This window comes from Pseudomonas sp., from assembly GCF_036404235.1.
Taxonomy (GTDB): domain Bacteria; phylum Pseudomonadota; class Gammaproteobacteria; order Pseudomonadales; family Pseudomonadaceae; genus Aquipseudomonas.
Map to the genome: position 1 here is coordinate 1 of NZ_DASWOT010000167.1, position 52,075 is coordinate 52,075.

The following is a 52,075-nucleotide window of genomic DNA, read 5'->3' on the forward strand; positions in this document are numbered from 1 at the left end:
GACATCCCGGTTTTCGACTCGGGTGAGACAACGTTCAACTACGCCTCGCTGTTCCGCGACAACCGCTTCGTCGGCTCCGACCGTATCGGCGACGAAAACAAACTGTCGCTGGGCGTGACCAACCGCTGGATCGAGGACAACGGCTTCGAGCGTCAACGCATCAGCGTCGGCCAGGCGTTGTACTTCGCCGACCGCAAGGTCCAGTTGCCCGGTATCAGTTTTGAGGATCGTAAAGACGCCCAGTCGGACGTTTCCCCTTACGCCCTGGAATACGAATACCGCTTCAACCGCGACTGGCGTGCTTCCTCGGACTTCAACTGGGACCCGGACAGCCACAGCACCCGCTCTGGCAGCGCAATGGTTCATTACCAGCCTGAAGACAACCCTGGCAAGATCATCAACGCCGGCTACCGCTACCGCAATGACCAGGTCCGTTACGACCAGACCACCGGTAAATGGAGCGTGGGCGGTGGTGACTACGGCACCCCAGGCACACCGGGTTACGTGAAGGACTACTACAAGATCCAGCAGCATGATTTCTCGGTCATCTGGCCAATCGTGCCGCAATGGAGCGCGATCAGCCGCTGGCAGTACGACTACAACCGTAGCCGCACGCTGGAAGCCTTTGGTGGTTTTGAATATGACAACTGCTGCTGGAAGCTTCGCCTGATCAACCGTTACTGGGTTGACTACGACGAATACACCCAGGAAGCGCCTCAGAACGAAAAAGGCGACCGCGGCATTTTCCTACAAATTGTGTTGAAGGGACTTGGTGGCGTTGTTGGCCAGAAAGTAGAGAGCTTCCTCGACCAAGGCATCCAAGGTTATCGTGAACGTGAAGACCAAGCTTTCTGATTGTCTGCGCCCCCTGATGTTGGGCGCGTTACTCATCGGTTCCGTAGCGCACGCTGAAGTGCGCTCCATCGACAAGGTGGCGGCCATCGTCGATAACGACGTGGTCATGCAAAGCCAGCTGGACCAGCGTATCCGTGAAGTGCAGCAGACCATCGCCAAACGTGGCCAGGGTGTGCCGCCTCCAAGCGCCCTGCAATCGCAGGTGCTGGACCGGCTAATTCTGGAAAACCTTCAACTGCAAATTGGCGAACGCTCCGGCATTCGCATCACAGACGAAGAGTTGAACCAGGCCATCGGCACCATCGCTCAGCGCAATCAGATGAGCGTGGAGCAGTTCAAGGCCGCGTTGGCCCACGATGGTTTGTCGTATGAAAGCGCTCGCGAACAGGTTCGTCGGGAAATGATCATCAGCCGGGTGCGGCAGCGCCGGGTCGCCGAGCGCATTCAGGTTTCGGACCAGGAAGTGAAAAACTTCCTCGCCTCGGACATGGGCAAGGCGCAGTTTTCCGAAGAGTTCCACCTGGCCAACATCCTGATCCCTACGCCTGACAGCGCGACCTCCGAGCAAATTCAAGCGGCGGCGACCAAAGCGAAAGACGTTTACGGCAAGCTCCAGCAAGGCGCTGACTTCGGTCAACTGGCAATCGCCACGTCCGCCAGCGAAAGCGCACTGGAAGGTGGCGACATGGGCTGGCGTAAGGCCGCTCAACTGCCACCGCCTTTCGGTGACATGCTCGGTTCCATGCGTGCTGGCGAAGTAACGCCTCCTGCGCGCACGCCGGGCGGTTTCATCATCCTCAAACTGCTGGAAAAACGCGGTGGCGAAGGCCAGACCCAAATGCGCGATGAAGTGCATGTGCGTCATATCCTGATCAAACCAAGTGAAATCCGCAGCGAAGACGAAACCAAGCGTTTGGCGCAGAAGATTTACGACCGCATCCAGAACGGCGAAGACTTCGGCGAACTGGCGAAGAGCTTCTCGGAAGATCCGGGCTCGGCGCTCAACGGCGGCGACCTGAACTGGGTCGATCCGAACTCCCTGGTGCCTGAGTTCCGCGAAGTGATGAACGAGACGCCGCAAGGCACGTTGTCCAAACCGTTCAAGACTTCTTACGGCTGGCATGTACTTGAAGTGTTGGGACGCCGCGCAACCGACAGCACCAACCAGGCTCGCGAACAACAAGCCATGAGCGTACTGCGTAACCGCAAATACGATGAAGAGCTGCAAACCTGGCTGCGTCAAATCCGCGACGAAGCCTACGTTGAAATCAAAATCCCTGGCGCCGACCAGGCTGCGCAGTGAAACCCAAGCGTTTCGCCCTGACACCCGGCGAGCCTGCGGGCATTGGTCCTGACCTTTGTCTGCTGCTCGCAGCGCAACCCCAGCCATACCCCCTGATAGCCATTACCAGCCGCGACCTGCTCTCTGAGCGGGCCGCGCGCCTGGGTGTTGCCGTCAAGTTGCTATCGGTCACACCGGATGCCTGGCCTGACGTGCCTGCCCCTGCTGACAGCCTGTATGTGTGGGACACCCCGTTGCAGGCTGCTGTTATTGCCGGCCGACTGAACAAGGCCAACGCCGCGTTCGTTCTACAAACCCTGACCCGCGCCGGCCAAGGCTGTATCGACGGCGATTTCGCCGGAATGATCACTGCGCCGGTTCACAAGGGCGTGATCAATGAAAGCGGCATCGCCTTTTCCGGCCACACCGAATTCCTTGCTGAACTGACCCACACCGCGCAAGTGGTGATGATGCTCGCCACCGGCGATTTACGCGTCGCATTGGTCACCACACATCTGCCACTGCGCGAGGTCGCCGACGCCATCACACCTGAGCGCCTGGAACGCGTAACACGCATCCTGCATGCCGATCTGGTGAACAAATTTGGCATCGCACATCCGCGCATTCTGGTCTGTGGCTTGAACCCGCACGCTGGCGAGAGCGGACACCTGGGCCGCGAAGAAATCGACATCATCGAACCCACATTGGAGCGCCTGCGCAGCGAGGGCCTGGATTTATACGGCCCATTGCCTGCCGACACTCTGTTTACCCCCAAATATCTGGAGCACTGCGACGCAGTGCTGGCGATGTACCATGACCAGGGCCTGCCCGTACTCAAGTACAAAGGCTTCGGCGCAGCGGTCAACGTGACCCTCGGCTTGCCGATCATCCGTACCTCCGTCGATCACGGCACCGCGCTGGACCTGGCGGGTAGCGGCAAAATCGACACCGGCAGCCTGAAAGTCGCCCTGGAAACCGCCTATCAGATGGCCGAGACGCATTAATGACCGAGCAATTCCAACACAAGGCGCGCAAACGCTTTGGGCAAAACTTCCTGCATGACGCTGGCGTGATCGACAAGATCCTGCGCGCCATCCGTGCGAAGCCTGAGGACCGCCTGCTGGAAATTGGCCCAGGCCAAGGCGCACTGACCGAAGGCCTGCTCAACAGCACGGCACAGCTGGACGTAGTGGAGCTGGACAAGGACTTGATCCCCATCCTCATGCATCAGTTCGGTAGCAAGCCTAACTTCAGACTGCATCAGGGCGACGCGCTGAAGTTCGACTTCACCAGCCTTAACGCAGCACCGAGCAGCCTGCGCGTGGTTGGCAACCTGCCGTACAACATCTCGACACCCTTGATTTTCCATCTGCTGCAAAACGCCGGTTTGATTCGCGACATGCACTTCATGCTGCAAAAAGAAGTGGTCCAGCGGCTCGCGGCGACGCCAGGTGGCGGCGACTATGGCCGTCTGTCGATCATGGTCCAGTATCACTGCCGCGTGGAACACCTGTTCAATGTCGGTCCGGGCGCGTTCAATCCACCGCCTAAAGTCGACTCGGCAATCGTTCGTCTGGTGCCTCATGAAACCCTGCCGCACCCGGCCAAAGATCATCGGGTGCTGGAGCGCGTAGTGCGTGAAGCGTTCAACCAACGCCGCAAAACCCTGCGCAATACACTGAAAGCGCTACTGACCAGCGAAGAAATCACCGATGCCGGCGTCGATGGCGGATTGCGTCCAGAACAACTGGACCTTGCCGCTTTTGTGCGCCTGGCTGACAAACTTAGCGAGAAGCCTGCTGTCGAGTAAATGGGTCAGGACATGTTCGCTAGCTGACACCCGTGGAGTTTTTAGCCGCGACATGTCCTAGACTGATTTTCGACCGGGCTTTTTTCCGGCTTTTTCCGCTTTCGCTTTTAAGGCCTCTTGCATGTCCGATCCCCGTTATCAGGTCGACGTCAGCGTCGTTACCCGCTTCCTCGTAGAACAGTCACAGCCTGAGCAGAACCGCTTTGCCTTCGCTTATACCGTCACGGTTCATAACAGCGGGTCGTTGCCTGCCAAGCTGCTGTCCCGGCACTGGGTCATCACCGACGGCGACGGCCATGTCGAGGAAGTGCGCGGCGACGGCGTCGTCGGTCAGCAGCCATTGATCCAGGCAGGCCAGAGTCATACCTACAGCAGTGGCACGGTGATGACGACCAAAGTCGGCAATATGCAGGGCACCTATCAAATGCTCGCCGACGACGGTAAACGCTTCGAGGCGATCATCGCGCCCTTCCGGCTGGCGGTGCCGGGGGCTCTGCACTGATGGCGGTGTATGCAGTGGGTGATCTGCAAGGTTGCCTTGAACCTCTTAAATGCTTGCTCAAGCATGTCGCCTTCGACCCCGAAAAAGACCAACTATGGCTGGTTGGGGATTTGGTCAATCGCGGCCCGCAGTCACTGGAAACCCTGCGCTTCATCTATGCGATGCGCGATTCGGTAGTCTGCGTGCTGGGCAACCACGATCTTCATTTGCTCGCCGTGGGCTGCAACATCGAACGCCTGAAAAAGGCCGACACGCTGCGCGAAATCCTTGAAGCCCCGGATTGCGATCAACTGCTGCAGTGGCTACGCCAGCAGAAACTCATGCACTACGATGCAGAACGTAACATCGCACTGGTGCATGCGGGCATTGCGCCGCAATGGACGCTTAAAAAAGCGCTGCGCTGCGCCGAAGAAGTCGAAAAAGCCCTGCGCGACGACAACCTGTACGAGCTGTTCCTCGATGGCATGTACGGCAATGAACCCGCGAAGTGGGACAAGGACCTTCACGGCGTCACGCGTTTGCGCGTCATCACCAACTACTTCACCCGCATGCGTTTTTGCACCAGCGATGGCAAGCTCGACCTCAAAGGCAATGAAGGCGCCGACACCGCGCCACCAGGCTATGCACCCTGGTTCCGTCATAAAGACCGCAAGACCAAAGGCCTGGGCATTATTTTCGGCCATTGGGCCGCGCTTGAAGGCAACTGCGACGAGCCGGGCGTTTATGCGCTGGACACCGGCTGTGTCTGGGGCGCGGCGATGTCGATGCTCAATCTTGACACCCGGCAAATGCACCGCTGCGAATGCGACGATCACGGCAACGCCGAGCCCGGCAAGGTCCGCCTACTCAGCGCGGATGAACAAAACGCAATCAGGCACTAGAATTCACCCTTTATTGGATCTCTACCGGTTGAGATCCTGCGGCCCAGGAGCCCTGTCATGACCGACTTCAAACGCATTGCGCCGCAACAGGTTCAAGCCCTGCGCGAACAAGGCGCCGTGCTGGTTGATGTGCGCGATCAACAAACGTTCGCCAGCAACCACATTCCAGACTCTCACCACCTGGATAACCAGTCCATTGCGGACTTCATTCGCAATGCCGATCTGGACAAACCGCTGGTCGTGGTCTGCTATCACGGCAACTCTAGCCAGAGCGCGGCGGCGTACCTCGTCGGCCAAGGATTCTCGGAGGTCTACAGCATGGACGGTGGGTTTGAACTGTGGAAAAACACTTTTCCCGCTGAAACCGCGCAAGCCTGACCGAAAAAATATTTTTCTCCCCGCGATCCCGCGTCCTGTGCGGGCTCGCCATACCAACTGACGAACGGTTGGCGTTCGATTGCAAGCATTCCTTCTTTCTCTGTCCGATTCCGAACTATCCTAAGACGCAGGCCATCCGAAATCAGGGGAGAGCCGGTACACCGGCGCGTGGGTCATCGGTAGTTATATTTATGGTGTTCTGGGGGGTAATAGCCACTGAGCGATCAGTTGCTACCAGCATCGACTGACGATCCGCCGCCGGCTCTACGTATCGAGCGAGGTGACGTCATGAGTATTTTTAGCCACTTCCAACAACGCTTTGAATCGACACGCCAGGAAGAGCTCTCGCTACAGGAGTATCTAGAGCTCTGCAAAACGGACCGCAGTGCTTACGCTTCGGCGGCAGAACGTCTTCTGCTGGCGATCGGTGAGCCTGAGTTGTTCGACACCTCGACCAACTCGCGGCTATCGCGAATCTTCTCCAACAAGGTCATTCGGCGCTATCCGGCGTTCGAAGACTTCCACGGCATGGAAGATTGCATCGAGCAAATCGTCTCGTACTTCCGCCATGCCGCTCAGGGCCTTGAAGAGAAGAAACAGATCCTTTACCTGCTTGGCCCGGTAGGCGGTGGTAAGTCGTCTCTGGCCGAAAAACTCAAACAGCTTGTTGAAAAAATACCTTTCTACGCCATCAAGGGTTCACCGGTTTTCGAATCACCCTTGGGCCTGTTCAAACCTGCCGAAGACGGGACGATCCTCGAAGAGGACTACGGCATCCCGCGCCGGTACCTGAGCACCATCATGTCGCCTTGGGCGACCAAACGTCTGGCTGAGTTCGGGGGCGACATCAGCCAGTTCAAGGTGGTGAAACTGTATCCATCGATTCTGAACCAGATTGCCGTGGCCAAGACCGAGCCGGGTGACGAGAACAACCAGGATATTTCCGCCCTGGTGGGTAAAGTCGATATCCGCAAGCTTGAGGAGTTTCCGCAAAACGACGCCGACGCCTACAGCTATTCAGGCGCATTGTGCCGGGCCAACCAGGGTCTGATGGAATTCGTCGAGATGTTCAAGGCGCCGATCAAGGTGCTGCACCCGCTATTGACCGCCACCCAGGAAGGTAACTACAACAGTACCGAAGGCTTGGGCGCGATTCCGTTCACCGGTATTTTGCTGGCCCACTCCAACGAATCGGAATGGCACAGCTTTCGCAACAACAAGAACAACGAAGCCTTCATCGACCGTATCTATATCGTGAAGGTGCCGTACTGCTTGCGCGTCAGCGATGAGATCAAAATCTACGACAAGCTGCTGTTCAACAGTTCTCTGGCCAAAGCCCATTGCGCCCCTGACACCCTGAAAATGCTCGCGCAGTTCACTGTTTTGTCGCGCTTGAAGGAGCCGGAAAACTCCAACATCTACTCCAAAATGAGGGTGTACGACGGCGAAAACCTGAAAGACACCGACCCCAAAGCCAAATCGATCCAGGAGTATCGCGACAGCGCAGGCGTCGACGAAGGCATGAACGGGCTGTCGACGCGGTTTGCGTTCAAGATCCTGTCCAAAGTGTTCAACTTCGACCCACACGAAATTGCCGCCAACCCGGTGCATTTGCTGTACGTGCTGGAACAACAGATCGAACAGGAGCAGTTCCAGGCTGAAACACGCGAGCGCTATCTGCGCTTCATCAAGGAATACCTGGCACCGCGTTATATCGAGTTCATCGGTAAGGAAATCCAGACGGCTTATCTGGAGTCCTACAGCGAGTATGGGCAAAACATTTTCGACCGCTACGTGCTCTACGCAGACTTCTGGATTCAGGATCAGGAGTACCGCGACCCGGAAACAGGCGAAATCCTTAACCGCGTGGCCCTCAACGAAGAACTGGAAAAAATCGAAAAACCGGCTGGCATCAGCAATCCGAAAGATTTCCGTAACGAGATCGTCAACTTCGTATTGCGTGCCCGCGCCAACAACAACGGCAAGAATCCAACCTGGCTCAGCTACGAGAAACTGCGGGTGGTGATCGAGAAGAAAATGTTCTCCAACACCGAGGACTTGCTGCCGGTTATCAGCTTCAACGCCAAGGCCAGCAAAGAGGATCAGCAAAAACACAACGACTTCGTGACCCGGATGGTCGAGCGCGGTTACACCGACAAACAGGTACGGCTGCTCTCCGAGTGGTACCTGCGCGTGCGCAAATCGCAGTAACGGCAGCGGCAAGCGGAAAGCTACAAGCCTCAAGCGGGTTTACGACGCGCTTGAGGCTGTGGTTATGACGCCGCTTGCTCTTGGGCTTTGAGCTTGTGGCTTGAAGCTTGTAACTGGTAGCTGCCCGGAGGGCTCCAGATGAGCTATGTGATCGACCGACGTCTCAATGGCAAGAACAAGAGCACGGTAAATCGGCAGCGCTTTCTGCGCCGTTATCGTGATCACATCAAAAAAGCAGTTGAAGAGGCCGTCAGCCGCCGCTCCATCACGGACATGGAACACGGCGAACAAATCAGTATTCCCGGTCGCGATATCGACGAGCCGGTGCTTCATCATGGGCGCGGCGGCAAACAAACCGTCGTCCACCCTGGTAACAAAGAATTCACCTCCGGTGAACACATCGCCCGGCCACAAGGAGGCAGCGGGGGCAAAGGGCCTGGCAAGGCGAGCAATTCCGGCGAAGGCATGGACGAGTTCGTGTTTCAGATCACCCAGGAGGAATTCCTAGAGTTCATGTTCGAAGACCTCGAACTGCCCAATCTGGTCAAACGCAACCTGACCGGCACCGACACCTTTAAAACCGTGCGCGCGGGGATCAGCAACGAAGGCAACCCTTCGCGCATCAACATTATCCGCACGTTGCGTTCGGCGCACGCCAGACGCATCGCACTGTCGGGCAGCAGCCGCGCCAAGCTCAGAGAGGTCATGGCCGAACTTGAGCGCATGAAGCGCGAAGAGCCTGACAACTTCGGCGATATTCAGGAACTGGAGATAGAATCCGAGCGCCTGAAAGCACGCATTCGGCGCGTGCCTTATCTCGACACCTTCGACCTCAAATACAACCTGCTGGTCAAACAGCCCAACCCCAGTTCCAAGGCGGTGATGTTCTGCCTGATGGATGTGTCGGGGTCGATGACCCAAGCGACCAAAGACATCGCCAAACGCTTCTTCATCCTGCTGTACCTGTTTCTCAAACGGAACTACGACAAGATCGAGGTTGTGTTCATTCGCCACCACACCAGTGCGCGCGAAGTCGACGAAGAGGAGTTTTTCTACTCGCGGGAAACCGGGGGCACCATCGTTTCCAGCGCGCTGAAACTGATGCAAGAAATCATGGCAGAGCGCTATCCCACCAACGAGTGGAACATTTACGCAGCACAAGCCTCGGACGGCGATAACTGGAATGATGACTCGCCAATCTGCCGCGATATTTTGATCAAGCAGATCATGCCGTTTGTGCAGTACTACACTTACGTTGAAATTACCCCGCGCGAGCATCAGGCGCTGTGGTTTGAATACGAGCGTATCGGTGAAGCCTTTGCTGACACGTTTGCCCAGCAGCAGCTGGTCTCTGCCGGTGATATCTATCCGGTATTCCGTGAACTCTTCCAGCGCAGGTTAGTGACATGACCGCTAGAGAGCAGAAACGCCAACCCCTGTCCACGGGTTCCGAGTGGACATTTGAACTGATCCAGGCGTACGACCGGGAAATCGGCCGCATCGCCGAGCGTTACGCCCTGGATACGTACCCCAACCAGATAGAGGTGATTACCGCCGAGCAAATGATGGATGCCTATGCGTCGGTCGGCATGCCGCTGGGTTATCACCATTGGTCCTACGGAAAACACTTCCTTAGCACCGAGAAATCCTACACGCGCGGGCAGATGGGGCTGGCCTACGAAATCGTCATCAACTCCGATCCATGCATCGCCTATCTGATGGAAGAAAACACCATCTGCATGCAGGCGCTGGTCGTTGCGCATGCATGCTACGGCCATAACAGCTTTTTCAAGGGCAATTACCTGTTCCGTACCTGGACCGACGCCAGCTCGATCATCGATTACCTGGTGTTTGCCAAGCAGTACATCATGCAATGCGAAGAGCGCCACGGCATCGATGCGGTCGAGGACCTGCTCGATTCCTGCCACGCGCTGATGAACTACGGCGTCGACCGCTACAAACGGCCCTATCCGATTTCGGCGGAAGAAGAGCGACGCCGGCAGAAGGATCGTGAAGAGCACCTGCAAAAGCAGATTAATGATCTGTGGCGCACCATTCCGAAAAGCGCCGACAAGAACAGCAAAGAAGACAACGCCCGTTTCCCGAGCGAACCGCAGGAGAACATCCTCTATTTCATTGAGAAACACGCGCCCTTGCTGGAGCCATGGCAGCGTGAAGTGGTGCGGATTGTGCGCAAGATCGCGCAGTATTTTTATCCACAGCGCCAAACACAGGTGATGAACGAAGGCTGGGCGACGTTCTGGCACTACACCCTGATGAACGACTTGTACGACGAAGGATTGGTGACGGACGGCTTCATGATGGAGTTTTTGCAGTCGCACACCAGCGTGATTTACCAGCCCGGCTTTGACAGCCCGTACTACAGCGGTATCAATCCTTACACCCTGGGGTTTGCCATGTATCAGGACATCCGACGGATGTGTGAACACCCAACGGATGAAGATCGTCAGTGGTTCCCTGACATTGCCGGGACCGACTGGCTGACCGCAGTAAAATTCGCCATGAGCAGTTTCAAGGACGAGAGCTTCATCCTGCAGTACCTGTCACCCAAGGTGATTCGTGACCTGAAACTGTTCAGCATCATGGACGACGATCAGAAGGAAGATTTGCTCGTGCCCGCGATTCATGACGAACCAGGCTACCAAATTATCCGAGAAACCCTCGCCGCCCAGTACAACCTGGGTAACCGAGAACCCAACGTGCAGATCTACAGCATTGACCGTCGAGGTGACCGCTCGCTGACCCTGCGCCACCAACAACACGACCGAAAACCGCTTGGCGACTCCACTGACGAAGTGCTCAAACACCTGCACCGGCTTTGGGGCTTCGACATTCACCTGGAAACCTTACAGGGCGATCAGGTGATGAAAGTCCACCATGTGCCACCGAGAAGCGAACACGCTGACAGTGAATATCCCAGGCTTGATCTGGCGGTCGTACATCTTTAACTCTTAACACCACGTTTTAACCTCCGCGAGTGTGACGTTAGGTTTATCCTGTCGCGCTCACGGAGGTTTTTTCATGCAATTTTATAAAGTCGGCGGCGCTGTTCGCGACCGTCTGCTCGGCAAACCGATCGCTGACACTGACTGGGTCGTCGTTGGCGCTACCACCGATGAAATGCTCATTAAGGGATATCGCCCGGTTGGCACCGACTTTCCGGTGTTTTTGCATCCACTGACCGGCGAAGAATACGCGCTGGCCCGCACCGAACGTAAAAGCGGACCCGGCTACGGTGGCTTTGTATTCCATGCAGATCCAGACGTCACACTGGAAGAAGACCTGATTCGTCGGGACCTCACGATCAATGCCATCGCCGAGGACAAGGACGGTCATCTGACTGATCCTTTCCACGGTCAGCGCGATCTCAAGGCACGTATTTTACGTCACGTTTCACCTGCGTTCGCCGAGGATCCCCTCAGAGTATTGCGCGTCGCGCGATTCGCGGCACGCTACGCGCCTGACGGTTTCACCATCGCCCCGGAAACGTTGGAGCTGATGCGCACACTGAGCCATTCAGGCGAACTGCAAGCGCTGACACCAGAACGCAGTTGGAAGGAAATTTCCCGCGCACTGATGGAAAGCCAGCCCCAGGTGTTTATCCGGGTGCTGCGTGATTGTGATGCGCTAAAGGTGCTGTTCCCCGAAGTTGATGCGCTTTTCGGTGTTCCACAGCCGGCGGCCCATCACCCTGAAGTCGACACCGGACTGCATGTATTGAGCGTGCTTGAGCAATCGGCCCTCCATCATCAGCCGCTGAGTGTTCGTTGGGCTTGCCTGCTACACGACTTGGGCAAGGGGCTGACCCCGCAAGCCGAGTGGCCCCAACATATTGCCCATGAACACACCGGCCTGAAGCTGATCAAGGCTGTCAACGCACGCTTTAAAGTGCCCAGAGATTGCCAGGAGTTGGCGCTGCTGGTCGGGCAGTACCACACGCATGGGCATCGGGCGCTGGAGCTGAAGCCATCGACCTTGCTCGACTTGCTGCACAGCTTCGACGTTTACCGCAGGCCGCAGCGTTTCGAGGAGTTTGTGGTCGCTTGCGAGATGGACGCGCGCGGGCGCAAAGGCATGGAGGACCGTAGTTACCCACAGGCCGAATACCTGCGAGGCGCAGCCACGACTGCGCGCGAGGTGCAGGTACAACCGTTGCTGGAGCAGGGTTTTCAGGGCCAGGAATTGGGTGAAGCGCTCAAGCGCGAGCGGTTGGATGCGCTGAAGGTTTACAAGGCCACGTATAACAATTGAGAGATTGCATGTGGTCTGCCTCTGTAGGATTTGCCGGAGGCTGCGATTGGTTGTGTAGCGCAATCGGATCGCAGCCTTCGCCAGCGCCTACAAAAGACAAACATGCCTCACAGCTCAAACGGCTGATTCCCTCGTCGTCGGAACCATCCGGTCAACGACAGACGATCACGGGTCGAGGGCAGGACTTCATGGGGGATGTCGCCAGACAAAAACACCACCAGACAGCCGCCCGTGGGCTGAATGTCGTATTCCACGCCGCCGTCAAGGTACATGCGCAAATGCCCGCCATGCTCGGGCAACCAGCCGTCATTCAAATACAGCACCGCTGACAGCATGCGCTTGTCGTCATCGCGAAAACGATCGACATGCTTGAGATAGAACGCACCGGGCGGATATAGCGCGAAATGGCTTTCGTAGTCTTCCAGGCCAAGGAACAAACCGCGATTGATTGCTTGACGCAAACTGTCCATCAACGCCAGATAACGATCACAGGGCTCGGTTTGCCCTGGCTCCAGCCACTGAATGTGATCACCGCGAATCCCCTCGCGCACTTCTTGCAGAGCACCACGCCCCACCGAGGCGGGTGCAAGTTCACCTTCGGCAGCGCGCTTGCGGCATTCGAGCGCCAACTCGCGGGTCAGGCTCTCAGGCAAAAAGATGTTCTGCTGCGACCAGCCACGCTCGGCTACATCGTCAACGATTCGTAACAGCAGCGGGTGATCAAAGGGTATTTGCATGGCCCGCATAGTATCCATACGCCGCTCGAACCGACAGAGCCTGTAGTGTGTGTAGTACTTAAATATTTCGCGTGTTTAAAACAACCGGAGCTTTTTCAACGAAGGCTCGTCGAACACATTGGATTTCGTGGGGTCTGGGCAACTGTTAACTCGACAAATCCCCGCCGCCCCACCGAGAATAGCGGCCTGCCGACAGGAGTCTCTATGCGCTGTTTGTTTTTCTTGCTGCTGATGTTCTGCACCGTGCCCGCGTGGGCAGACAGCCACGACCAGTTATACAAGGTCGCGGGCTGGCCAGAACAACGCGCGCATTTTAACGACGCTCTGAAAGCGGCCCAGTTACGCTACAAAAACAGCCTGCCTCCAGCGGTATTCGATGCCCTGGTCAGCAACAGCAATCAGCGTTTTTCGCCCCAGGCAATGGATCAGCGCGCCGAACAGCAGTTGCGCCAAACCTTGCAAGACCCCAACCCGGCCCTGCAATTCTTCCAGTCGCCATTGGGGCGCAAGATCGTCAACGCCGAACTGACCGCTACGCGACCGGATCAACTGGCAAAAAACGCTCAGGGCCTGCCGAAGATGGAAGCCACTACCACCCGCCAGTTGATCATCGGACACCTCACCCAGGCCCTCCCCGCCCGTGAGGCCGGTGCCGAAGTCAGTCTCGCCATCGCAGGCGTTGCCGCTGACAGCCTGAGCCAGATGATCCCCGGTTTGATGGGAATGGGCGGCGGTCAGACCCAAGACATGCTCGACGGCCAACGCCAACGGCTCATAGCGCAAATTGGCAATGACATGAACAACACGCTGCTGTATGTGTATCGCGACTTGTCCGACCCCGAGCTGGACGAATTCGCGACCTTCGCCGAATCGCCTGAAGGCAAGGCATATTATCAGGCAGCACTGGCGGCGGTTCGGGCGGGGCTGGCGGTGGGTCAGAACGGAAAGTGAATATCCACTGATCCCGTTGGCGAGGCTTACCGGTGAAGACTTAGGTACATACGACTCATCCCTAATGCCTGAAACGCAGCCTACACGGGCAAGCCTTGCTTCATCAGAAATGGCGTCCGATTCGTAAGAGCACCTCACGCAACCATTCAGACAAATCCTACCTTCACGACAGGAATATCTGATACCTCTCCTTCCACGATTAACGGACTCTCGGGGCCAATTTACTTGCGCTCGGAATGTACGGATGCCGTCTTTTTACGATTACTTCAAAGAGAACATGGAAAGCCTTGGGCTGCCAGCACCGCAGTCACTGTTCGGCTCAATGTCCGCGGCTGTAGCAACCGCGACAACCATCCTGAGTCAGGTCGAGAAATTCGGCAAAACAGTAACGCTGCGCGAAATTATCTCCGCAGGGACGAGGCTAGAACAATTAACCATCATCGGTGCCTGCTCGGCGGCCTTTTATGTTGGAGCGGTCATTGGGAGCATTGCGGTAGCCTTGGGTAGAACGCTGGGTAATGGAACCAGTTTGTCGGATGTCATGTTCATGGCGCGAACGAATGGCCTTTATAAGGAGTGGTTACCTGGCTGTTTCCAAACCTATCCCGGCATCTACCTCACTAATATCTCTGGAGCCCATTATCGACTTGGCGGTTACTTGGGATGAAGGATCAACTTCTGCTTCTACTTTGCGCCTCTACCGTTGCACTAGCAGCCTGGGCGTTCTGGCACTACCTGGCGAAAGACGCAGTGGCGGTTCTCACATCGGGGATGATGTGCCTGCTGGCACTCGATAATCACCGCCTGCGCCAGACGCTCAAACGAACAAAAAAAACCTCGCGGCCTTAGCTCACCTCATCTGCTGCGTCAAAAACTCAAAATACCTCGCCCTGATTTCGGGTGTTTCGTTGGCCAGATGATGCCGGGCTTGGCTGATCATCAGCACCCGTGGCTGGGTGAACTTGTCGTTCAGCACCGTCAGGTTATGCGCCCAATCGACCGTCATGTCTGCGTCGCCCTGAATGATCAGCGGGCTGCGGCTACTGTGCGGGGCGGTTTCGATGCGGTCGATCCATTTGGTCAGCGCTCCGACCCACGCGGTCGGCAGGCGGCGGGGCTGCAACGGGTCGGCCAGCAGGAACGGTAAAAAGTCCGCAGCGTTGGTGTTTTCGCTGAAACGGCGTTCGATGCCTTTGACGAAGTAGCGCAATAGGTAATAGCTAAGTTGGGACCAGCGCCACGCGCGCGGGCGCACCAGCGGGGCCAGCAGAATGACCTGCCCTTGCGCCGGACTTTTAGCCCCACTGTTGAGCACATGATCGATGACAATCGCCCCCCCCATGCTTTGCCCGCACAGATGCCAAGGCTTGGGCAGGTGCAACAGGTCCGCCTCCACAAACAGCCGCTCAAGGACATCCTGGTATTGGGCAAAGTCCTTGATGTGTGCCCGGCTGCCGCTGGACAAACCATGCCCCGGCAGATCGCAGGAAATAACCGCAAACCCTTGAGCCAGCGCCCACTCGATTACATGCCCATAAAGCCCCATATGATCGTAGAAACCATGCACCAGAATCAGCGTCGCGACCGGCTGTTCAGGCGTCCAAAGCTGAGTGACGATCTCATAGCCGCCGACCTCGAAGCGACCCAGCCAACTCCGTACCGAACCGTCACGCGCGAGGCGGGACAATCCGTAGAAGCGCTGGTAGGCCTGTCCCTCTTCGGACAGTGGTTGCATGACGCTCAATGGTTGCAGGCTCGATCGCAGGTGATCAGGGTCAAACGAGTTGGGCATCGGCATTCCAGATAAAAATAAATAGTTATTTAAATCAACAAGACGGGCTGGGATATTCTTCTGTCTGCCCCGTCATGGCAAGCCAAGCCCTCTCAAACTGAAACCGCAGAATGAACCCCAGGCAACGCCGTACTTTGTTTTACGCGCTTATCGCATTCATGTGCGCGGCGATACTGTGGCTGGCCTATGACGGATTCCAGAACCGCTACCTACGCGCATTCAGCGATCAGACCGCACTGTTCGCCGGAGATGCCCTGAACCTGCCACCAGAGCTTGCCGGACCCGGTCGGATACGGCTGGTACATTTCTGGGACCCGACCTGCCCCTGCAACGTGGGTAATCAACAGCATCTGATTGAGCTGATCGAGCGTTTTGGTGGCGCCGACGAGAATGGACGCTTCGGTGTGGATTTCTACTCGGTGCAGAAGCCAGGCACTCACGGCCAACTGCCATCGACCCTCGATAAAATAAAGCCCTTGAACAGCTTCCCCGGTGCCGAAGGCATTACCGCAAGCCCTGCCGTGGCCATTTGGGATCGCCAAGGCCAATTGGCCTATTTCGGGCCTTACAGCGAGGGGCTGACCTGCAACTCGAACAACAGCTTCATCGAACCCATTTTGCAAGCCTTGAGCAACAACCAATCGGTCAGCGCCATCCACAGCATGGCGGTTGGCTGCTATTGCCCCTGGTCATCGGCCAAGTAACACCCTCACACAGTCTGTCACCGAGGCTTTTTGTAATCGAGCACATAGGGCAACTTCTCGCTCACGGTTCGGGTGAGGGTATTGCGTTTGACTTTGGTGAACGCACCCAACTGTTTCGCACTCATCCCGCCGCCGATCATTTTGCTGGCGGGCTTGGCCACCACCAGGTCACTGGCCGCCTGCAAAGCCTGACGGTAACCGCTGCGCTGACTGAGGTCGAAATCCTCAAGATGCAGCTGACCGCGCAACCAGTCGCCCCAGTAGAACTCAAGAAACTCGGGGGAAACGTCACCCGCCTGCGGCTTGCCATAGGCCGCGTCCCGTACAAAGTAAACGATGCTGCGGAAAATATCGTTTTGCATCGATTGCAGGCCTAGCTGGTCAGGTAATTGCGTTGGCGCGATGGATTGCCCGTTACCGTCTTTCAACCAAACTTTATGGGCCTGCTCCATTCGCTGCCAGAAGTCTGCAAGGTCTTTGCTGTCGCTGAAATTGTCGGTGATCCGGACTTTCATCTTCAACTGCGGCCCGGCGTCCGGCTGCTCCCACAAGGTGGTGAAGGTGTGATGGCCATCAGTGAGATAAAACTTGCCTTCAGGCCCAACCACCACGGTTTTCATGTCTTGGGGATGCGTATTGGGTGCATCTTCGCAGGTGAACGTCTCCGGCCGCAGCGGGTCGGCATCGGGTTTGATGTGCCGGGCCTCATGCTGGCCGTTGGTCTCGCAGATTTCATCGAACAGCTTTTGCCGCACCTTGGAGAAACGTTCGAGCTTGTAATAGATCTGGTCGAACCCCACCACGGCTTGGGTCGGATGCAGTTGATCAAGCGTGACTTCAACCACATCGCCGGGTTTGGGGGCGGTGAAGGCCAGTGCTTGAGTGGCAAACACGCCAAACAGCAGCGCCATACACCATGATTGAATTCGCATTGTCAGGACTCTTGGCGAAATTGAGCGTGAGCTTAATCGAAATCGGGAATGCAACATGGACTGTAGGAGCCAACTTGTTGGCGAAGCGACCAACGCGGTGTGTCTGAAACGTCGCCTCGCGAACAAGTTCTTCCCTACAATGCGTTCTGGCCCCTTTGATACGGTCAGCAGAGTATCGACAAAAGCCGTGCTCGCTGGACAATCAGCGATCACCTACCCAGCAGCAGCGCAAATCTGTAGCCTGCAAATCTTTCTCAATCAACTTGAGCTCCTGGATGAAACGCAGTCTTATCGTCCTTGCCGTCCTGATCGTTTTCGTTGCTGGCGGCAGCACCTGGTATATCCATAGCAAGCAACCGGTTCGCGATGGCGAAATGGCGTTGGTACATTTGCAGGCCCCGGTCAGCGTGCGTTACGACGAACGCGGCGTGCCGCATATCAAAGCCGGGAACGAGGCGGATCTGTATCGCGCGTTGGGTTACGTGCATGCACAAGATCGGCTGTTCCAGATGGAAATGCTTCGCCGTCTGGCGCGCGGCGAGCTGGCCGAAGTGCTGGGGCCGAAGCTGGTGGATACCGACCGATTGTTCCGCAGCCTGCGTATTCGTGAGCACGCCGATGCGTATGTTGCCAAACAAGACAAAACCACGCCGCAATGGAAAGCGCTGCAAGCCTATCTGGACGGTGTGAATCAGTACCAGAACAGCCACTCCAAGCCCATTGAGTTCGATGTGCTGGGCATCAATGAACGTCCGTTCACCGCAGAAGACACCTTGAGCATCGGCGGTTATCTGGCCTACAGCTTCGCCGCCGCGTTTCGCACCGAGCCATTGTTGACCTATGTCCGTGATCAGCTCGGCCCGGATTATTTGCGCGTGTTTGACCTCGATTGGCAGCCCCAGGGCGCACTGGCCCAGGCTCCCGCGTTGGGCAATGCAGACTGGAAAGGCCTCAACGAGCTGGCACTACTCAGTGAACAGGCACTAGCAAAAGCCGGGCTGCCGCAGTTCGAAGGTAGCAACGCCTGGGCGGTGTCTGGCAGTCGTACCAAAAGCGGAAAACCGTTGCTGGCAGGCGATCCGCACATTCGCTTTTCGGTGCCGTCAGTCTGGTATGAAGCGCAGCTGTCGGCCCCTGGTTTCGAGCTGTACGGGCACTTTCAAGCGCTCAACCCGTTTGCCTTGCTCGGCCACAACATGGACTTCGGCTGGAGCCTGACCATGTTCCAGAACGACGATCTGGACCTGATCGCCGAGAAGATCAACCCAGACAACCCCAATCAAGTCTGGTATCACGGCGCCTGGGCCGACATGACCTCGCGGGACGAGCACATCAGCGTCAAGGGCGGCACTTCGGTGACACTCACTCTGCGCCAATCGCCGCACGGCCCAATCATCAACGATGCATTGGGCAGCAACGCCGGTACTGCGCCTATCGCCATGTGGTGGTCGTTCCTGGAATCGGAAAATCCGATCTTGCAGGGCTTTTATGAAGCCAACCGCGCCAACACCCTGGACAAGATGCGCAGCGCTGCCGAGAAGATTCAGTCACCGGGCCTGAACGTGGTCTGGGCCAATGCCAAGGGCGACATCGGTTGGTGGGCGGCGGCGCAATTGCCCAAACGGCCGTTGGGCGTGAATCCGGCTTTCATTCTCGATGGCAGCACCGCGCAGGCGGACAAAGACGGTTTTTACCCTTTCAGCGCCAACCCACAGGAAGAGAACCCGGCGCGCGGTTACATCGTTTCGGCTAACTTCCAGCCGGTGTCGCCGACCGGGATGGAGATTGCGGGGTACTACAACCTCGCCGAGCGCGGTCAGCAGTTAAACAAACAGTTAAGCGACACATCAGTGAAATGGGACCTGGAAAACAGTAAACAGCTGCAATTGGGCACCCGGACCGATTACGCGCAAAAGATCCTCAAGCCGCTGATTCCGGTGCTGCGCAGTGTCATCAGCGACCCTGAGGAACATGACGTGCTAGAACGACTGGCACAGTGGAACGGCGAATACTCGGTGGATTCGGTGGGCGCCACGCTGTTCAATCAGTTCTTGTATGAGCTGACCGAGAAGACCTTTCATGATCAGCTCGGCGATGGCCTGTTTGAAACCCTACTGTCGACTCGGGTGATCGACAGCGCATTGCCGCGCCTGGCGGCGGACGAGCATTCGCCGTGGTGGAACAACGCCAACTCGCCAGCCAAAGAGAATCGTGGCAACACGGTCAAAGTCGCCTGGCACGCTACGGTTTCGCATTTGAAATCCATGTATGGCCTGAACCCGGATGAATGGTTGTGGGGCAAGGCCCATACGTTGACGCATGAACATCCGCTGGGTCGGCAGCCGCCACTGGACAGCCTGTTCAATGTCGGCCCGTTCGCGGCGCCAGGCACCCATGAAGTGCCGAACAACCTGTCAGCGCGTATCACCACCGCGCCATGGCCGGTGACCTATGGGCCGTCGACACGCCGCCTGATCGACTTCGCCGACCCCGCTCATGCGTTGGGCATTAATCCGGTCGGGCAGAGTGGCGTGTTGTTCGATGAGCACTATTGCGATCAGGCGCAGGCGTACATCAACGGCGAGTACGTGCCGGAGCGATTCAGTGAAGGGGATGTGGCCGGGAATACGAAATCGACGTTGAGGCTGGTGCCCAGAGACTGAGCGACGCGAACACCCCGCAGGAGCGAATTCATTCGCGAGAGGCCGGTACAGTCGACATAACTCCATCGCCTGAACTGTTGCATCGCCAATAAATTCGCTCCTACGAGAGCGGCCTGTTCACCCAACAGGTTAGTTATCGCCCCTCAAACGGGTGCAGCCGCCCGACGTGAATCAGGTTGTTGGTAAGTGTTGGCGGCGGCTTCTTCGATTGCCAGTTGAATGGCCTTCCTGCGGTTGTTTTCAGCGCGGCGGCTGAAGAACCAGACCAGAAAGGTGGCCATCGAAACCGCCAGCAAAATCAGGCTCGCCACTGCGTTGATCTCAGGCTTCACGCCCAGACGCACAGCCGAGAACACTTCCATCGGCAAGGTCGTCGAACCCGGCCCGGACACGAAACTCGCCAGCACCAGGTCGTCCAGTGACAGCGCGAAAGACATCATCGCGCCTGCCGCCAGCGACGGCGCGATCATCGGGATGGTGATCAAAAAGAACACCTTCCACGGCCGAGCGCCGAGGTCCATTGCGGCTTCCTCGATGGACATGTCCAACTCACGCAAGCGCGCAGACACCACCACCGCCACATACGCCGCACAGAACGTGGTGTGGGCGATCCAGATGGTGACGATACCCCGCTCCTGCGGCCAGCCAATCAACTGCGCCATCGCCACGAACAGCAGCAACAGCGACAGACCGGTGATCACCTCAGGCATGACCAACGGCGCGGTGACCAGGCCGCCGAAAAATGTACGGCCCTTGAAGCGGGTAATTCGCGTCAGCACGAACGCCGCCATGGTGCCCAACGCAACGGCGGCAATCGCTGTGTAGCAGGCGATTTCCAGAGAGCGCATCACCGAGTTCATCAATTGGGTGTTGTCGAGCAGGCCGACATACCACTTCACCGACCAGCCGCCCCAGACCGTCACCAACTTGGAGGCGTTGAACGAATAGATCACCAGAATGACCATGGGCGCGTAGATGAAAATCAGGCCCAGCACCAACATCAGGTTCGAGAATCGGAAGCCTCTCATGCTTTGCCCTCCAGTTCTTTGGCCTGGCTACGGTTAAACAGAATGATCGGCACGATGAGGATCAACAGCATCACCACCGCCAGCGAAGAGGCCACCGGCCAGTCGCGGTTGTTGAAGAATTCTTGCCACAAGACCTTACCGATCATCAGCGTCTCGGGACCGCCCAGCAGTTCAGGAATCACGAACTCGCCCACCACCGGGATGAACACCAGCATGCAGCCAGCGATGATGCCGTTCTTGGACAGCGGCACGGTGATTTTCCAGAAGCTGTTGAACGTGCTCGAACCAAGGTCTGACGCGGCTTCCAGCAGACTTTGATCGTGCTTCACCAGGTTGGCGTAGAGCGGCAGGATCATGAATGGCAGGTACGAATAAACGACACCGATATAAACCGCCAGGTTGGTATTGAGGATCTGTAACGGCTGGTCAATCAACCCCAGCCACATCAGGAAGGCATTGAGCAGGCCGTTGTTGCTGAGGATGCCCATCCACGCGTAAACGCGGATCAGGATCGCGGTCCAGGTCGGCATCATGATCAGCAGCAGCAACACCGTTTGCATTTCTTTGCGGGCAATGGAGATGCCGTAGGCCATCGGATAACCGATCAACAGGCACAGCAGCGTACTGAAGAACGCCATCTTCAACGAACCCAGGTACGCCGAGATATACAGGTCGTCGCCGGTCAACAACGCGTAGTTGGCGAAGTTGAGGACGATGTCGAGCTTCTGCTCGGCGTAGGCGAATATCTCGGTGTACGGAGGAATCGCGACGTCGGCTTCGGCGAAACTGATCTTGATGACGATCAGAAACGGCAGCGCAAAGAACAGGAACAGCCAAAGGAATGGAACACCGATGACCATCTGCCGGCCATTGGGGGTTATTCGGTCGAGCGTACGTTTGATTTTTCGTAGCTTCATGAGCGCAGTACCACGCCGCTGTCGTCTTCCCACCAGACGAACACTTCGTCGTCCCAGGTCGGGCGCGTGCCACGGCGTTCGGCATTGGCCACGAACGACTGCACCAGCTTGCCGCACGCCAGTTGCACGTAGAACACCGAATGCCCGCCGAGGTAGGCGATGTCATGCACCTTGCCGCGTGACCAGTTGTATTGCGAGGTCGGTTGCTCGGTGGTGATCAGCAGTTTTTCCGGGCGAATGGCGTAGGTGATGTGTTTGTCTTCCACTGAGGTGCTGATGCCGTGGCCGACATAGATTTCGCGCTCCAGCTCCGGGCTGCGAATCAGCGCGTGGGCTTCCATGTCCTCAATTACTTCGCCCTCGAACAAGTTGACGTTGCCGATAAACTCGCAGACCAAACGACTGGTCGGGGTTTCATAGATGTCCACCGGGCTGCCGATCTGAGCGATCCAGCCCAGGTGCATGATCGCGATGCGCTGCGCCATGGTCATGGCTTCTTCCTGGTCGTGGGTCACCATTACGCAGGTCACGCCGACCCGCTCGATGATTTCCACCAACTCCAGTTGCATCTGTGAACGCAGCTTCTTGTCCAGCGCGCCCATGGGTTCGTCAAGCAACAGCAGCTTGGGCTTCTTGGCCAACGAGCGCGCCAGTGCGACCCGTTGTCGCTGACCGCCGGACAGCTGATGCGGCTTGCGCTTGGCGTACTGGGTCATCTGCACCAGCTTGAGCATTTCGTTCACGCGGGTCTCGACTTCAGCCTTGGGCAGCTTGTCTTGCTGCAAGCCGAAGGCAATGTTTTGCGCCACGGTCATGTGCGGAAACAGCGCGTAGGACTGGAACATCATGTTGATCGGACGCTCGTACGGCGGCATGTCGGTGATGTCGACGCCATCGAGGTAGATCCGCCCTTCGGTCGGCCGCTCGAAACCTGCGAGCATGCGCAGCAGCGTGGACTTCCCTGAACCAGAACCGCCAAGCAAGGCAAATATCTCGCCTTTGTTGATCTGCAGAGATACGTCGTCCACAGCAACCGTCTCGTCGAACTTTTTCGTGACCCGGTCGATTTTGACCAGCACCGATTTAGGTTGCTGACCACCTTCGAGGGCTTTTTTGTAGGCGCCGGAGGCAACTGCCATGGGTGAAACTCCCAACTGTTTTTGCAGCCCGGCCTGTATGGCCGGGCGCGAGGTCTTTTATTTGCCGGACTTGATCTTGGTCCAGCTGCGAGTCATCAGACGCTGAATCTTCGGTGGCAACTCGGAGTTCACAAACAACCGATCCTGGACCTCTTTAGACGGATAAACCGACTCGTCGGTACGGATTTCCTGATCCATCAATTCGCCCGAGGCCGGATTCGGATTGGCGTAACCGACCTGATCGCTGACCTTGGCGATGACGTCAGGCTTGAGGATGTAGTTGATGAATGCATGAGCAGCTTTGACGTCCGGGGCGTCAGCCGGGATCGCCAGCATGTCGAACCAAAGGTTGCCGCCTTCTTTGGGAATTGCATAGGCGATGTTCACTCCTTTGCCAGCTTCCTCGGCACGGGACTTGGCCTGGAACACGTCACCGGAGAACCCGGCGGCGACGCAGATTTCGCCGTTGGCCAGGTCCGAGATGTATTTGGAGGAGTTGAAGTACGTCACGTACGGACGCACTTTGAGCAGCTTGGCTTCGGCGTCCTTGTAGTCTTTTTCGTCAGTGCTGTTGGGGTTACGCCCCATGTAGTTCAGGACCGCGGGCATCATCTCGTCAGCCGAGTCGAGGAACGCGACGCCGCACTTCTGCAGCTTTTTAATGTTCTCGGGCTCGAACAGCACGGCCCACGAGTCGATGGTGTCGACGCCTAACGCGGCTTTGACCTTATCGACGTTGTAGCCAATGCCGTTGGTGCCCCACAGATAAGGCACGGCATATTGATTGCCAGGATCGTTTTTTTCCAGACGCTTGAGCAGTTCGGGATCGAGGTTGGAGTAATTGGGGAGTTGTGACTTGTCGAGTTTCTGGAACGCACCGGCCTTGATCTGCTTGCCAAGGAAGTGGTTGGACGGCACGACCACGTCATAACCGGTGTGACCGGCGAGCAGCTTGCCTTCCAGGGTTTCGTTGGAGTCGAAGACGTCGTATTTGGTCTTGATTCCGGTGGTGGATTCAAAATCCGCCAGCGTGTCGGTGCCGATGTAATCGGACCAGTTATAAATGCGGACAGTGGACTCTGCAAAGGCATTGACGGCGAGCGTCAGACCCGCGCCCAGCAGCACGCTTTTTGAAAATAAAGAAATAGACACGTTTGCCGTCCTTTTTAGTAGGTGGGCCTTTCGCCTGTGTCGTTGCCAGTGATAACTGCCAATGACAAATCCGGCGCGCAACTTACCTTCGATAAACCCTGCTCGCAAAAAAACTTTTTGTGACGTGTGTATCCAAGGGATGACCTGGAACCTGTAGGAGCCAACTTGTTGGCGAGAAATCGATACGGTGTGTCCAGCTACACCGTCTCGCGAACAAGTCCGCTCCTACAGGATATGCGTTGTCAGCGACGACGCACTCGGCTTATTTACCCGATTTAATGTTGGTCCAGCTGCGGGTCATGATCCGCTGCGTTGCCGCAGGCAGGTCGGCGATCGCGTACAGCTTGGCCAGCACGTTTGCCGGTGGATAAACGCCAGGGTCGGCAGTGATGTCTTTGTCGACGAACTCGGTGGCCGCCTTGTTACCGTTCGGGAAGTGAACAGCGTTAGTGATTTCGGCCATCACTTTAGGCTGCAGGATGAAGTTCATGAACTTGTACGCGCCTTCGACGTTTTCGGCGTCTTTAGGAATCGCGACCATGTCATAGAAGCTGCCAGCGCCTTCTTTGGGAATGTTGTAGCTGACTTTGACCTTGCCGCCGGCTTCCTCAGCACGCGCCTTGGCCTGATACACGTCACCCGAGTAACCCACCGCTACGCAAATGTTGCCGTTGGCGAGGTCCGAGATGTACTTGGAGGAGTGAAAGTAGGTGACCGAAGGGCGAATCTGTTTGAACAGGTCTTCAGCCTTAGCGATGTCTTCTTTCTTCTGTGAATCGGTCGGCAGCCCCAGATAATGCAGCGCGACTGGCAACATTTCGGTTGGCGAATCGAGGAAGCTGATACCGCATTTTTTCAGCTTGGCTGCGTTTTCAGGTTTGAACAGCAAGTCCCAGGAATCGACTGGCGCATCGGCACCCAGCGCGGCCTTGACCTTGTCGGCGTTGAAGCCGATACCAATTGAGCCCCACATGTACGGGAAGGCGTGCTTGTTGTCCGGGTCACTGATCGATACTGCCTTGAGCAACGCAGGGTCCAGGTTCTTGTAGTTAGGCAGCTTGGACTTGTCCAGCTCCTGATAAACACCAGCCTTGATTTGCTTGGCCAGGAAGTTGTTCGACGGAACAACGATGTCGTAACCCGACTTGCCCGCCAGCAATTTGGCCTCAAGGGTTTCGTTACTGTCAAAGACGTCGTAGACGACTTTGATGCCCGATTCTTTTTCAAAATCAGCGATGGTGTTAGGGGCGATGTAATCGGACCAGTTGTAAACGTGGAGAACTTTGTCGTCGGCCTGAGCAGCTGCGGCCACTGCGCCCATCAGGGATAGCGCGAGGAGGGTCTTGCCAAATATCTTCATGCGTACAGCTCCAATAAATGATCACTAACCGTGGGGTAGCGGCGACTAAAACAGCCGTTAGTCTGGCAATTTCCTGGGCGGACTTACAAGCTGGCTGGTCTGCCTTGCTGCATTACTTTCAAAAGTTTCATCTGCCGAAAACTTACCCGTCCGTGTTGGAGCGAGGCTTGCCCGCGAAGAGGCCGGCCGAGTCAGCGAAAATCTCTGCGGCTGAACAGCCTTCGCGTGCAAACCTCGCTCCAACAGGTTGCGTCAGCCTTGCAACGCTTCCAACGTCAGATCCAGGCACTTACGGGCCTTCTCGATCAACTCGTCAATTTCAGCAAAACTGATAACCAGTGGCGGAGAAATGATCATGGTGTCGCCGACCGCGCGCATGATCAGCCCATTATCGAAGCAGAAGCTGCGGCAGATCATGCCGACGCCTTTACCCTCATAACGCTTGCGAGTGGCTTTGTCCTGCACCAGTTCGATGGCGCCCAACAGCCCGACACCGCGCACTTCTCCCACCAGCGGATGGTCATTCAGCTCACGCAAACGCTTTTGCAAATATGGTGCCGTTTCCGATTTCACACGTTCCACGATCTTTTCGTCGCGCAAGATGCGGATGTTTTCCAACGCAACAGCCGCCGAGACCGGGTGGCCGGAGTAGGTAAAACCATGGTTGAAGTCGCCGCCTTCGTTCAGCACGTCGACGAATTCATCGCGCACAATCACGCCGCCCATAGGGATGTAGCCCGAGGTCAGGCCCTTGGCAATGGTCATCAGGTCCGGTTTGAGGTCGTAAAAATCGCTACCGAACCACTCACCCGTGCGCCCAAAGCCACAGATCACCTCATCGGCGACAAACAGGATGTCGTACCTGGAGAGGATCTCTTTGATCTTCGGCCAATAGGTATCCGGCGCAATGACCACGCCGCCCGCGCCCTGAATCGGCTCGGCTATGAACGCGCCAACATTGTCGACGCCCAGTTCGAGAATCTTCTTTTCCAGTTGCTCGGCGGCCCAGGTGCCGAACTCATCGGGGGTCATGTCGCCGCCTTCACCGAACCAGTACGGCTGCGGGATGTGGACAATACCCGGAATCGGCAAATCACCTTGTTCGTGCATGTAGGTCATGCCGCCCAGGCTAGCGCCAGCAACGGTCGAACCGTGATAACCATTGATGCGGCTGATGATGACCTTCTTGTTCGGCTTACCTTTGATTGCCCAATAATGGCGAACCATGCGCAGCACGGTGTCGTTGCCTTCTGAGCCTGAACCTGTGAAGAACACGTGGTTCATGCCCTTTGGCGCGATCTCGGAGATGGCTTTGGCCAATTGCAGCGCAGGCGGGTGAGCGGTCTGGAAGAACAGGTTGTAGTAAGGCAACTCGCGCATTTGTCGACTGGCGGCATCGGCCAGCTCATCGCGACCGTAACCAATGGCGACACACCAGAGACCAGCCATGCCGTCGAGGATCTTGTTGCCTTCGCTGTCCCACAGATAAACGCCCTTGGCATGAGTGATGATGCGTGGGCCTTTCTCTTTAAGTTGCTTGAAGTCGCTGAAGGGCGCCAGGTGGTGCTCATTGCTGAGCGCTTGCCATTCGCGGGTTTTCGGGTTTTTCGAACTCATGTAGCACTCCATATTCCAGGTATCGCGTGTCAGCCGTCGCCGATCCTCTGACTGCCAGAAACCGGCCGGCGCCAAGGCGCCTTAGACAGCGAAGAGCAGGAATTCCCGCTCCCACGAGCTGATCACACGCTTGAAGTTTTCATGCTCGGCGCGCTTGACCGCGACGTAGCCTTTAATGAATTTCTCACCGAGGTACTTCTCGACGGTCTTGCTGTTTTCCATACGTTCCAGCGCGTCTTCGATGGTCAACGGCAAGCGCAAATTGCGGCGTTCGTAACCACGCCCCACCACCGGCGCGCTCGGGTTCATACCCTCGATCATCCCAATGAAGCCGCACAGCAGACTCGCGGCAATCGCCAGATAGGGGTTGGCGTCGGCACCTGGCAAGCGGTTTTCAACGCGGCGGTTGTGTGGCCCTGCATCAGGAACGCGCAGGCCCACGGTGCGGTTTTCCTCGCCCCACTCCACGTTCACGGGCGCCGAGGTATCCGGCAAGAAGCGGCGGAACGAGTTGACGTTAGGCGCAAACAGCGGCAACAGCTCGGGGATGAGTTTCTGCAGTCCGCCAATATGGTGCAGGAACAACTGGCTCATGGTCCCGTCTTCATTGGAGAAGATGTTCTTGCCGGTCTCGATGTCGATAATGCTCTGGTGCAGGTGCATGGCGCTGCCTGGCTCGCCGGTCATGGGCTTGGCCATGAAGGTTGCGGCGACATCGTGCTTGAGCGCGGCTTCGCGCATGGTGCGTTTGAACACCAGTATCTGATCCGCCAGGTGCAATGCATCGCCGTGACGGAAGTTGATTTCCATCTGCGCCGTACCGTCTTCGTGAATCAATGTGTCCAGATCAAGATTTTGCAGCTCGCACCAGTCGTAGACGTCTTCGAACAACGGGTCGAATTCATTGGCGGCTTCGATGGAGAACGATTGGCGACCCGTCTCGGGACGCCCAGAACGACCAATCGGCGGCTGCAAAGGATAGTCGGGGTCGTCACTGCGCTTGGTCAGGTAAAACTCCATTTCCGGCGCCACAATCGGCTGCCAGCCTTGATCGGTATAGAGTTTCAACACTTTTTTGAGGACGTTGCGCGGCGACAGCTCGATGGGGTTGCCTTGCTTGTCGTAGGTGTCGTGGATCACCTGCGCAGTAGGCTCTATGGCCCAGGGCACCAGAAACACCGCGTTCTGATCAGGGCGGCAGAACATGTCGATGTCCGCAGGGTCCAGCAACTCGTAATAAATGTCGTCTTCGACGTAATCGCCGGTCACGGTTTGCAGCAAAACACTTTCAGGCAAACGCATGCCTTTTTCGGCGATGAACTTGTTGGTCGGTGAAATCTTGCCCCTGGTGATACCGGTGAGGTCGGAGATCATGCATTCGACTTCGGTAATCCTGTGTTCTTTCAACCAATCGGTGAGCTGGTCGAGGTTGGTACTCATAAATACCTCAGGTTTCAGTGACTGATCACCATCATGGTAATCAGGCGTTTTTTGACGCTTGGGCGTCACGTTGCAGTGCCCGTTTTCGACAGGCATCGCCAAATGCCTGGAAGATTGAAAGATAGTCTGGATTTCGCGTGACCTGCCACTCCGGGTGCCACTGAACGCCTAAAGCAAAAGCTGCGCCCGACGGCACCGAGATCGCCTCGATCAGGCCATCGGGCGCCACCGCCTCCACGCGCAGACCGGGCGCCAGACGCTCGATGCCTTGCCCATGAATCGAGTTGACCTGTATTTCACTCGCAAGCCCCAGGCCGTCGAGGATACCGCCCGGCTGAACATGCATGAGGTGGCTCGGTGCGTATTGAACCTCGACCGGTTCATTCTGCGGTTCACGATGATCCATATAGGTTCCGGTTTCGTGAACCTTCTGATGCAGGCTGCCGCCAAACGCCACATTCATCTCCTGAAACCCGCGACAAATACCCAGCACCGGCACACCCGCAGCCACGGCAGCACGAATAAGGGGTAAGGTGGTTCGGTCGCGCAAGGGGTCATGATCGGTACCCGCCGCACTGGCTGGGCCGCCATAGTGATAGGGTTCGACATTGGAGGGAGAGCCCGTAAACAGCAGCCCATCGACACTTGAGAGTATCTGGGCCGGGTCTATCAACTCGGCCAGCGATGGCAGAATCAGCGGCAGGCCCTTGGCAGCGACAGCGACTGCGCGGACGTACTTGTCGCCACTGATGTGATAGGCATGCGAACCGATCTGCTTAGTGCATGCGGTGACGCCGATCAGTGGCAGGCGAGGCATGTGACCCCCGGTATTATTGCTGTTATGGGTTGAAATCGAGCTTAGCCTTGTTCATTTTTTTTCACAACACCCCCGTAAAAAATACAACACAGCCCGCTCGAGCCCGTAGCTCCAACGACGTTCAAGGTATAAAATTTGCCCCAAAGTGCGGCAAAAAAGCCCATAAGGCGCCTTTTTAGGGCAAATCAGGGCTCTCTTGACTTCATGAGGGCTTTCAGATTGACTGAAACCCGTAATGCTCGATGATTGATATTTTCAACAACAAAGGTGTTGCATCATGTCGGTACCCCCGCGTGCCGTTCAGCTCAACGAAGCGAACGCGTTCCTTAAGGAACATCCTGAGGTTCTATACGTTGACCTTCTGATTGCAGATATGAATGGAGTGGTGCGCGGCAAGCGCATCGAACGCACCAGCCTCCATAAGGTTTACGAAAAAGGCATCAACCTCCCAGCTTCTCTTTTCGCTCTGGATATCAACGGCTCAACGGTGGAAAGCACCGGTCTGGGTCTGGACATCGGTGATTCTGACCGAATCTGTTATCCAATCCCCGACACTCTCTGCAATGAGCCCTGGCAGAAGCGTCCTACCGCACAACTTTTGATGACCATGCACGAACTGGAAGGCACCCCCTTCTTCGCCGACCCGCGTGAAGTACTGCGCCAAGTGGTGAGCAAGTTCGACGAAATGGGTCTGACCATCTGCGCCGCTTTCGAACTCGAGTTCTACCTGATCGATCAGGAGAACGTGAACGGTCGCCCACAACCCCCGCGCTCGCCGATTTCCGGCAAACGCCCGCACTCGACACAGGTCTACCTGATCGACGACCTCGACGAATACGTCGATTGCCTCCAGGACATTCTGGAAGGTGCGAAAGAGCAAGGCATCCCTGCCGACGCCATCGTCAAGGAAAGTGCTCCGGCGCAGTTCGAAGTGAACCTGCACCACACCGCAGACGCGCTAAAGGCCTGCGACTACGCGGTACTGCTCAAGCGTCTGATCAAAAACATCGCCTACGACCATGAAATGGACACCACCTTCATGGCCAAGCCGTACCCTGGCCAGGCGGGCAATGGTTTGCACGTACACATTTCGATCCTTGATCGCGATGGTAAAAACATCTTCACCAGCGAGGATCCCGAGCAGAACGCCGCATTACGTCATGCGATCGGCGGTGTGCTCGAGACCCTACCGGCACAGATGGCGTTCATGTGCCCGAACGTCAACTCCTATCGCCGGTTCGGTGCTCAGTTCTATGTGCCCAACTCGCCGTGCTGGGGTCTGGACAACCGTACGGTCGCCGTGCGCGTTCCGACCGGCACGCCCGACTCTGTGCGCATCGAACACCGGGTCGCTGGCGCAGACGCCAACCCCTACCTGCTGATGGCGTCGGTATTGGCCGGTATTCACCACGGCCTGACTAACCAGATCGAGCCAGGTCCGCCCGTTGAAGGCAACTCCTACGAGCAAAACGAACAAAGCCTGCCCAACAACCTGCGCGATGCATTGCGCGAGTTGGACGACAGCGAAGTCATGGCCAAGTACATCGATCCGAAATACATCGATATCTTTGTGGCCTGCAAGGAAAGTGAGCTGGAGGAATTCGAGCACTCCATCTCCGACCTTGAGTACAACTGGTATCTGCACACCGTTTAACGACCGTGTGAAATAAAAACAACGCCGCCGGCCCGCGAGGACCGGCGGCGTTTTTTATTTTGGACAGCACGCGCTTCTGCGAACGGAATGCGATCCCCCCAGGAGCCGCCGAAGGCTGCGATGCAATGCGTCAGACGCTGCGAGCATGTCGATTGCCATGCCGTCTCGCAGCCTTCAGCAGGCTCTACAGGGATTGCATCTGGATTTACGACCTCGCGTACAATGCCCCATCCTGCGCTCCAGAGATGCTTCGATGACCCGCACTGCCACTCCCCGCAAACCCCGCGCACGCAGCCAGGCCCGGATCGATTCGATTCTCGACGCCGCGCGTGCGCTGCTGGCGGCAGAGGGCGTGGCAGGCTTGTCGATCTACAGCGTCGCCGAACGTGCCGGGATTCCGCCCTCGTCGGTCTATCACTTCTTCGCCAGCGTCCCGGCTCTGCTGGAAGCGCTCACTGCCGATGTTCACGCCGCCTTCCGCCAAAGCCTCGAACAACCGATTGACCACGCCGAGCTGAACGCATGGCGCGACCTGTCCCGCCTGGTCGAAACCCGCATGCTCAACATCTACAGCGAAGATGCCGCGGCGTGTCAGTTAATCCTCGCCCAGCACGGTTTGACCGAAGTCACCCAAGCTGACCGCCAGCACGACATAGAGCTCGGCAACCTCATGCACGCGCTATTCGCCCGGCATTTTCAGTTACCCGCCCTGCCGGATGACGTGGATGTCTTTGCTTTGGCGATCGAACTCGCCGACCGTGTGTATGCGCGATCGGTACAGCTGCATAACGAGATCACCCATCGCATGGCCGAAGAGGGCATGCGCGTGTTTGAGGCGTACCTTGGGCTGTACCTGCCGCCGTACCTCCCAAAGAACGCGCCTTCCCTGTAGGCGCACTCCCAGGGGGGAATGCATCCCGCCTGGACTATCGTGGATACGCCGACCGCAAATGTTGGGGCGTCAATTGCTCGCCACGCCATTCAAATCCGACCGGCCAGAGCTTCTGGTCGATCTGGGCCTGAGCCCATAACTGACTGAAGACGATGTTGACGCCTGGATGCTTAACCTGCGGCGCGATCAGCGAAAGCGGCCACAGCACGAACGCGTTCTTCAGGATTTCGGCACGCGGCAAGATCAACCCATCAAAATTACCCACCTGCTCACCGTACAACAGCACGTCGATATCCAGCGGCAAGCCTTTACGGTCCGGCGCGTACCGACCATTGTCGGCTTCGATGAATTTCAGGCGACGGTCCAGCTCCATCAGGGGCAAATCAGTCAGCGCCGACACCACCAGATTAAAAAATGGGCCACTTTTGATACCCACTGGATGGCTCTCGAAGACGGGCGAGCACCTCATATCGGTCAGAAAACCCGCCAGCGCCTCTAGCCCCGCGCACAGATGGTTTTCGCGCTCAATGTTGCTGCCCAGTCCCAGGAAAATTTGTGTCAGCGACATCCGCGCTCTATCTCCACACCCACACCTTTGGCGGCCGGAACAGCACCAGGCTTGGTCAGCTTGAGGTGCATCCAGGGAATATTGAACTCACTCATCAGCACTTCGGCCAGGCGTTCGGCAAAAGTCTCGACTAACTGAAACTGAGACGCCTGCGCAAAAGCCTGGATACGCTGGGAGACACTGGCGTAATCAAGCGCCTTGCTCAAATCGTCATCCGTAGCGGCAGACCGGTTATCCCAGGCAAAGCTCAGGTCCAAACGCAAGCACTGACGGATGCTACGCTCCCAGTCGTAGGCGCCGATGACTGTATCGACTTCCAGCCCCTCGATAAACACTCTGTCCAACCCGTTCTCTCCGCTGCACGACAAGGGCGCGATGCGCCGTTAGAATCAGGGCTTCCTCACCCGGAATGGTTAGCATGTTTTGGTTACTGGCGTTCCTCGCCTACCTGCTCGGCTCACTGTCCTTCGCCATCTTGCTAAGCCGCCTCACTGGCAGCCCGGACCCGCGTGGCAGCGGTTCAGGCAATGCTGGCGCAACCAATATGCTACGCCTGGCCGGAAAAAAGCTCGCCATCCTCACCCTTATCGGTGACCTGTGCAAAGGACTGATTCCGGTACTGATCGCCAACGGCGTCGGCCTGGACCCACGACAACAAGCGTGGATCGGCCTGTGCGCAGTGATCGGCCATCTATTCCCGTTGTACTTCCGCTTTCGCGGCGGCAAAGGCGTCGCCACCGCCGCAGGTGTGCTGCTGGGCCTGTATCTGCCTGCCGCCCTTCTGGCTATCGCTGCCTGGCTGTTGACCTTTTACCTGACCCGAACCAGTTCACTCGCCGCATTGATTGCCACACCACTGACCCTACCGTTGCTGGCCTGGCAAGAACCGCAAGTACTGATGCCGATGACACTGTTGACGCTGCTGATTGTCTGGCGCCATCGGGGCAATCTACGCGACCTGTTTGCCGGGCGCGAACGGCATTTCTGAATCCTGACCATGAGCGAGATTCATCGCGCTCGCCATCACAGCGCCGGCAATTGCTCCATGGGCCATCGAGCCTGAACACTGATACTCAATCCTTCCCGTTGACCGGCCTGCAATCGCTGACAACCGGCAAAGGCGATCATCGCGCCGTTATCGGTGCAAAACTCGGGACGTGCGTAATAAACGTTGCCGCTCAAGCCATCGAGCATCTGTTCAAGTGACTGACGCAATGCCTTGTTGGCACTGACGCCACCGGCGATCACCAGGCGTTTGAGGCCGGTCTGCTTTAATGCACGCTTGCATTTGATGGTTAAAGTGTCCACCACCGCTTGCTGGAAGGCCAGCGAGATGTCGCAACGGGTTTGTTCGCCGTCGTCTCCAGCGCCCTGACACTGCTGCCAGGTGTTGAGCGCGAAGGTTTTAAGACCGCTGAAACTGAAATCCAGACCTGGACGATCCGTCATCGGACGCGGGAACACGAACCGCCCCGCCACACCGCGCAGTGCCAGACGAGAGATTTCCGGACCGCCTGGATAATGCATGCCCATCATCTTCGCGGTCTTGTCGAACGCCTCGCCCGCTGCATCGTCCAGGGTCTCACCCAGCAACTGGTATTGACCGATACCATCGACCCGCACCAGTTGCGTGTGCCCCCCGGACACCAACAAAGCGACGAACGGGAACTCAGGCGGGTTGTCTTCCAGCATGGGCGCCAGCAAATGGCCTTCCATATGGTGTACGCCCAACGCTGGGATATCCCAGGCAAAGGCCAGCGCCTGCGCGCAGGAAGCGCCCACCAGCAAGGCGCCGACCAGCCCGGGCCCTGCCGTGTAGGCAATGCCGTCGATCTCGGTCACCGCACAATCAGCCTCGGCCAGCACCTGACGAATCAACGGCAGCATACGTTTGACGTGATCGCGAGAAGCCAGCTCAGGCACCACGCCACCATAGACCCGGTGCAGGTCGATCTGACTGAACAGCGCGTCGGCGAGAAGCCCGCGTTCACTGTCGTACAGCGCCACACCGGTTTCATCGCAAGAAGTTTCCAATCCCAGTACTAGCATGGGGTACGCCTTGTTGGGGCTCGATTCGAAGGCGCGCATAATAGTCGCCGCTCATGCCCCCTACCAGCGGTTTTCGATCAGAGGCTTTGCATTCCTCGCGTCGAGGGGTTAACATCCGCAACCCTTAAAAACCGACGTACTTAGTGCAGTGTTTGCACCAAGCGTTGACCCGGTAATGAATGAAGGTAGCTCTGGATGCCAGCCGTCAAAGTTAAAGAGAACGAACCCTTCGACGTAGCTCTGCGTCGTTTCAAGCGCTCCTGCGAAAAAGCCGGTGTTCTGGCTGAAGTTCGTAGCCGCGAATTTTACGAGAAGCCGACTTCTGAGCGTAAACGTAAAGCAGCAGCTGCTGTTAAGCGTCACGCCAAGAAAGTTCAGCGCGAACAGCGCCGCGCCGTTCGTCTGTACTAATCAGACGTCTGTCGCAAGCTTCTGCCTTGCCCGGCCTCAAAACCGGGCTGTCGGCAGTTGCAGTAATTAGCTACATGCACCACTGACAGAGGCTGTCGATGCCGCCGATGCGACTGAGACAAATCTCGTCAACCCGTCTAGCCTGATCGGGCCGCGTTGACCACGTCTACACTGACCAAGCAACCGTCGTTACGCTTTGGATTCGCCACGACTTCTCTGGCGAGGCGCCTGATGATGAGAACGCCATGGCCGGACTGATTCCCCAAGGTTTTATTGACGACCTCCTGAACCGCACCGACATCGTCGATGTAGTCAGCTCACGCGTCCAATTAAAAAAAACCGGCAAGAACTTCAGCGCCTGCTGTCCGTTCCACAAAGAAAAGACCCCATCATTCAGCGTCAGTCCAGACAAGCAGTTCTACTATTGCTTTGGCTGTGGCGCAGGCGGCAACGCACTCGGCTTCATCATGGACCACGACAACCTGGATTTCCCTCAGGCCGTCGAGGAACTGGCCAAAGCGGCTGGCATGGAGGTTCCGCGCGAACAGGGGGTCAAAGGCCAAAAGCCACGACAACCTACTGATTCTCCGCTTTACCCGCTATTGGCAGCCGCCGCCGAATACTACCGAGTCGCACTGAAAAGCCATCCGACTCGCAAGTCGGCAGTGGATTATCTGAAGGGCCGCGGCCTTTCAGGCGAAATAGCTCGGGACTTCGGTTTGGGCTTTGCCCCACCGGGCTGGGACAATCTATACAAGCACTTGAGCAGCGATACGCTTCAGCAGAAGGCAATGATTGATGCCGGCCTGCTGATTGAAAACGCCGAAACCGGCAAGCGCTACGACCGGTTCAGGGATCGCGTGATGTTTCCTATCCGCGACAGCCGCGGCCGAGTCATCGCGTTCGGTGGCCGGGTTCTGGGTGACGACAAGCCAAAATACCTGAACTCTCCCGAAACGCCGGTGTTTCATAAAGGACAGGAACTGTATGGCCTGTTCGAAGCCAGGAAGCACAACCGCAACCTTGACGAGATCATCGTCGTTGAGGGCTACATGGACGTCATTGCCCTGGCCCAACAAGGCTTGCGTAATGCCGTCGCAACGCTGGGTACGGCCACCAGCGAAGATCATTTGAAAAAGCTGTTCCGGGTCGTACCGAACGTGTTGTTTTGTTTTGATGGCGATCAAGCCGGTCGCAACGCCGCCTGGCGCGCACTGGAAGCAGCGTTGCCGAGCCTACAGGATGGCCGGCGTGCGCGATTTCTGTTCCTACCGGAAGGCGAAGATCCGGACACCCTGGTTCGCTCCGAGGGCACAGATGCATTCAAGGCCAGGATCGCCCAGCATGCTCAACCACTGGCCGATTATTTCTTTGAACAACTGACCAAGGAAGCCGATCCGCGGTCGCTTGAGGGCAAGGCCCATATGGCCACCCTGGCGGCGCCGCTGATTGAAAAGGTCCCAGGCGCGAACCTGCGTGCGTTGATGCGCCAGCGTTTGACCGAAATTACCGGGCTCAATACGACGGCGATGACCCAGTTGGTGCAGAACGCACCGCAGGAAGCACCGAACGGCTACGACCCTGGGATCGATTACGACGCCATCCCCGATTACAGCGATTATCAACCGCACGACGCGTACCAGGCACAGACAGACTGGACACCGAACAAATCCGGTGGACAACAAAGGAAATGGGAAAAGAAACCGTGGGACGGCAAAAAGTGGGACAAGAACGGCAAACGCCCTGACTTCGAACCCCGCGCGCCGCGCACACCGGCGACGGTTGAACCGCCGACCCTTACCGCACTCAGAACCTTGCTGCATCATCCTGAGTTGTCGGGCAAGGTCGAGGATGCCAGCCACTTCGCCGCTGAAGACAATGTTTATTCGCAGTTGCTGGTGGCATTGCTCGAAGCGCTGCAGAAAAACCCGAAGCTGCGGTCGCTGCAACTGATCGCCCGCTGGCACGGAACCGATCAAGGACGATTATTACGACAACTTGCAGAAAAGGAATGGCTGATCTCGGCCGATAACCTTGAACAACAGTTTTTCGACACTATAACTAGGTTGTCCGCCCGCCAACGCGAGCGAAGCCTGGATCAATTGATCAGGAAGGAACGGCAGACCGGGTTGTCCGCTGAAGAAAAAGTTCAGCTACTCAATCTGTTAAATCGCAAAGTTCCTGCACAAACCCCGACCTCAACTGGCGCGTGAGGTCCTAGCTCGGGTATAATCCTCGGCTTGTTTTTTGCCCGCCAAGACCTTCAGTGGATAGGGTGTTATGTCCGGAAAAGCGCAACAACAGTCTCGCCTCAAAGAGTTGATCAGCCGTGGTCGTGAGCAGGGTTACCTGACTTACGCCGAGGTCAACGACCACCTGCCGGAGGATATTTCAGATCCGGAACAGGTGGAAGACATCATCCGCATGATTAACGACATGGGGATCAACGTATTCGAGAGTGCCCCGGATGCGGACGCCCTTTTGTTGGCCGAAGCTGACACCGACGAGGCGGCGGCTGAAGAAGCAGCCGCAGCGTTGGCGGCAGTCGAAACCGACATTGGTCGCACAACCGACCCGGTGCGCATGTACATGCGTGAAATGGGTACGGTCGAGCTTCTGACACGTGAAGGCGAAATTGAAATCGCCAAACGTATCGAAGAAGGCATCCGTGAAGTGATGGGCGCAATTGCGCACTTCCCTGGCACCGTCGATCACATTCTCTCCGAATACACTCGCGTCACCACCGAAGGTGGCCGCCTGTCCGACGTACTGAGCGGCTACATCGACCCGGACGACGGCATTGCGCCGCCTGCCGAAGTGCCGCCGCCAGTCGATCCCAAGGCCGACAAGGTCGAAGGTGCCGACGACGAGGAAGAAGAGGCTGATGCGGACGACGAGGAAGAGGCCGAAAGTGGTCCCGATCCAGTCATCGCCGCGCAGCGCTTCGGTGCAGTCGCCGATCAGATGGCTATTGCAGTCAAGGCCCTGAAGAAACACGGTCGTGGCAGCAAGCAAGCCAGCGCAGAACTACTGGCCTTGGCCGAGCTGTTCATGCCGATCAAACTGGTTCCAAAACAGTTTGAAGGTCTGGTTGAGCGTGTTCGTAGCGCACTTGAACGCCTTCGTGCTCAAGAGCGCGCGATCATGCAGTTGTGCGTTCGTGATGCCCGTATGCCGCGTGCCGACTTCCTGCGCCAGTTCCCGGGCAACGAAGTTGACCAGAGCTGGACCGACGCGCTGGCCAAAGGCAAAAGCAAATACGCTGAAGCCATCGGTCGTCTGCAAACCGACATCCAGCGCTGCCAGCAAAAGCTGACAACACTGGAAGAAGAAACCGGTCTGAAGATCTCCGAGATCAAAGACATCAACCGTCGCATGTCGATCGGTGAGGCCAAGGCCCGCCGCGCGAAGAAAGAGATGGTTGAAGCAAACTTGCGTCTGGTGATCTCCATTGCCAAGAAGTACACCAACCGTGGCCTGCAATTCCTCGATCTGATCCAGGAAGGCAACATCGGCTTGATGAAAGCGGTGGACAAGTTCGAATACCGTCGTGGCTACAAATTCTCGACTTATGCCACCTGGTGGATCCGTCAAGCGATCACTCGCTCGATTGCCGACCAGGCACGTACCATTCGTATTCCGGTACACATGATCGAGACGATCAACAAGCTCAACCGTATTTCCCGCCAGATGCTGCAGGAAATGGGTCGCGAACCGACGCCGGAAGAGCTGGGCGAACGCATGGAAATGCCTGAGGACAAAATCCGCAAGGTATTGAAAATCGCCAAAGAGCCGATCTCCATGGAAACCCCTATCGGTGACGATGAAGATTCGCACTTGGGTGACTTCATCGAAGACTCGACCATGCAGTCGCCAATCGATGTCGCCACCGTTGAAAGCCTGAAAGAAGCGACGCGCGAAGTCCTCTCCGGCCTTACCGCTCGTGAAGCCAAGGTGCTGCGTATGCGCTTCGGTATCGACATGAATACCGACCACACGCTTGAAGAGGTAGGTAAGCAGTTTGACGTAACGCGCGAGCGTATTCGTCAGATCGAAGCCAAGGCGCTGCGCAAGCTGCGTCACCCGACAAGAAGCGAACACTTGCGTTCGTTCCTCGACGAGTAAACAAAACGTTGATCACAAAACCCCCGGCTCTGTCGGGGGTTTTGCGTTTTGAAGAATAAATCTCCGGCACAGTGCCACCTCTCGCCAGCCCGACTACACTCGATTCAATCCTAGCGCTGAATTTTGAGGCTGCCATGTTTTGGATACCGGCAGTAGCTTTCTTATGCTTGATGGGGTCGACAGTTGTCGACGCTCGGGCTCTCTCCGACAAGGAGAAGACCGAGACCGGCTTTCATGAAGAAAATACATATCGCACGGACGCTGCCTTGCCCTCCCTTGAGCAAAGAAACGTCTTGCATCAGGACCTTTTGGCCATTTCTGACAGCCCATCTGTAACGGAAAACGTTTCAGCCGAGCTACCAGGAGCGCAAGAGCGATATCCAACGTCTCGAGGTTTTGACGAGGGGAAGTTCTGGCGCGACTTTTTACTTTATGGGCTGCCAGGCCTTTTGCTGCTCTGCACGGTTCTGGCTGTCGTGGTACGCATCAACCGTCGACTCAGCTCGGAAATTTCTCGTCGAGTTGCCCTCGAACAAGAACTGCGCAGCAGTGAATATCACTACCGCGGCATGATCGAGAGCCTATCGGCCATAGCCTGGGAAGCGAACACCCACGACTACTCCTACAATTACGTCTCTCCGCACGCAGAAAACCTGTTGGGCTATCCGCTAGCACAATGGTTACATCCTGGCTTCTGGCGAAGCATCGTCCATCCCGCTGACATCGCAAGAGCAGAAGCCTATTGCAACCAGGAAACCGCCCTCGGCCATGATCACAGTCTCGATTACCGTGTGATCAGTGCCGACGGCAGGACGCTGTGGGTCCGCGACATTGTCAGCCTGATTGGCTATGGTCACGAGCCCGTGATGCGCGGCCTGATGATCGACATCAGCGAAACCAAGCAGACTGAAGAAGCGCTGCGCCTTTCCGAGGGCAAATTCGCCTCAGTGTTCGCGCAATGCCCCGATATTCTGGTGATAGCCCGACTGTCAGATGGCTGCTTTCTGGAGGCCAACCAGGCGTTTGTCGAACAAATTGGGCTGACCGCCGCCGACGTCATTGGCAAAACGCCTTCGGATCTCAACATCTGGGGCATTCCCGATATCGGCCCAAGCCTGCTCCAGCGCCTGCAAAAAGGCAGCATTCGAAACCTCGAGATGCCTTTTCGCCGCTGTGATGGTCGCTTATTCACCGGCCTGCTGTCGGCAGAACCGTTTGATCTGGACTCAACGCTGGCCTTAGTTGTCGTGGTACGTGACATCACTCCGCTCAAGGAAGCGCAACAACAGTTGCAGCTCTCAGAAGAAAAATTCGCCAAGGCGTTCCACTCATCGCCTGACGGCCTGCTGATCACTCGACAAAGCGACGGATTGCTGGTGGAGGTCAACGACGGTTTCAGCCGCATTACGGGCTATCAAAGCTCGATGTCACTGGATCACACCACACTGGATCTCGGTATCTGGGTCGACCTGAACGAACGCCAGCTACTGCTCGAACAACTGAATCGCGACGGCTTCGTCCGCGACTTTACTAGCCATATACGCCGTAGGGATGGCCAAGTCAGACTGTGCGAAATTTCATCACGGCCACTGCCCATCGGCGGCGAAGATTGCATGCTGACCATTGCGCGCGATATCACCGAACGCCATCAGATGCAGGAAAAACTACAACTGGCCGCGACGGTATTCGAAAGTACGGCTGAAGGCGTTCTGATCACCGATACCCGCCAGCGGATCAATGCGGTAAATCGGGCATTCAGTGAGATAACGGGCTACAGCGAGCACGAGGCAATCGGCGAAACCCCACGACTGCTCGCATCAGGGCTGCACGACAGCGCGTTTTATGCAGCCATGTGGTACCAATTGACCGCCGAAGGCCACTGGCAGGGTGAAATTAGTAATCGTCGAAAGAATGGCGAAATCTATCCGAGCTGGCTGACCATCAGCGCAGTAAGAAACCGCGACAAATTCATCACCCACTTCGTGGCCGTGTTCGCCGATATTTCCAGCCTCAAACAGGCCCAGGCGCGACTGGACTATCAGGCTCACCACGACCCATTGACCAGCTTGCCCAATCGCACGCTGTTTGAAAGTCGACTGCACACTGCGCTCCTGCACAGTCAACATGGCAACAGCCTCGGCGCGGTGCTGTTTCTCGACCTTGACCGCTTCAAGCACATCAACGACAGCCTTGGGCATCCGGTGGGCGACCTTCTACTCAAGGGCATTGCTCAACGCCTGAAAGAAAACTTGCGCGACATCGACACCGTGGCCCGGCTCGGGGGGGATGAATTCATTATCCTGCTGCCAGGCCTGCAGAACGCCAGCGATGCCGAAGCAATCGCAATCAAGCTGTTAAATAGCTTTAACGCACCGTTTCAGGCGGGCGAGCACGAGTTTTTCATCAGCTCCAGCATCGGCACCGCGCTGTTCCCCAATGATGGACTCGACGTCGCGACGATCATCAAGAACGCCGACGCAGCCATGTATCGCTCCAAGGCCAAAGGCCGCAACCGAGTAGAAAGCTACACTCGCGATCTAACCGCGCAAGCCAGTGAACGGATCGCCCTCGAACATGAGTTGCGTCGAGCCATTGAACGCAACCAGTTCACCCTGTCTTATCAGCCCAAACTCAGCCTCTTGACCCAACGCTTGGTCGGCGCTGAAGCATTGCTTCGCTGGAACCACCCAACCTTCGGCGATGTGCCGCCCGAGCGCTTCATCTCTCTGGCCGAAGAAAACGGCATGATCCTGGAGATTGGCGAATGGGTTTTGGAAAGCGCCTGCCGGCAGATGTATGAATGGAACCAGACCTACGACGTCTTCGGCCCTTTGTCGGTCAACCTCGCCGGAGCGCAACTGCGAAAGCCCAATCTGGTCAACCGCATCGAACAGTTGCTTACTCAATACCGGTTGCAGCCAGGCTGCCTACAGCTGGAAATCACCGAAAACTTCATCATGAGCCAGACAGAAGAAGCACTGTCCGTGCTTCATAAACTGAAAAAACTGGGCGTACAACTGGCAATCGACGACTTTGGCACAGGCTATTCATCCCTGAGCTACCTGAAGAAACTGCCGCTGGACATCCTCAAAATCGATCAGTCTTTCGTGCGCGGCCTGCCGGACGACCCTCATGATGCTGCCATCGTTCGCGCCATCATCGCCCTGGGCCGCAGCATGCAACTCACCGTCATCGCCGAAGGCGTGGAAAACATCGAGCAGCAGCAATTTCTGGCCGACGAAGGCTGCGAACAGATCCAGGGCTACATCGTCAGCCTTCCCCTGCGGCCAGAGGAATTCTGCGCGACGTTTCTTCGTATAACAGTTTCAGACTTTTCGGATAGCACAGCACGTAAACCATCGTTATAATCCGCGGCCTACTGAGGGCCTATAGCTCAGTTGGTTAGAGCAGGGGACTCATAATCCCTTGGTCCACGGTTCGAGTCCGTGTGGGCCCACCATACTCAAAGCCGCGCAGTGCGCGGCTTTTGCTTGTCTGGCGATTACATCTGTCGTGGATTGAGAGCAGCCGTTTGTAGGGTAATCAATTACACAGCTATTTATTCCCGCGAATACCTCGTGGGCGCAAGCCCGGTATAGCGGGTAAACGCGACACTGAATGCGCTCGCTGAACTGTAGCCGACCCGCTGGGCAATCTCGAAAACACTGCCGTCCTTACGGTGCAGCAGGTTCTTGGCCAACGCCATACGCCATGCGAGCAGGTACGCCATTGGCGCCATGCCCAACGCTTGGGTGAAGCGCTCAAAGAAGGTGGAGCGTGAAAGGGCGGCTTCCTTGGCGAGCTGCGCCACGGTCCAGGAACGGCTTGGATGTTCGTGCATTTGGCGTATTGCCACGGCCAAGCGTTCGTCGCCGAGTCCGCGCAGAAGGCCGGGCGATGCGGTCATGTTCGGGTGAGTCTGGTGCTGCCAGGCCGCGCTCCCGCAGACGCCTCAAATCAACCCGCATCCGTTCCGTGCCATTCGCAATGTGCGATAACTCGCCTTGGTGCGAATCCCCACCACAGGCAAGTGCTGCAAGAACGCTTCTGGCTCATCCAGCGGCAATGTCTTCAAAAGACTCGCCTGAGCTTCCCACCAACGGCTCGCAAGCAACTTTTCGATCACCTGCGCCGAATGCCTGTAACGCACAACTCGTGCAGGAAATCCGACGACGATGGCGTATGACGGGACGTCCTTAGTGACAACGGCGCGGGTGGCGATGACCGCACCTGTGCCGACGGTAACGCCTTCCATGATCATAGCGCTGTGCCCGATCCAGACGTCATGGCCGATGACGGCTTGATCGGTTCTGGCGGTATAGGTCAACGGGGAATCGGTGTATTGGAAGGGGTGCGTGCTGACCCAGTCGGTCGGATGAGTGAATTTCTCTTGTCCGATAATGACGTCGGATGCGATAGAACAGAACCGTCCAATCGACGACACCAGCGACAGGTGGCTGCCGCTGCGAATATAGGTGTGTGCGCCGATCTCAAGCTGTTTCGAACGAATTTCGACATGCCCCAGCTCGGCGTGCTCCTCCACGGTCAATTCGGTCTGCTTGCTCAATGACGGCAGACCACCGGCAAGTTTTACGCCGTGCTTCCTGATCCAGCGTTTCCAGTAGAGGTTTTTCAGGTACGACAACGGGGCGTTCCTTATCGTCCGACGACGGGATTAAATTGGCGATAAGCCTAACAGAAGGCATAGTTCCAGACGTTCGTGAACGCACTGGATACATTCGCCATTCTGATGGTCTTTAGCCCATGACAACCTCTCGCACATTTCCACGATTCCCTTGGCTGCGTCGCCTCCTGCGCCCGTTGCTGGACCCTTATCGCCGCTACCAACATGCCCGTTACATTCATGCCGGGCGCATCGTCGTCGGTCTGCTGGTGTCGATCCTGTTGACCACGGGGATTAATCTGCCCCACGGTGAATGGGCGTCGGTGACGATGTTGATCGTGATTGGCGGTTTGCAGCACCATGGCAACATCGGCAAAAAGTCGGTCGAGCGCGCATACGGGACGCTGATCGGTGCCGCGCTGGGGCTGGCGGTGGTGACGCAGCAAAACTATCTGGGCCTGCCACTGCTGACGTATCTGCTGATGTCGTTGATTTGCGGGTTCTTCGCCTATCACGCGATCGGCAAGGGCGGCTACACGGCGCTGCTGTCAGCGATCACGCTGTTCATCGTCGCTGGGCATGGGGATAACCCCGTGTCAGATGGGCTGTGGCGCACCGTGGATATTCTGATTGGCATCGCGTTGGCCTTGGCGTTTTCCTTTGCGCTGCCGCTGTATGCGGTTTACTCGTGGCGTTACAACCTGGCGAGCGGTCTGCGCGATTGCGCGAAGGTGTATGAGCGCATCAACAGCGGGCAATCGATCACGACCGACGAGCATGTCAAGCTGACCGCAAAGCTCAACGCGACCATGCTGCAACTACGTTCACTGTTGCCGTCGGTGTCCAAGGAAGTGCGGATTCCCATCGTCGAGCTGGAAGCGATTCAGGGGCACTTTCGCATGTGCCTGAGCACGCTGGAGATCCTCTCCAACATCCGTCCCGCCGACATGAGCCAGGCGTTATTAAAGGTTGAGCAACAACACATTCGTCGCCAGTTCATTAGCATGGCGCGGGCGCTTCAGAACGGCGTGACGCAAAGGCTCAAGCGCAAACCGCAACCGCTGGAAAACGGGCCGGACACCGAAATCGCCATCCCTGGCGAACTGATCGGCTATCGGTTGCTGACGCTGCAGCTCGCAAAAACCCTCGACAGCTTGCAGTTGCGTCTGGCCAAGACGGCTAAACGCTGGAGGATCTGACGCCGCACGCCGTCGATCAATAAACCGACGGCACCACCATGTCCCTCGGGACTGGCGCTCGCAGGTAATCGGCGTTGTATTCCCGGGCAGGCAAAATCACCTGCGGCGATTCGGTTTCGCCGCGCGGAATCTGTTCCAGCAGGTGATGAATGCAATTGAGGCGAGCGCGCTTCTTGTCGTCGGCCTCGACAATCCACCATGGCGCGACATCGGTGTGGGAGCGGGTCAGCATTTCCTCTTTGGCCCGCGTGTAATCCTCCCAGCGACGGCGCGACTCAAGGTCCATTGGCGACAGTTTCCACTGCTTGAGCGGATCGTGGATGCGCATCAGGAAGCGCCGATACTGTTCGTCGTCGGTGATGGAGAACCAGTATTTGATGAGGATAATTCCAGAGCGCACCAACATTTTTTCGAACTCGGGCACGGTGCGGAAGAACTCTTCATATGCCTCGTTATCGCAAAATCCCATCACCCGCTCAACACCAGCGCGGTTGTACCAACTGCGGTCGAACAACACCATCTCGCCCGCCGCAGGCAGATGCGATATATAGCGCTGGAAATACCACTGCGTGCGCTCACGCTCGCTCGGCGCGGTCAGTGCAGCCACACGCACCACCCGCGGATTAAGCCGCTGGGTGATGCGCTTGATCGCCCCGCCCTTCCCGGCCGCATCTCGGCCTTCGAACAACACGACAACCTTGAGCTTCTGGCTGACCACCCAGTCCTGCAGCTTGACCAACTCACCTTGTAGCCGCAAAAGCTCACGAAAATACACACGCCGATCAATGCCTTTGGGTACGTCTTCGCCCAAGTCGGACAACAAGGCATCCAGGCGTGCATCGTCGTACTCCATTTCCAGCTCTTCGTCGAAGCTGTCAAGGATATCGGCATGCATGTAGCGTGCGGTTTCGGATAAATCCAGAGGCTGGCTATCGGTCATGGCTGGGCTCCCGGCAAGGATTCAGAGGGTCTTGACCGGATTTAGGCATGCCAGGAGTGACAGCAGAATGACAAAGCAATGACAGCGAGGAAAAGTCCTACATAACGCCGCGCCAACACGAAGCTATAAGGGACTTTTGCGCGAAGACGTAATTACATGCGGCCTGAAGGGTGTCAGTCAGGTGAAAGCAGTCTCAACCGTAATCTGCTGAACCGCCCGAAACGCTGCCAACAACCGCTCATCTGCCTGCAAGGACGTGATCAACGTCCACTCTCGTTCAATCGGTGTCCAGTGCTGCTGGCGGGCGCGCCCCAGTTTGTCGGAGTCGGCGAGGACAAAAATCTGTGCCGCGCGCTTGAGGATGCACTCCTTGAGATAGGCCTGTTGATCGCTGGCCTCGCACAGACCGAAATCGGCCACCACGCCATCCGCCCCGAGAAACGCCTTGTCGACGCTTAAGCGACTCAGCGTCAGCTCCGCCAACGGCCCCAGCGTGCTCATGCTCGACCCACGCAAATCGCCACCGATAATCGTCAAGCGAATCCCCGGTGCGTTTGCCAGCGTCATCACCGCCAGCAGGTTGTTGGTCACCACATGTATGTCCTGCCGCGAGCAAAGATGCAACGCCAACGCTGCGCAGGTGGTGCCGCCGTCGAGCAGTACCGTGTCGCCATCGCGCACATGTGCTGCCGCCGCTTTGGCGATAGCGTCTTTCTGATCGCGCTGCGTTGCCTTGCGCTCTTCCAGCGACGCCTCAGGTTCATGAACCCCGACCAGCGCTGTCGCGCCGCCATGGGTACGCACCAGGTGTCGCTGTTTGGCAAGCATGGTCAGGTCGCGACGAACCGTGGCTTCCGAGACCCCAAGGGCAGCACTCAACTGTTCGACGTTGGTGTCGCGTGCGCGAACCAGTTCGAGGATGGCGCGGTGGCGGTCGGCAGCTTTCATGGGTGGCCTCATTGCGGGAAGGCCGACGATCTTACACGACCGCAGGCCTGCAACTCATCCCCGCCGCGTGGCCAGTTCGGCCCCCTGACGCAACGCTTCCAGCAGGCTGCGCTCGTCAGCGATGCCTTTACCGGCGATGTCGAACGCCGTGCCGTGGTCGACCGAAGTCCGGATCACTTCCAGCCCGACCGTGACGTTGACACCCGCTTCCAGGCCCAGCACCTTCACCGGACCGTGACCCTGGTCGTGATACATCGCCACCACCAGATCGAAATCACCCCGTCCAGCCCGGAAAAACAGCGTGTCTGCTGGCAGCGGGCCTGTCACGTCCAAGCCTTTTTCCTGAAGAATCTTCACCGCAGGGATGATCTTTTCTTCCTCTTCACCGTAGCCGAACAGCCCGTTCTCACCGGCATGCGGGTTGATCCCGCACACGCCAATACGCGGCTTGGCGATACCGGCTTTGATCAATGTCGCATTGCCACGCTCGATGGTGCGCTGTACAAGGCCCGGCTCGATCTTGCGGATCGCGTCGATGATGCCAATGTGAGTGGTGACATGGATTACCCGCAGTTGCGGCGCCACCAGCATCATCGACACCTCGTCGACGTTGGTCAGGTGCGCGAGCATTTCGGTGTGGCCTGGATATTTGTGGCCACCTGCGTGCAACGCTTCTTTGTTCAACGGCGCCGTGCAGATGGCGTCGATCTGCTTGGCTTCGGCCAGTTGCACAGCACGCGCGATGTATTGATAGGCGGCGTCACCGGCAATCGGTGACAACTGCCCGAACGGCAGATCATCCGGAATCAGATCCAGGTCAATGCAATCAATGGTGCCCGGCTCATACAGCGCTTCGGACGCCTCTTTGATACGACGGATTTTTGCGCTGCCCTTGACGATGATATTGGCCTGTTCCAGACGGCGCGCATCACCCACCACCAGCGGACGGCACTGTTGATAAACGATGTCGTGGGTCAGGCTTTTGACGATGACTTCCGGGCCCACGCCAGCGGCGTCGCCCATGGTGATGCCAATGATCGGGAGATAGTTACTCATGAATGATTACCTTGTCGCGCAGGAAAGAGTGTTGAGCCGTCGGTATAAACCGCAGGCTCGGCGGCATCGCGCAGATGCAGCCATGACGCATAAAGAGCGTGATCGGTGCCGAACGCACCGGCCTTGGTGATGACGCCGGGACGATGACCATCGCGGCTGGCGACCGGACGCCCGAAGGCGACACCGGCTTCGACTTCACAGAGCAGTTTCAGGCTGCCGATACCGACGGCGCTGAGCATCGCCCGCGCAGTTTCGCCACCGGTAGCGACCAGGCCACCGACCTTGTCGAAATGCGGCTGGACCAATTTGGCAAGCAACGTCGACAGCCGGGCGCCTTCGGCGGGATTGAACGCTTCGTCGCGACCGATACGCAGCAGTAAGTCATCACCGCGCTGCAAATGCGCGCCGATGCGCACTTCCAAGCCAGCCCAATCCACATGGCGAGTGCCTTCGCGCAATACCGCAGGCGGCACAATGAGCTCATCAATGCCCGCGCGCTCTTTGAGCATCGTGCATTGGCGCTCGGAAACACCGGACAAACTGCCGACCAAAACCAGGATCGGCGCCTTTTTTTCGCGCTGGAACGAGAGCTCCTGCGTGGCGGTTTCGAACAAATAGGGTAATGCAGCGATCTCCCGAGCCAAGCCTGCGGAGCCGACCCAGAACAGGGGCTCGCTCATTTGCATGGTGACTTGTGCCAGCCGGCGCAGATCTTCGGCGGTTTCGGCATCGACGATGAGCGCTTGAGTGGCGCTTTTTGCGATCTCGGCAATGTGCTCGGTCAACGCTGCAGCACCGCTACGCAACGTCGCAAGGGACAACTTTGTCGTGCGCAAGCCAGCGGTTTCGAGCATCGCGTCAAGGTCTGCGCACTGCCCGGCATGCTCCAGCGTCCAGGTCTCGGTGGTTTCCAGCGGTTGATCATTGACCCTCACACGCCCGCCGAGCGTGGTCCTTCCCGTTGCCGGGAATGCTGGCGCGACAATCGCCAGGCCAGCAATAGCCTGTAACCCGGCGACTTCCGCCGCCCAGTTGCCGCGCAAGGTGGAATCAATCTTTTTGTACAGCCGGTGCCCTGTTTTCAGCAGCGTCTCACACGCTATCACTGTGCGCCCAGCGGCCTCACTCGGCGACAGACGACGAGTGTCGGTATCGATGGCCACCACTTGCGCGTCGCCCGTGTCATGGGCCGGATCGAGCGTCACTACTGTGCGCAATCCGGCGCTGGCGAAGGCGATCGCACAATCGGCCGCGCCAGACAGATCGTCGGCAATGATCAGCAACGTCATCGAACGACCTCCCGTTCGGCACCTACGCTCGGTCTGCTCGCGCCATGGCGCTCGTTGTAGCGCTTGGCGACCATCGACGTAAGAATCGGCGACAGCACTGCCGTCACCACCACGCACGCCGCCACCAGCAAAGTCGCGGTACTCGCCGCATCCGCATAGACCGGGTTCGCGGCGGCGACCAATGCCGGAACCGCCGCAGCGTTCCCCGCCGTGTTGGCCGCGGCAACCCCTGCCACACCTGTGCCACCTGATACCCGATCAGCGAAGTACAACGGAATCCCCGTGACAACCACCACCGCAACACCCAAGCCGATACCGAGCAGGCCAGCCTGCCAGACTTTGTGCAGGTCCAAGCTCGCACCCAGCGCCAACGCAAAGAAGGGGATCATCACCGGCACGGCTTTGGCGAGGAAGTCGCGCATTTCACGGTCCAGATTACCCAGCAGCATGCCCAGCAACAGCGGCAGAATCGCGCCCACCAGCGTCGGCCATGGGAATGCAGCCAAACCAGCAACGCCGAGCGTAACCATGGTCAAGAATGGCCCCGACTCCAGCGACATTACCGAATAGGCGCCGACGTCTTCCGAGCGACCGTATTGGCCCATCAGCGCCATGTACAGGCCGCCGTTGGTGTCGTTCATCGCAGCGACGACAGCGAGGGTCGAAATCCCCGCAAAAATACCCGAGGTAATCGGCTGCTCCCCGAGGAAGTGGCCCATGATCACGCCGATCACTACCGCCGTGCCGACTTTAGTGCCGAACAGCACGCCACCTTTTTTCAGCAAATAGGGTGTGGCTTTGATGTCGATGCTGGCGCCCATGCAGACGTAAAACACCGCCAGGATCGGCAAAGCACCGGTGAACAAAGCATTGGTAAACGAACCGAAGAACTTCGGCATATCGGGCAGAAACGTTGCGACCAGCGAACCGATGAGCAGAGGCACGATCATCATGCCGCCAGGTACACGTTCGATTGAGCGCTTGATTGGGATTTGGGCCACGCGAGTTCTCCTTATTTTTATGTGTTGAGTACAGTCGCTAAACACTTGAGATTGAGCGAATCAATCATAATTATGATTGATTCGATCAAATCAGCTTATGACACTCCTATAAATCGCGCAAACCAATCATTTAAATGATCGTTTTGAGCAGAAGGTAATGTGGAACTCAGCTTCGAAAGCTCACTTGGACACACATCATCGCGCAGCCTTCGGCAGCTCCCAGATGATCGGTGCTCACCGCGAGGGTGGCGGATGTCTTCAATGTGGGCGGTTGATCAGTTGTAGGAGTGAACTTGTTCGCGAGGCAGGGTTTCAGACACACCGCGTGAGTCGCCTCGCCAACAAGTTGGCTCCTACAGACGAGGGTCAGACAGCGTTGGATCTGCGGCATCAACCCCAATTACCTGCCACTGCTCATCCGTCACGGCGCGCCATTGGCGGATGTCTTCAATGTGGCGGTTGATCAGCTGTAGGAGTGAACTTGTTCGCGAGGCAGGGTTTCAGACACACCGCGTGGGTCGCATCGCCAACAAGTTGGCTCCTACAGACGAGGGTCAGACAGCATTGGATCTGCAACCTCGACCACAATGCCCCACCGCTGCTCATCCGTCACGGCGCGCCATTGGCAAATATTCAACGTGGCGCTTGATCCGCTGTAGGAGTGAACTTGTTCGCGAGGCGGCGTTTCTGGCACACCGCGTGGGTCGCCTCGCCAACAAGTTGGCTCCTACAGATGAAGCGCGTTCTGCATACGAGGATCAGACAGCGTCGGATCTGCGGCCTCGACCACAATTACCCACCGCGGCTCATCCGTCACGACACGCCATTGGCAAATATTCAACGTGGCGCTTGATCCGTTGTAGGAGCGAACTTGTTCGCGAGGTGGTGTGTCAGGCGCACCGCGTTGGTCGCCTCGCCAACAAGTTGGTTCCTACCGGGAAATGCAGTTCTCAGCTTGTGCAATGGATCTTTGGAGAACTCGCCGCTTTACTGGTTTTTCAAAAATGCCGCAATCAGCTGATTAACCTGCTCCGCTGCCTCCATCTGCACCATATGCCCCTGCTTGGCCAGCACCTGGACCTGAGCGTCCAGCCCCTGCGCATGGGCGGCGGGAATGATCCTGTCGTCCTCGCCCCAAATTACCAGCGTCGGCTGTTGCGCGACGACTGCCCGCAGCTCGGTTTTTTGCACGCCTTCGGGGAATAACTGCCCCGCTAGCTGCCGGAGCGCGGCATCGACACCTTCCAGGCGCTTGAACTTGAGTATGTCTTCAAGCATTTGTCGGTTGACCAGCGAAGGGTCGTGGAACAGTTGGACCACCTGCGGCTTGAGTGCATTGCGGTTACTGGCGTCGATAAACCCTTGCAGGTAGTCGCCGTTGATTTCGTGTCCCAAGCCGGCGCTGGCAATCAGCACCAACGAAGCCACCCGCTGCGGCGCCAACCGGGCAATGTTCAGCGACACCGCGCCGCCCATGGAATGCCCAGCCAAATGTACGCTGGCGATGTCCAGGTGATCGAGCAGCGCAAGCACACTGTGGCTCAACTCGTCGAGATCACCGACCCTGAGTACCTTGCCGGATTCGCCATGCCCCGGCAGGTCCAGAGCAATCACCCGACGCTCAGCGGCCAACACCTGATGGTTGAACAACCAATTGTTTAGATCACCACCAAATCCGTGGACCAACACCAACGGCGTACCGCCTTCGCCCAGATCGAAATAGCGCAGCAAACGCCCTCCGATCTCGATTTTCTGCGCGCTTGGGCCTGACACCTCTTCCTCTTCACCTCCGGGCACGAAAGTGGCCTGAAACTGCTCTATCACCGCGTTGATCTGCTCATCGCTTGCCTCGCCCTCAACCACGATGGCCAGCAGCGCG

At 57.3% G+C, this 52,075-nt stretch carries 44 protein-coding genes, 1 tRNA gene and 1 pseudogene; 24 read left to right on the forward strand and 22 right to left on the reverse strand.

The genetic code is table 11. The features are described 5' to 3' along the window. The 11 genes from VGC62_RS20900 to VGC62_RS20950 form a co-directional block, all read left to right on the forward strand. Positions 1-855 (forward strand): LPS-assembly protein LptD (locus tag VGC62_RS20900; RefSeq protein WP_331188980.1); only part of this gene is annotated, 855 nt, incomplete at its 5' end. Beyond that, positions 836-2,158, forward strand: a complete 1,323-nt coding sequence (surA, locus tag VGC62_RS20905) for a peptidylprolyl isomerase SurA (RefSeq protein ID WP_331188981.1) — start codon at positions 836-838, stop codon at positions 2,156-2,158. The genes VGC62_RS20900 and surA, both read left to right, overlap by 20 nt. Next, positions 2,155-3,141, forward strand: coding sequence for a 4-hydroxythreonine-4-phosphate dehydrogenase PdxA (gene pdxA, locus VGC62_RS20910; RefSeq protein ID WP_331188982.1), 987 nt, complete (start codon positions 2,155-2,157; stop codon positions 3,139-3,141). The genes surA and pdxA (VGC62_RS20910) overlap by 4 nt, the downstream gene beginning before the upstream one ends. Continuing rightward, positions 3,141-3,947, forward strand: a complete 807-nt coding sequence (gene rsmA / locus VGC62_RS20915) for a 16S rRNA (adenine(1518)-N(6)/adenine(1519)-N(6))-dimethyltransferase RsmA (protein ID WP_331188983.1) — start codon at positions 3,141-3,143, stop codon at positions 3,945-3,947. The genes pdxA (VGC62_RS20910) and rsmA overlap by 1 nt, the downstream gene beginning before the upstream one ends. A gap of 121 nt (positions 3,948-4,068) precedes the next feature. Further along, positions 4,069-4,449, forward strand: coding sequence for a Co2+/Mg2+ efflux protein ApaG (apaG, locus tag VGC62_RS20920; protein WP_331188984.1), 381 nt, complete (start codon positions 4,069-4,071; stop codon positions 4,447-4,449). Beyond that, positions 4,449-5,330, forward strand: coding sequence for a symmetrical bis(5'-nucleosyl)-tetraphosphatase (locus tag VGC62_RS20925; RefSeq protein ID WP_331188985.1), 882 nt, complete (start codon positions 4,449-4,451; stop codon positions 5,328-5,330). Before apaG ends, VGC62_RS20925 begins: the two co-directional genes overlap by 1 nt. A 57-nt stretch (positions 5,331-5,387) precedes the next feature. After that, on the forward strand, positions 5,388-5,708 hold the full coding sequence (glpE, locus tag VGC62_RS20930; RefSeq protein WP_331188986.1) for a thiosulfate sulfurtransferase GlpE: 321 nt from the start codon (positions 5,388-5,390) through the stop codon (positions 5,706-5,708). Positions 5,709-5,996: 288 nt separating this feature from the next. After that, the gene (locus VGC62_RS20935) at positions 5,997-7,919 is read left to right on the forward strand and encodes a PrkA family serine protein kinase (protein WP_331188987.1); all 1,923 of its coding nucleotides are present in this window, start codon (positions 5,997-5,999) and stop codon (positions 7,917-7,919) included. Between the two features lie 138 nt (positions 7,920-8,057). Next, entirely contained in the window at positions 8,058-9,329 is a 1,272-nt protein-coding gene (locus VGC62_RS20940) for a YeaH/YhbH family protein (RefSeq protein WP_331188988.1), read from the forward strand. Next, entirely contained in the window at positions 9,326-10,888 is a 1,563-nt protein-coding gene (locus tag VGC62_RS20945) for a SpoVR family protein (RefSeq protein WP_331188989.1), read from the forward strand. The genes VGC62_RS20940 and VGC62_RS20945 overlap by 4 nt, the downstream gene beginning before the upstream one ends. Before the next feature lie 73 nt (positions 10,889-10,961). Beyond that, on the forward strand, positions 10,962-12,191 hold the full coding sequence (locus VGC62_RS20950; protein WP_331188990.1) for a multifunctional CCA addition/repair protein: 1,230 nt from the start codon (positions 10,962-10,964) through the stop codon (positions 12,189-12,191). A 107-nt stretch (positions 12,192-12,298) separates the two neighbouring features. Here the strand turns inward: VGC62_RS20950 and VGC62_RS20955 are convergent, their stop codons facing one another. After that, positions 12,299-12,937 (reverse strand): 2OG-Fe(II) oxygenase, encoded by a 639-nt coding sequence (locus tag VGC62_RS20955; RefSeq protein WP_331189023.1) that lies wholly within the window; start codon positions 12,935-12,937, stop codon positions 12,299-12,301. A gap of 195 nt (positions 12,938-13,132) precedes the next feature. Here VGC62_RS20955 and VGC62_RS20960 point away from each other — a divergent pair, with 195 nt between their 5' ends. Together VGC62_RS20960 and VGC62_RS20965 are read left to right on the forward strand one after the other, a co-directional pair. Further along, entirely contained in the window at positions 13,133-13,879 is a 747-nt protein-coding gene (locus VGC62_RS20960) for a DUF2059 domain-containing protein (RefSeq protein WP_331188991.1), read from the forward strand. A 244-nt stretch (positions 13,880-14,123) separates the two neighbouring features. Continuing rightward, positions 14,124-14,546, forward strand: a complete 423-nt coding sequence (locus VGC62_RS20965; RefSeq protein WP_331188992.1) for a hypothetical protein — start codon at positions 14,124-14,126, stop codon at positions 14,544-14,546. Between the two features lie 183 nt (positions 14,547-14,729). Here the strand turns inward: VGC62_RS20965 and VGC62_RS20970 are convergent, their stop codons facing one another. Next, positions 14,730-15,671, reverse strand: coding sequence for an alpha/beta hydrolase (locus VGC62_RS20970; protein WP_331188993.1), 942 nt, complete (start codon positions 15,669-15,671; stop codon positions 14,730-14,732). A gap of 110 nt (positions 15,672-15,781) precedes the next feature. On the opposite strand from VGC62_RS20970, the gene VGC62_RS20975 reads away from it, so the two are divergent. Continuing rightward, positions 15,782-16,375: a DUF6436 domain-containing protein gene (locus tag VGC62_RS20975; RefSeq protein ID WP_331188994.1), complete on the forward strand. Its 594-nt coding sequence runs from the start codon at positions 15,782-15,784 to the stop codon at positions 16,373-16,375. 17 nt (positions 16,376-16,392) lie between these two features. Here VGC62_RS20975 and VGC62_RS20980 read toward each other — a convergent pair whose 3' ends face one another. After that, complete coding sequence (locus tag VGC62_RS20980) at positions 16,393-17,307, reverse strand: ParB/Srx family N-terminal domain-containing protein (RefSeq protein WP_331188995.1); 915 nt, start codon at positions 17,305-17,307, stop codon at positions 16,393-16,395. A gap of 275 nt (positions 17,308-17,582) precedes the next feature. Here VGC62_RS20980 and VGC62_RS20985 point away from each other — a divergent pair, with 275 nt between their 5' ends. Next, a complete protein-coding gene (locus VGC62_RS20985) occupies positions 17,583-19,970 on the forward strand; it encodes a penicillin acylase family protein (RefSeq protein WP_331188996.1) in 2,388 nt (795 codons plus the stop codon). Positions 19,971-20,113: 143 nt separating this feature from the next. On the opposite strand, the gene VGC62_RS20990 is transcribed toward VGC62_RS20985, so the two are convergent. The 8 genes from VGC62_RS20990 to VGC62_RS21025 form a co-directional block, all read right to left on the reverse strand. Beyond that, positions 20,114-20,998, reverse strand: coding sequence for an ABC transporter permease subunit (locus tag VGC62_RS20990; RefSeq protein WP_331188997.1), 885 nt, complete (start codon positions 20,996-20,998; stop codon positions 20,114-20,116). Beyond that, positions 20,995-21,915: an ABC transporter permease subunit gene (locus tag VGC62_RS20995; protein WP_331188998.1), complete on the reverse strand. Its 921-nt coding sequence runs from the start codon at positions 21,913-21,915 to the stop codon at positions 20,995-20,997. Before VGC62_RS20995 ends, VGC62_RS20990 begins: the two co-directional genes overlap by 4 nt. Continuing rightward, positions 21,912-23,054, reverse strand: a complete 1,143-nt coding sequence (gene potA / locus VGC62_RS21000) for a polyamine ABC transporter ATP-binding protein (RefSeq protein ID WP_331188999.1) — start codon at positions 23,052-23,054, stop codon at positions 21,912-21,914. The genes VGC62_RS20995 and potA overlap by 4 nt, the downstream gene beginning before the upstream one ends. A 57-nt stretch (positions 23,055-23,111) precedes the next feature. Then, positions 23,112-24,206, reverse strand: a complete 1,095-nt coding sequence (locus tag VGC62_RS21005; protein ID WP_331189000.1) for a polyamine ABC transporter substrate-binding protein — start codon at positions 24,204-24,206, stop codon at positions 23,112-23,114. A 262-nt stretch (positions 24,207-24,468) separates the two neighbouring features. Next, complete coding sequence (locus VGC62_RS21010; RefSeq protein ID WP_331189001.1) at positions 24,469-25,566, reverse strand: polyamine ABC transporter substrate-binding protein; 1,098 nt, start codon at positions 25,564-25,566, stop codon at positions 24,469-24,471. 252 nt (positions 25,567-25,818) lie between these two features. After that, entirely contained in the window at positions 25,819-27,183 is a 1,365-nt protein-coding gene (locus VGC62_RS21015; RefSeq protein WP_331189002.1) for an aspartate aminotransferase family protein, read from the reverse strand. An 81-nt stretch (positions 27,184-27,264) separates the two neighbouring features. Then, positions 27,265-28,623: a glutamine synthetase family protein gene (locus tag VGC62_RS21020; protein ID WP_331189003.1), complete on the reverse strand. Its 1,359-nt coding sequence runs from the start codon at positions 28,621-28,623 to the stop codon at positions 27,265-27,267. A gap of 40 nt (positions 28,624-28,663) precedes the next feature. After that, complete coding sequence (locus VGC62_RS21025) at positions 28,664-29,440, reverse strand: gamma-glutamyl-gamma-aminobutyrate hydrolase family protein (protein WP_331189004.1); 777 nt, start codon at positions 29,438-29,440, stop codon at positions 28,664-28,666. A 277-nt stretch (positions 29,441-29,717) separates the two neighbouring features. On the opposite strand from VGC62_RS21025, the gene VGC62_RS21030 reads away from it, so the two are divergent. Beyond that, entirely contained in the window at positions 29,718-31,094 is a 1,377-nt protein-coding gene (locus tag VGC62_RS21030) for a glutamine synthetase family protein (RefSeq protein WP_331189005.1), read from the forward strand. A gap of 253 nt (positions 31,095-31,347) precedes the next feature. Continuing rightward, entirely contained in the window at positions 31,348-31,986 is a 639-nt protein-coding gene (locus VGC62_RS21035) for a TetR/AcrR family transcriptional regulator (RefSeq protein WP_331189006.1), read from the forward strand. A 34-nt stretch (positions 31,987-32,020) separates the two neighbouring features. Here VGC62_RS21035 and folK read toward each other — a convergent pair whose 3' ends face one another. Together folK and folB are read right to left on the reverse strand one after the other, a co-directional pair. After that, on the reverse strand, positions 32,021-32,554 hold the full coding sequence (folK, locus tag VGC62_RS21040; RefSeq protein ID WP_331189007.1) for a 2-amino-4-hydroxy-6-hydroxymethyldihydropteridine diphosphokinase: 534 nt from the start codon (positions 32,552-32,554) through the stop codon (positions 32,021-32,023). Further along, the gene (gene folB, locus VGC62_RS21045) at positions 32,545-32,898 is read right to left on the reverse strand and encodes a dihydroneopterin aldolase (protein ID WP_331189008.1); all 354 of its coding nucleotides are present in this window, start codon (positions 32,896-32,898) and stop codon (positions 32,545-32,547) included. The genes folK and folB overlap by 10 nt, the downstream gene beginning before the upstream one ends. Positions 32,899-32,972: 74 nt before the next feature. Here folB and plsY point away from each other — a divergent pair, with 74 nt between their 5' ends. Next, entirely contained in the window at positions 32,973-33,542 is a 570-nt protein-coding gene (gene plsY, locus VGC62_RS21050; RefSeq protein ID WP_331189009.1) for a glycerol-3-phosphate 1-O-acyltransferase PlsY, read from the forward strand. A gap of 35 nt (positions 33,543-33,577) precedes the next feature. Here the strand turns inward: plsY and tsaD are convergent, their stop codons facing one another. Continuing rightward, on the reverse strand, positions 33,578-34,603 hold the full coding sequence (tsaD, locus tag VGC62_RS21055) for a tRNA (adenosine(37)-N6)-threonylcarbamoyltransferase complex transferase subunit TsaD (RefSeq protein WP_331189010.1): 1,026 nt from the start codon (positions 34,601-34,603) through the stop codon (positions 33,578-33,580). 195 nt (positions 34,604-34,798) lie between these two features. Here tsaD and rpsU point away from each other — a divergent pair, with 195 nt between their 5' ends. The 5 genes and pseudogenes from rpsU to VGC62_RS21080 all read left to right on the forward strand — a co-directional run bounded on the left by rpsU (position 34,799) and on the right by VGC62_RS21080 (position 42,599). After that, complete coding sequence (gene rpsU / locus VGC62_RS21060; protein WP_002551877.1) at positions 34,799-35,014, forward strand: 30S ribosomal protein S21; 216 nt, start codon at positions 34,799-34,801, stop codon at positions 35,012-35,014. Between the two features lie 245 nt (positions 35,015-35,259). Continuing rightward, on the forward strand, positions 35,260-37,227 hold the full coding sequence (gene dnaG, locus VGC62_RS21065; RefSeq protein ID WP_331189011.1) for a DNA primase: 1,968 nt from the start codon (positions 35,260-35,262) through the stop codon (positions 37,225-37,227). Between the two features lie 67 nt (positions 37,228-37,294). Continuing rightward, positions 37,295-39,139, forward strand: coding sequence for an RNA polymerase sigma factor RpoD (gene rpoD, locus VGC62_RS21070; RefSeq protein ID WP_331189012.1), 1,845 nt, complete (start codon positions 37,295-37,297; stop codon positions 39,137-39,139). A 404-nt stretch (positions 39,140-39,543) separates the two neighbouring features. Then, positions 39,544-42,507 (forward strand): annotated as a pseudogene (locus tag VGC62_RS21075) (sensor domain-containing protein); the annotation flags it as partial. Positions 42,508-42,522: 15 nt separating this feature from the next. Continuing rightward, positions 42,523-42,599: transfer RNA gene (locus VGC62_RS21080), tRNA-Ile, on the forward strand. Positions 42,600-42,698: 99 nt separating this feature from the next. On the opposite strand, the gene VGC62_RS21085 is transcribed toward VGC62_RS21080, so the two are convergent. Then, positions 42,699-43,046: an AraC family transcriptional regulator gene (locus VGC62_RS21085; protein WP_331189014.1), complete on the reverse strand. Its 348-nt coding sequence runs from the start codon at positions 43,044-43,046 to the stop codon at positions 42,699-42,701. A 45-nt stretch (positions 43,047-43,091) separates the two neighbouring features. Then, positions 43,092-43,784, reverse strand: coding sequence for a CatB-related O-acetyltransferase (locus VGC62_RS21090; protein WP_331189015.1), 693 nt, complete (start codon positions 43,782-43,784; stop codon positions 43,092-43,094). Between the two features lie 119 nt (positions 43,785-43,903). On the opposite strand from VGC62_RS21090, the gene VGC62_RS21095 reads away from it, so the two are divergent. Beyond that, on the forward strand, positions 43,904-44,962 hold the full coding sequence (locus VGC62_RS21095) for an FUSC family protein (protein ID WP_331189016.1): 1,059 nt from the start codon (positions 43,904-43,906) through the stop codon (positions 44,960-44,962). A gap of 16 nt (positions 44,963-44,978) precedes the next feature. Here the strand turns inward: VGC62_RS21095 and ppk2 are convergent, their stop codons facing one another. The 6 genes from ppk2 to VGC62_RS21125 form a co-directional block, all read right to left on the reverse strand. After that, positions 44,979-45,902: a polyphosphate kinase 2 gene (gene ppk2 / locus VGC62_RS21100; RefSeq protein ID WP_331189017.1), complete on the reverse strand. Its 924-nt coding sequence runs from the start codon at positions 45,900-45,902 to the stop codon at positions 44,979-44,981. Between the two features lie 177 nt (positions 45,903-46,079). Next, a complete protein-coding gene (locus VGC62_RS21105) occupies positions 46,080-46,850 on the reverse strand; it encodes a DeoR/GlpR family DNA-binding transcription regulator (RefSeq protein WP_331189018.1) in 771 nt (256 codons plus the stop codon). 54 nt (positions 46,851-46,904) lie between these two features. Further along, entirely contained in the window at positions 46,905-47,906 is a 1,002-nt protein-coding gene (gene pdxA, locus VGC62_RS21110) for a 4-hydroxythreonine-4-phosphate dehydrogenase PdxA (RefSeq protein ID WP_331189019.1), read from the reverse strand. Then, entirely contained in the window at positions 47,903-49,195 is a 1,293-nt protein-coding gene (locus VGC62_RS21115; RefSeq protein ID WP_331189020.1) for a four-carbon acid sugar kinase family protein, read from the reverse strand. Before VGC62_RS21115 ends, pdxA (VGC62_RS21110) begins: the two co-directional genes overlap by 4 nt. Further along, on the reverse strand, positions 49,192-50,196 hold the full coding sequence (locus tag VGC62_RS21120) for a 2-keto-3-deoxygluconate permease (protein WP_331189021.1): 1,005 nt from the start codon (positions 50,194-50,196) through the stop codon (positions 49,192-49,194). Before VGC62_RS21120 ends, VGC62_RS21115 begins: the two co-directional genes overlap by 4 nt. Before the next feature lie 987 nt (positions 50,197-51,183). Beyond that, on the reverse strand, positions 51,184-52,075 hold an 892-nt coding region (locus VGC62_RS21125), incomplete at its 5' end, for an acetoin dehydrogenase dihydrolipoyllysine-residue acetyltransferase subunit (RefSeq protein WP_331189022.1).

Coding starts and splice junctions, on each gene's coding strand:
- rsmA (WP_331188983.1), top strand. CDS start 3,141: ATGACCGAGCAATTCCAACACAAGGCGCGCAAACGCTTTGGGCAAAAC.
- apaG (WP_331188984.1), top strand. CDS start 4,069: ATGTCCGATCCCCGTTATCAGGTCGACGTCAGCGTCGTTACCCGCTTC.
- VGC62_RS20925 (WP_331188985.1), top strand. CDS start 4,449: ATGGCGGTGTATGCAGTGGGTGATCTGCAAGGTTGCCTTGAACCTCTT.
- glpE (WP_331188986.1), top strand. CDS start 5,388: ATGACCGACTTCAAACGCATTGCGCCGCAACAGGTTCAAGCCCTGCGC.
- VGC62_RS20935 (WP_331188987.1), top strand. CDS start 5,997: ATGAGTATTTTTAGCCACTTCCAACAACGCTTTGAATCGACACGCCAG.
- VGC62_RS20940 (WP_331188988.1), top strand. CDS start 8,058: ATGAGCTATGTGATCGACCGACGTCTCAATGGCAAGAACAAGAGCACG.
- VGC62_RS20945 (WP_331188989.1), top strand. CDS start 9,326: ATGACCGCTAGAGAGCAGAAACGCCAACCCCTGTCCACGGGTTCCGAG.
- VGC62_RS20950 (WP_331188990.1), top strand. CDS start 10,962: ATGCAATTTTATAAAGTCGGCGGCGCTGTTCGCGACCGTCTGCTCGGC.
- VGC62_RS20955 (WP_331189023.1), bottom strand. CDS start 12,937: ATGCGGGCCATGCAAATACCCTTTGATCACCCGCTGCTGTTACGAATC.
- VGC62_RS20960 (WP_331188991.1), top strand. CDS start 13,133: ATGCGCTGTTTGTTTTTCTTGCTGCTGATGTTCTGCACCGTGCCCGCG.
- VGC62_RS20965 (WP_331188992.1), top strand. CDS start 14,124: ATGCCGTCTTTTTACGATTACTTCAAAGAGAACATGGAAAGCCTTGGG.
- VGC62_RS20970 (WP_331188993.1), bottom strand. CDS start 15,671: ATGCCCAACTCGTTTGACCCTGATCACCTGCGATCGAGCCTGCAACCA.
- VGC62_RS20975 (WP_331188994.1), top strand. CDS start 15,782: ATGAACCCCAGGCAACGCCGTACTTTGTTTTACGCGCTTATCGCATTC.
- VGC62_RS20980 (WP_331188995.1), bottom strand. CDS start 17,307: ATGCGAATTCAATCATGGTGTATGGCGCTGCTGTTTGGCGTGTTTGCC.
- VGC62_RS20985 (WP_331188996.1), top strand. CDS start 17,583: ATGAAACGCAGTCTTATCGTCCTTGCCGTCCTGATCGTTTTCGTTGCT.
- VGC62_RS20990 (WP_331188997.1), bottom strand. CDS start 20,998: ATGAGAGGCTTCCGATTCTCGAACCTGATGTTGGTGCTGGGCCTGATT.
- VGC62_RS20995 (WP_331188998.1), bottom strand. CDS start 21,915: ATGAAGCTACGAAAAATCAAACGTACGCTCGACCGAATAACCCCCAAT.
- potA (WP_331188999.1), bottom strand. CDS start 23,054: ATGGCAGTTGCCTCCGGCGCCTACAAAAAAGCCCTCGAAGGTGGTCAG.
- VGC62_RS21010 (WP_331189001.1), bottom strand. CDS start 25,566: ATGAAGATATTTGGCAAGACCCTCCTCGCGCTATCCCTGATGGGCGCA.
- VGC62_RS21015 (WP_331189002.1), bottom strand. CDS start 27,183: ATGAGTTCGAAAAACCCGAAAACCCGCGAATGGCAAGCGCTCAGCAAT.
- VGC62_RS21020 (WP_331189003.1), bottom strand. CDS start 28,623: ATGAGTACCAACCTCGACCAGCTCACCGATTGGTTGAAAGAACACAGG.
- VGC62_RS21025 (WP_331189004.1), bottom strand. CDS start 29,440: ATGCCTCGCCTGCCACTGATCGGCGTCACCGCATGCACTAAGCAGATC.
- VGC62_RS21030 (WP_331189005.1), top strand. CDS start 29,718: ATGTCGGTACCCCCGCGTGCCGTTCAGCTCAACGAAGCGAACGCGTTC.
- VGC62_RS21035 (WP_331189006.1), top strand. CDS start 31,348: ATGACCCGCACTGCCACTCCCCGCAAACCCCGCGCACGCAGCCAGGCC.
- folK (WP_331189007.1), bottom strand. CDS start 32,554: ATGTCGCTGACACAAATTTTCCTGGGACTGGGCAGCAACATTGAGCGC.
- plsY (WP_331189009.1), top strand. CDS start 32,973: ATGTTTTGGTTACTGGCGTTCCTCGCCTACCTGCTCGGCTCACTGTCC.
- tsaD (WP_331189010.1), bottom strand. CDS start 34,603: ATGCTAGTACTGGGATTGGAAACTTCTTGCGATGAAACCGGTGTGGCG.
- rpsU (WP_002551877.1), top strand. CDS start 34,799: ATGCCAGCCGTCAAAGTTAAAGAGAACGAACCCTTCGACGTAGCTCTG.
- dnaG (WP_331189011.1), top strand. CDS start 35,260: ATGGCCGGACTGATTCCCCAAGGTTTTATTGACGACCTCCTGAACCGC.
- rpoD (WP_331189012.1), top strand. CDS start 37,295: ATGTCCGGAAAAGCGCAACAACAGTCTCGCCTCAAAGAGTTGATCAGC.
- VGC62_RS21085 (WP_331189014.1), bottom strand. CDS start 43,046: ATGACCGCATCGCCCGGCCTTCTGCGCGGACTCGGCGACGAACGCTTG.
- VGC62_RS21095 (WP_331189016.1), top strand. CDS start 43,904: ATGACAACCTCTCGCACATTTCCACGATTCCCTTGGCTGCGTCGCCTC.
- ppk2 (WP_331189017.1), bottom strand. CDS start 45,902: ATGACCGATAGCCAGCCTCTGGATTTATCCGAAACCGCACGCTACATG.
- VGC62_RS21105 (WP_331189018.1), bottom strand. CDS start 46,850: ATGAAAGCTGCCGACCGCCACCGCGCCATCCTCGAACTGGTTCGCGCA.
- pdxA (WP_331189019.1), bottom strand. CDS start 47,906: ATGAGTAACTATCTCCCGATCATTGGCATCACCATGGGCGACGCCGCT.
- VGC62_RS21115 (WP_331189020.1), bottom strand. CDS start 49,195: ATGACGTTGCTGATCATTGCCGACGATCTGTCTGGCGCGGCCGATTGT.